The sequence below is a fragment of the Pseudomonas sp. 18.1.10 genome (genome assembly GCF_024655625.1).
GTDB lineage: Bacteria > Pseudomonadota > Gammaproteobacteria > Pseudomonadales > Pseudomonadaceae > Aquipseudomonas.
In genome coordinates this window covers 1-42000 of record NZ_JANLGL010000033.1, presented here as the reverse complement: position 1 = coordinate 42000, position 42000 = coordinate 1, and the positions used below count along the sequence as shown (strand labels likewise).

Here is a 42000-nt window from a genome sequence, read left to right as displayed (position 1 = left end):
TACCGGCCTGTCACGCCGGGGGTCGCGGGTTCGAGTCCCGTCCGCTGCGCCATATCTGCTCCAGGGCCCACTGAACGCCTTGAAGCACAAAGAAAGCCTTTGGCTGCTTTGATCCGATAGCAAAGACCCTGGTCGAAAGACCGGGGTTTTTTGTGTTTGCGATTTTGTTTTATGTGGGAGCGGCGGTGCGACGATTCGACTTGCTCGCGAATGCAGTGTGTCAGTCACCAAATTTATTGACTGATCCACCGCTTTCGCGAGCAAGCCCGCTCCCACACAAGCCCGCTCCCGCAGTTGGATTGTGGTCAGAACCCTAGCTTGTCTCGCAGCCCGTAATACCAAGCCCCCAGCGCCGCAAACGGCGTACGCAACAATTGCCCGCCCGGGAACGGATAGTGCGGCAGGTCGGCAAACGCGTCAAAACGCTCTGCCTGGCCTCGCAGCGCTTCAGCCAGCACCTTGCCCGCCAAGTGCGTGTACGTCACGCCATGGCCGCTACAGCCCTGGGAGTAATAGATGTTGTCGCCCAGCCGGCCTACCTGCGGCAGGCGCGACAGGGTCAGCAGGAAATTGCCGGTCCAGGCGTAGTCGATCTTCACGTCCTTGAGTTGCGGGAATGCCTTGAGCATTTTCGGGCGGATGATTGCTTCGATGTTCGCCGGGTCGCGTGCGCCATACACCACGCCGCCGCCGAAGATCAGGCGTTTGTCGCTGGTAAGACGGTAGTAGTCGAGCAGGTAGTTGCAGTCTTCGACGCAGTAATCCTGTGGCAGCAAGGTCTTCGCCAGCTCGTCGCCCAGTGGTGCCGTGGTGATGACCTGGGTGCCGCATGGCATCGACTTGGCCGCTAGCTCCGGCACCAGGTTCCCCAGGTAGGCGTTGCCCGCGACAATGATGAACTTGGCCCTGACCTTGCCCTCAGCGGTGTGCACCACCGGATTGGCGCCACGCTCGATACGCAACGCCGCCGATTGTTCGTAGATCGTGCCACCCAGGGACTCCACTGCCGCCGCTTCACCCAGGGCCAGGTTGAGTGGGTGGATGTGACCGCCGCTCATGTCCAGCAGGCCGCCCACATAGTTGTCACACGCCACGACTTCGCGGATGCGGCGCTCGTCCAGCAGTTCCAGCTGGGTATGGCCGTAGCGCTCCCACAGGCGCTTCTGCGACTCCAGGTGGCCCATGTGCTTGCTGTTGAGGGCGGCGAACACACCGCCGTCCTTCAGGTCGCACTGGATCTGATATTTGGCAACCCGCTCGCGGATGATCCGGCCGCCCTCAAACGCCATCTGCCCGAGCAGTTGCGCCTGCTGGGGGCCGACGCTGCGCTCGATGACATCAATATCTCGGCTATAGCTGTTGACGATCTGCCCACCGTTACGGCCTGACGCGCCAAACCCTACCTTGGCGGCTTCCAGCACCGTTACGCGAAAACCGTTCTCCAGCAGGAACAGCGCGCTGGAGAGGCCGGTGTAGCCGGCGCCAATTACGCACACATCGGTTTCGACATCACCTTGCAGCACCGGGCGGGGCGGGACCGCATTCGCGGACGCGGCGTAATACGACTGGGGGTAGGGGGTGTTCGCCATCCTGGAACCTCTGTTTTATATTTTTTACGAGTGCCCCGATCCTACCTGAGTTGAAAATTGCCTGCCAGCCACCCGAAAACCACGGGTATCCCCAGCTCAAATAAATAATTCGCATATTCATAGGGTTAGCTGCAAAAAAGATGTTGACACCCCTCCGGAATTCCGTAGAATGCCGCCTCACAGCAGGCACGTAGCTCAGTTGGTTAGAGCACCACCTTGACATGGTGGGGGTCGTTGGTTCGAGTCCAATCGCGCCTACCAAACAAAATCCGCTCTGCTGGGCGGTCTAGAAAGGCTCACCGAAAGGTGGGCCTTTTTTTGTTGTTTGGATTTACAAGTGGCCGCAGCCTGGCACCAGGCGTTGTGCGTGCGAATCCACTGGTCAGGCTGGATCTCGCGCAATAGTGCTTCTCGCAAGGCCAACCGCCGCAGTAATGGCTGCCCGTGCTTGTGGGCTGTTTTTCCAGCAGGTCGAACCTACTGCGGCTGAGGCTTGCGCCAGAATCTCACTGACATTCGATTCTCCGAGCTTGGCCAGGGATTCGATGCCCATCTGTTCAAGTCGAGCAATCACGGACGGCCCTACGCCCTTGAGCGCTAGCAGCAGAAATCTTTCTTCCGGTGAAAACGGCATCCACAAAATCCTTTTTGGGCGTTGGGGAAATCCTGGGCAAACGGGGGTGGAGTCACAACGACTCATGCGGTGAACCTATATAGCGTGGGCGTTTTGACCAATCAGCAAAAAAGCTGAGCCACCGATAGCAGGCAGATGATCTGTACAACCATCTGGCAGCGAATCTCACCATTTGTTGTCGCCATGCCCATTTGTCCGGCGTACATAGTGGACTACCTCTTTGTCAGCGAAGCGATGCACATCAACGCGCTATCGCACAAATCAGTATAGGTGCTGTGTGAGATTCTTCATTGCTGAACCGACCAGGCGCGACGAGTAGCCTCTGGGCCAACCAAGCGGTTGGCCCTTTTTTCATTGATGAAGCCATACTGGGCGACGTTTTCGTCTCATGCAGGAGGTCGTAATGGAATTGGCAATGGAAGTGTCGTTCAACGTATCCGAACAGGAGCGCGAGGCCATCCTTACGCCGCTGCGCGCTTACAACCTCAGTATTACCGGGAAAATGCCTTTCGAAACCGTCGGGATTTTACTGCGTGACCCAGACAACCAGGAGGTTGTTGGGGGGCTTTGCGGGAAAATTTCCTACGGCTGGCTGTTCGTTGAGTTGCTGAGCGTCCCGGATCAGATGCGCACCCAAGGCACGGGCACGCGGTTGATGCGTACCGCTGAGGACTTGGCGCGCCAAAGAGGTTGTGTCGGGATCTGGCTGGATACGTTCAGCTTTCAGGCGCCCGAGTTTTATCGAAAACTCGGTTTCAGCGAGTTCGGTCACGTTGCCGACTATCCGCCGGGTCATCAGCGCTTCTTTTTCCAGAAGCGTTTCGCGTAGAAACCTGGGCGCTGATGACCGCCAGCCGGCTTCAGCGCAGCCTCCAATCACTCACAAAATTTATTGGTTTGCAGCAACAATTTTTCTTGTTGGACACCTCCCGCCCCAGGCAGCAAAGTTGCCGCCACTGACGCTCGACCTTCCGGGTCAACAATAAAAAACCGAGCCGACTGCACGCCACTTCTTGCTGTGAACCCTTTGTTCACATCCTGCTGTAATGGCGCCGCAGCGCGCATTTAAGGACTTCACCGTCATGCAAACTGTTGTGAACCTATGGCCGTTGATCGGCGTACTTGTCATCGTGGTTGGCTTTGTCTTGCGCTTCAATCCGTTGCTGGTGGTCACCGCTGCCGCCATCGCCACCGGGCTTGCTGCCCATTTCCCCTTGGAAAAAATCCTCGCCACCATGGGTGATGGTTTCCTTCAGACTCGCGCCCTGCAATTGATCCTTTTGTTGCCCCTGGCGGTCATTGGCTTGCTGGAGCGCCATGGTTTGCGCCTGCATGCGCAGAACTGGATTGCACGGTTTGAACGAGCGACGGTGGGGCGCCTGTTGATCATCTATCTGTTTGTGCGTGAATCCACGGCGGCCATGGGCTTGACCAGCCTGGGCGGGCATCCGCAGATGGTGCGTCCGCTGTTGGCGCCGATGGCCGAAGGTGCGGCGGAAAAGCGCTACGGCAAGTTACCGGACAAGGTGCGGCACAAGGTGTTGGCGATGTGTGCGGCGACTGACAACGTGGGGTTGTTTTTTGGTGAGGATATTTTTGTCGCGTTTGGCGCGATTGCACTGATGCACACCTTCCTGCTCGGCTCGGGCATTGATGTGGAGCCACTGCACATTGCGGTGTGGGGCATCCCCACGGCGATCTGCGCCTTTATCATCCATGCGATCCGCTTGCATCGGTTTGACCGCAGGCTCACCCGCGAGCTGACGCCGACCGCTACGTCTGTGGAGGCCGCGCAATGATTATCTCCATCCAATATCTGTACTGGTTGGCCGGTGTATTGCTGCTAATCACCGCAGGCATGATCGTGTTGGATCGCAGTCATCCCAAACGGTGGTCCAGCGCGCTGTTCTGGCTGTTGTTTGCCATCCCGTTTCTGGTTGGAGAGCGCTTGCCGTCGGTGGTTATCGGTGCAGGGGTCGTCGTGATGGCATTGATCGCCGGGATGGGCGGTGTTGGCCGTGGCCAACATGCCGAACTGCATGACAAGGCCTCCCGCGCCAGCGCCGGTCGCTTGGGGCATAAGCTGTTTATCCCTGCGCTGGCCATTCCCCTGACTACGGTGATTGGCTCGGTATTGCTCAAGCACACCGAGATCGGCGGCGTACCGCTGCTGGACCCGAAAAACACCACCTTTGTGTCTCTCGGTATCGGCTGCCTGATCGCCCTCGGCCTGGCTTGTTGGTTGACTCGCGATACGCCGGTGCAAGCCCTGCGCGAATCCCGGCGCCTCACAGAAGCCCTGGGCTGGGCCATGGTGCTGCCGCAAATGTTGGCGATGCTTGGGTTGTTGTTCAATGAAGCGGGGGTCGGTACGGCCGTTGCCCATGTCACCACCACCTATATCAATCTGGATTACAAATTGGTGGCGGTCATGGTCTATGTGTTGGGCATGGCGTTGTTCACGGTGATCATGGGCAACGGTTTTGCGGCCTTTCCGGTGATGACCGGCGGTGTCGGCGTGCCGGTGCTGGTGGGGATCTACGGTGGCAACCCGGCGGTGATGGCGGCCATTGGCATGTTCTCCGGCTACTGCGGCACGTTGATGACGCCGATGGCGGCCAACTTCAATATCGTACCGGCAGCGCTGCTTGAGCTACCGGACAAGAACGCGGTAATCAAGGCGCAGTTGCCTACGGCGCTGATGATGTTGGTGGTCAATATCGTCCTGCTTTACTTGCTGATGTGAGATCAAGATGCAAACGATACTGCTGACGGGGTTTGAACCTTTCGATCAAGACCTGGTGAATCCGTCCTGGGAGGCGGTGCGCCAACTGGACGGCGTGCAGCTGGGCGACGATGTGCAGATTGTTGCGCGCCGGTTGCCTTGCGCGTTTGCCACGGCGGGCGACTACCTGGCCCAATTGATCGCTGAACTGTCCCCGGTAATGGTCATTGCCACGGGCCTCGGCCCGGGGCGCAGCGATATTTCCATCGAGCGGGTGGCGATCAACGTCAACGATGCGCGCATCCCCGATAACCTGGGCGCGCAACCTATCGACACAGCGGTGGTTGTGGGTGGTCCCGCAGCATACTTCACCACGCTGCCGATCAAGGCGATGGTCAAGGCCGTGCGCGAGGCAGGGCTCGCGGCCTCGGTTTCGCAGACCGCAGGTACGTTTGTATGCAACCAGGTGTTTTATCGGTTGCAGCACCTGCTGGCCGGGACAGCTGTGCGCAGTGGGTTTATTCATGTGCCCGCCTTGCCGGAGCAGGTGGTTGGATCGGGTCAGCCTTCGATGGCTTTGGCGATGCTGGTTGAAGGCTTGCAGGTTGCGGTACGGGCGGCGTGGCGTACACCCATGGATGTGGTGGAGGCCGGCGGACAGGTCAGTTGACCTGTCCGATTGGCCTTAGCTGGAATGCAATCGGATCAATCCGAAGGCGATAGCGCATGCAAGTCCAGCCATTGCGAGCGTGGTAGCGACGAAGCATTTGATGATGTTCATCTCCGTCGTCGCCAGGTCTGCCCGGGTGGCGAAGTGTTTTTCAATGGAGTCAGCCTTGTTCGAAACAGTTAATAGCTTCTCTTTCATTTCTGTTAACCCCTTTTCCAGTAAGCCCAAGCGCTTTTCCAGGCCGGAACCTCCGTCGCTGCCTCCAGCGGTTATGCCTTGAGCCAGAGTATTCAGAGTGTTCGCGCCACCGAGCTGATGTTGTCTTTTTTCCACTGTGTGACATCCGTTTCAAACAATGTGAGTGAGTGGTTCGAAGGCAAGAATAGTCGGAGTGCGCGCCAGCAGGGGCAGGCAATTTTTTGCAAAATAACACCGTGGCTCTGGCTTGTGGTTTTCAGTCCCCCTGCTCGGTGAGCAGCCAGCGTTTACAAGCATCGATGGCATCCGTAAATTGCGTCGGGCCGATTATTTGTTACCGCCCATGAGGAAGCCACGCAGTGTCCATCCCAGCAGCTCAACATTACCGCGCCTTTCTGTTCGACATGGACGGGACCCTGCTCAATTCCATCGCCGCCGCCGAGCGGGTATGGAGCGTTTGGGCGCAACGCCATGGCCTGGACGTTGCGGCGTTCCTCGGCACCATTCACGGCGCACGCGCGATTGATACGATCACGCGCCAGGCATTGCCCGGCGTCGATCCAGAGGTCGAGGCGCAGTGGATTACGCAGGCTGAGATCAACGATGTCGAAGGTGTTGTCGCGATACCTGGCGCCGTTGCTTTCCTGAACGACTTGCCGGGCGATCAATGGGCGCTGGTCACGTCTGCCCCTCGAACGTTGGCGTTGCGTCGCCTGCAGGCTGCGGGAATTACTCCGCCTGCTGTATTGGTGACCGCCGAAGATGTCGTCACCGGCAAGCCTGATCCCGCCTGCTACGTTTTGGGTGCACGGCGACTCGGGGTGCCGGTTCAGGAGTGCCTGGTGTTCGAGGATGCGACAGTGGGCATTCGGGCGGGCGAGGCTGCTGGTGCGGATGTAATGGTCGTGACCTCGACGCACCTCGAGCCCATGGTGACGAAGCATCCTTCTATAAGCGGATATGAAAAGCTACAGGTTCGGCGTAGCGCCGACGGCTTGCTGTACGTGCAGGGAAGGGACGAATGATATGAAGGTCATCAACGTGCCGCTTTGCGTTGCAGCTGTTGAGTCGCGCTGCGGTGCAGTCTGCGCCGGATGGCGGCCTGGATGGGCTTGAGGTAGAGCACCAACAGATAGGCACACAGGAATAAGCCAAGGTCCAGCCACGAGCGGGTTTCAGGGCTAGCGACTCGTTCGGCTTCCAGGCTCAGGCCATATTCCAGCCCTGCGAAGGCAAGCCCAATCAACAGAGCGATTATCCAGGCACGGGTGGCGAAGGGTTGCGTTGCAGTGCGCCTCATCGACGTGCTCCTGACTGCACTCTGATGGCGGGGGAAGGGTCAGGAGATTCGGCTGCGGATGGGCGAACAAGTTCCAGGCGCCCGCACAGTTTCATCTTTGCGGGGATGAGCAGGCGCGGCATGCGAACTTACGGGAAACCCAAGCAGGACTCGGGGTTTTCGCCAGCCGTTACAGTGAACGAAAAGGCTGGCTACTGAGTGCGCTTCAAGGCGTCTGGTTTTTGTCTGGCGCGGTCAGCCCAGCCTGGATGCGTTGGTAAATCTCCTCGCGATGCACGGCAACGTCCTTTGGTGCGTTGATGCCGATTCGTACTTGCTGGCCGCTAACGCCCAGGATGGTGATCGTGATGTCATCACCGATGTTTATGCTTTCACCGACTTTGCGGGTGAGTATAAGCATGGACTTCTCCTTGATTACTTTTAAGGACACATGTTTCAGACAGGGCAGGTGTCGGATGTGTGTAGCTTACTGCTAAGCGCTTCCCTGTGACTGCCTCTTTTAGGACGCATAGAGGCGACATTAATTCCCATGGCGGCATCATACAGGTCTGCGATACATGATTCGCATTGTTTAAGCCAACGTTTATGACGGCCAGAATAGACAGTGAATGATAAAGTTGCCTCTTTATCCTTTAAAGGAGCAGGGCAGTGCGTAAAGTAGCGATGGCAATTGCGGTGTTGGCATTGGCCGGTTGCGGTGAAGGCAAGCGTGTCGATGCCCCCAAGGCCAAGCCTGCCGTGACCGAAAGCCAGCCACAAACCGGTACGATTGCCGCCCAGGAGTGGGATGTGCGCGTAGGCCCGCCGGACCACAAGCTGCAGGCGATTACCGACTTGACCGCGTGGTTGCTGGAACATGGTTTCAATTTTTATATCGTGAAAGTCGAAGGCAAGGACGAAGTGTTTCTGGGGCCTTTCCCAAGCAAGGCAGAAGCTGAGGCCAAGCAGGCGTTGCTTAACGAAAAGATGGCCCGCGCCAAGAAAACCGACACCGAGTCACAGGTCGTCGAGCACCAGGCTGCGCAATAAGGGCTGGTTGGGCGGGAGTCCCGCCCACGTTCAACCGCAGGCCTTGAGGTTTACCGGGCCGACAAATTCATTGCCGCGCCCCATCACGCAGGCCACCGTCTGATTGCGCTGGCGCTCCCAGGTTTGCACCGGGTAGGTCTTGTTCCAGGCTTCGTACAACTGGCGATCCTGTTTTGACAGGCGCAAACCGTATTGCTTGCTCATGTAGAAATAAGTGCGCGCAATCATGCCGCGAACCGACGGACGCGGCATGACCTTCTTGGCCTTGAAGTCCACCTGGGTCAGGCATGATCCGTACTGCCCGCGTTGCACGGGCAGCCAACCAAAACTGAAGTTGTTACGGTCCCCGTTGACCTCGCCGATGCTCGGCACCAGGTTGTGCAGGTCGGCCTCGGCGCGCTTGAACACGTCATCATGACGCGTGCAGTTCTTGCGTCCGCCCTGTTGCCAGCACTGGCGCTGATGCCCGATCTGCCAGGCCGGGACAATATGCTCCCACTCGATACGTGCAGCGCGGCTGGCGCTTTTGCGTGGGATGTAGCCGCAGGCTTTCAGGTCCACGCGGTTGCCCGTGTATTTGCAGCCGCAATAGAACTCGGTGGATTGTGGCGCGTAGAGCTTCCAGGCGACTTTCTTGGCTTCGCTGAACGTGCGAGGCGCTTGCGCGTGGGCAGTGATGGAGAGAAACAGGCAACACACAGCAATAAAGCGGGCACTCATTGAATCAATCTTCCTTCGGCACAACCCAGAAAATCTGCACGCCGCCATCATCCCGGTAGGCGAGGGTGACGTTGTCGTTCTCTGCGATTTCCTCCAGCAGGCGCTGCCACTCATCCTCGGGCTCATCCGGCAGGCGGAAGATCAAGGCTGCCTTGGCTTTCTGGGCGTTGGTCGAATTGATGATCTTTTGCACGCGAATGGCCAGGCGTTCGTAAGCACCAGGTGGGGTTTGTGCTGCGGAAGAGGACTTTGCCACGGGGGACTCCTTAGATAAGCTGTACGTGCATACAGTATTTAACTGCGAGCAATTTCGCAACTGCTTAAAATTCAGGAAGTTCTTCTGATACCGACTTGCGCGGTTTGAGGTAGGAAGGGGCGGTTCTAATGGTGGGCATTTGCGAGGGGAGGCAGGGGCGGGTAGGTCGCCCCTGCCGGGGTGTCACCAGGAATCAGTATTCCCAGAACATCCGTTGCAGCTCTTTGCTGTCCTGGGTCTTGGTCAGGGCGACCATCGCGAGGATGCGGGCTTTTTGCGGGTTCAGGTCATGGGCAACCACCCAGTCGTACTTGTCGTCAGGTTGTTCGGCGTTGCGCAGAACGAAACCGCCAGCATTGACGTGGGACGAGCGAATGATCTGCACGCCTTGTTTGCGCAGTTCCTGCAGGGCAGGGACAACCTTGGAAGACACCGAGCCATTACCGGTGCCGGCATGGATGATGGCTTTGGCGCCAGCCTGGGCCAGGGCCTTGTAGGCCGTGTCGCTCACGTTGCCGTAGCCGTAGGCGATTTCAACGTCAGGCAGGCTCTTGATGTTCTTGATGTCGAACTCCGAGTCCATGGTGTGGCGCTTGGCTGGCAGGCGGAACCAGTAGGATTTGCCTTCAACCACCATACCCAGTGGACCCCATGGGCTCTTGAATGCTTCGGTCTTGATGTTGACCATCTTGCTCACGTCGCGACCCGATTGGATTTCGTCGTTCATGGTCACCAGCACGCCCTTGCCACGTGCATCTTTACTGCCGGCCACGGCAACGGCGTTGTACAGGTTGAGCATGCCGTCTGCCGACATGGCGGTGCCTGGGCGCATGGAGCCGACCACGATGATTGGCTTGTCGGTTTTTTCCACCAGGTTCAGGAAGTAGGCGGTCTCTTCCAGGGTGTCGGTGCCGTGGGTGATCACGATGCCGTCCACGTCCTTGCTGTCGGCCAGTTCGGCGACGCGGCGGCCCAGTTGCAGCAGGTTGTCGTTGTTGATGCTCTCGGATGCAATTTGCATCACTTGTTCGCCGCGCACGTTGGCGATCTGGCTAAGCTCAGGAATACCGGCAATCAGCTGTTCGATACCAACCTTGGCTGCCTGGTAGGTGGCACTGTTGGCCGAGCTGGCGCCAGCGCCGGCGATGGTGCCGCCGGTGGCGAGGATCACCACGTTGGAGAGTTTGGTCTTGGTTTCAACTTCCTTTGCCTGGGCGGCAACGGGGAACAACAGCAGGAGGGCCAGCGCGCCCGGAACAATGTTCTTCAATGCAGATTTCATTATTTTTCTCTCTGGTTTTTGATGAGTGCTGGTGCAGGTTCATCTAGAGCGCCCGGGCGGTTCTGAACGCCGCGAGGTGCAGGGAAGGAGCAGGATCTGTACCAGCCGGAGCAATTTTTTAACCATAAAATAAGATGTTGATTTATAAGGAATAAACCCGTCTTTTTGAGTTTCGTCAGCGATACGTTGTCCGGCTTTCCGAACAATTGGGCGGTAGCGCGTTCGGTTGTCCGAAAAAAATATCGAATCTCTCCTCCGGGTGTGTGCGACACAGCCTCGCGGCCTGTCGTTTTAGAGAACGACCAGGCATTGGCGATGTTTAAGGGCGCACCTGAAGACAGAGGCCAGCGGGCTTGCATGAAAGCGTGCTGGAGACCGTTGACAAATCTCGGCAAGGTTCTCATAGTTTCAATAACGCAAACGTTTGCGAGATGTTTCGTTGCAGGCGTTGTTTACAATAATCATAAGATCGGAGTGAACCCATGAAGCTGCCATTCGCTGGACGTCTTCTTGCTGTCGCTGTGCTTGCTGCCGCATCCTCTGCTTTACCTCTCTCCTCTGCATTTGCTGACGACGCCGCCAAACCCAAGGTAGGCCTGGTCATGAAATCTCTCGCTAATGAATTTTTCGTCACGATGACCAAGGGGGCTACGGATTATCACGCCAGTCATGCCGCTGACTTTGACTTGGTTTCCAACGGAATCAAAAACGAAACCGATACCGCTGCCCAGGTCGCCATCGTCAATCAGATGATTATCGCGAAAGTAGATGCCATCGTCATTGCGCCGGCCGACTCCAAGGCGCTGGTCACTGTGCTGAAGAAAGCCTCCGACGCCGGTATCAAGGTCGTGAACATCGACAACCGCCTCGACCCGGGCGTGCTGAAAAGCAAAAGTCTCGATATTCCTTTCGTAGGTCCGGATAACCGCAAAGGCTCCGAGCTCGTGGGCAACTACTTGGCCAAGCAGCTGGCCGCAGGTGATGAGGTTGGGATCATCGAAGGCGTCCCGACCACTACCAATGCCCAGCAGCGCACTGCAGGCTTCAAGGATGCAATGGATAGAGCGGGGATGAAAATCGTCTCCACTCAGTCCGGCAATTGGGAAATCGACCAAGGCCAGAAAGTCGCCTCTGCAATGTTGAGCGAATACCCAAAAATCACAGCACTGCTGGCAGGGAACGACAACATGGCGCTGGGTGCCGTCTCCGCAATCCGCGCGGCAGGCAAGGCCGGCAAGGTCCAAGTGGTGGGCTATGACAACATCGAAGCCATCAAGCCAATGCTGCAAGACGGCCGTGTCCTGGCGACCGCCGACCAGGCTGCGGCCCAGCAAGCCGTGTTCGGTATCCAGAACGCGCTCAAGCTGGTCAAGGGTGAGAAAGTCGATGCCAAAGATGGCGTGATCGAAACCCCGGTCGAACTCGTCCTCAAGAAGTAATCCTGGCAGCACCCAACAGCGCTCGCTCATCGTGAGCGGGCGCCTGGAGATTTTCCTATGTCATCTTCCGCCCCGAACGCTGTCCTCTCGGTCAGCGGTATCGGCAAGACCTATGCCCAACCGGTTCTGTCCGACATCACCCTGACGCTCAATCGCGGTGAAGTGTTGGCGCTGACCGGTGAGAACGGCGCAGGTAAAAGTACCTTGTCGAAGATCATCGGCGGGCTGGTCACGCCGACCACCGGGCACATGCAATTCAACGGACAAGACTATCGCCCGGGCAGTCGCACCCAGGCCGAAGAGCTGGGCGTGCGCATGGTCATGCAGGAGCTCAACCTGCTGCCGACGCTCACCGTGGCCGAAAACTTGTTCCTGGATAACCTGCCCAGTCACTGTGGCTGGATCAGCCGCAAGCAACTGCGCAAGGCGGCTATCGAAGCCATGGCCCAAGTCGGCCTGGACGCCATCGACCCGGACACGCTGGTTGGCAGCCTGGGCATTGGCCACCAGCAAATGGTCGAGATTGCGCGCAACCTGATTGGCGACTGCCATGTACTGATCCTCGACGAACCGACGGCGATGTTGACCGCCCGAGAAGTCGAGATGCTCTTTGAGCAGATCACCCGCCTGCAGGCCCGGGGTGTGGCGATCATTTACATTTCGCACCGGTTGGAAGAACTGGCCCGGGTTGCCCAGCGCATTGCGGTACTGCGTGACGGCAAGCTGGTGTGCGTCGAGCCGATGGCCAACTACAACAGCGAGCAACTGGTGACCTTGATGGTCGGCCGTGAGCTGGGTGAGCAGATCGACCTGGGTCCACGTACCCTAGGCGCGCCTGCGCTGACGGTAAAAGGCCTGACGCGCTCGGACAAGGTGCGCGATGTGTCCTTTGAAGTGCGTGCTGGCGAGATATACGGCATCTCCGGCCTGATTGGCGCCGGCCGTACCGAACTGCTGCGCCTGATCTTCGGCGCTGATCTCGCCGACAGTGGCACCGTGGCACTTGGCTCGCCGGCCCAGGTGGTGAGCATTCGCTCGCCGGTTGACGCGGTAGGCCACGGCATTGCCCTGATCACAGAGGACCGCAAGGGTGAGGGCTTGCTGCTGACCCAATCCATCAGCGCCAATATCGCCTTGGGCAACATGCCGGAAATTTCCGGCGGTGGCGTAGTCAACGGCCGTGATGAAACCGCTTTGGCCAAGCGTCAGATCGACGCCATGCGCATCCGCAGTTCCAGCCCCGCGCAGTTGGTGTCCGAATTGTCCGGCGGCAACCAGCAGAAAGTGGTGATTGGCCGCTGGCTGGAGCGCGACTGCTCGGTGATGCTGTTCGATGAGCCAACCCGAGGTATCGACGTGGGGGCCAAGTTCGACATATACGCCTTGCTGGGCGACTTGACCCGCCAGGGCAAAGCGCTGGTTGTAGTGTCCAGCGACCTGCGTGAGCTGATGCTGATCTGCGACCGCATCGGTGTGTTGTCTGCCGGGCGCCTGATCGAGACCTTCGAGCGTGACAGCTGGACCCAGGACGAATTGCTTGCCGCCGCCTTTGCTGGCTATCAGAAACGTGATGCGCTGCTCAATGACGCAGTGCTTAGGGATACCCCATGAAAACCACAACTAACCCCGGTAAAGCGGGCGGCAACTTCTACGGGCTTGGCACCTATCTGGGCCTGGCGGGCGCTTTGTTGGCGATGATCGCGCTGTTCTCGGTACTCAGCGATCACTTTCTGTCCTACGACACCTTCAGCACCCTGGCCAACCAGATCCCGGACCTGATGGTGCTCGCGGTCGGCATGACCTTCATCCTGATTATCGGCGGCATCGATTTGTCGGTGGGCTCGGTGCTGGCGTTGGCGGCGTCGGCGGTCAGCGTGGCGATCCTGGGGTGGGGCTGGAGCGTTGTGCCAGCCGCCATACTCGGCATGGCCTGTGCCGCGCTCGCGGGTACCATCACCGGTTCGATTACCGTGGCTTGGCGCATTCCGTCGTTCATCGTATCCCTCGGCGTGCTCGAAATGGCCCGTGGCGTGGCGTACCAGATGACCGGTTCGCGCACGGCGTACATTGGCGATTCTTTTGCCTGGCTGTCCAACCCGGTGGCCTTTGGTATTTCGCCGTCGTTCATCATTGCGTTGCTGGTCATCATCGCGGCGCAATTGGTGTTGACCCGCACGGTGTTCGGTCGCTACCTGATCGGTATCGGTACCAACGAAGAAGCGGTGCGTCTGGCAGGTATCAATCCAAAACCCTACAAGATCCTGGTGTTCAGCCTGATGGGGCTGCTGGCGGGTGTGGCGGCGCTGTTCCAGATTTCGCGATTGGAAGCGGCAGACCCGAACGCGGGTTCCGGCCTGGAGCTGCAAGTGATCGCGGCGGTGGTTATCGGCGGGACCAGCCTGATGGGCGGGCGTGGCTCGGTAATCAGCACCTTTTTTGGGGTGTTGATTATTTCGGTATTGGCCGCTGGCTTGGCGCAGATCGGTGCTACGGAACCGACCAAGCGCATCATCACCGGTGCGGTGATCGTGATTGCGGTGGTCCTCGATACCTACCGCAGCCAGCGCGCTAGTCGGCGGGGCTGAACCATGGCGACGATCAAGGATGTGGCAGCGCTTGCAGGTATTTCCTACACCACAGTGTCTCATGTGGTGAACAAGACGCGCCCGGTGAGTGAGCCAGTACGCATCAAAGTCGAAGCGGCGATCAAGCAGCTCGACTACGTGCCCAGTGCGGTCGCGCGTTCGCTCAAGGCCAAGACCACGGCGACGATTGGCCTGCTGGTGCCCAACAGCCTCAACCCATACTTTGCGGAGTTGGCCAGGGGCATCGAGGATTATTGCGAGCGTAACGGCTACTGCGTGATCCTGTGCAACTCCGATGATAACGCGGAAAAACAGCGCAACTATTTGCGGGTACTGCTGGAAAAACGCATCGACGGCTTGATCGTCACTTCGGTGGGGGGCGACGACAGCGGTCTCGCGGCTGGCTTGAGCGCCGTGCGCACGCCGATGGTCATTGTCGACCGGGCGTTGGACGGCATTGATGTCGATCTGGTACGCATCGATCATGAGGAGGGCGGTTACCTGGCGACCCGGCATTTGCTTGAACTGGGCCACCGCGACATCGCCTGCATCGGCGGCCCGGCTCACACCCGCGTCGCGCAGATGCGTCTGGCGGGTTATCACCGAGCACTACGCGAGGCGGGCGTGGAGGTGGCGGCCAGTCGCACCCAGGAAAGCGATTTCACCAGTACCGGCGGTTATGCTGCTGCTGTGCAATTACTGGCGCACAATCCGCCCAGCGCAATTTTCGCCAGCAACGACATGATTGGTTTCGGCGTGTTGCGTGCAGCCGCCGAGCGCAATATCCGCGTGCCTGGCGAGCTGTCGGTGATTGGTTTCGATGATATTCAAATGGGCCGCTACGTGTACCCGGCGCTGACCACGGTCGGGCAGTCGATCGTGCAACTGGGCGAGACGGCGGCGGAGCTTCTATTGCGACGAATTGCGACACCCCAACTGCCGATCGATCAACGCATCGTGACGCCGAGCATTGTATTGCGCGAGTCCACGGCCCCCGTCGCCGGTGTGTTTGCCCAATACCGCTGAACCGAATTGATGAGTATTGATGTATGTGCGCAAACGTAGTGGTAGTAGGCAGCTTGAACATGGACCTGGTCACCCGTGCCAGCCGGTTGCCCTGTGCCGGAGAAACCCTGATTGGCCAGACGTTCTCCACCGTGCCTGGCGGCAAAGGCGCCAACCAGGCGGTGGCATCCGCGCGGCTGGGCGCCCAGGTGGCGATGGTTGGCTGCGTCGGCAGCGATGCCTATGGCGCCCAGTTGCGTGATGCGCTGTTGGTAGAGGGTATCGACTGTCAGGCCGTCAGCCGTGTGGACGGCTCCAGCGGCGTGGCGCTGATCGTGGTGGATGACAGCAGCCAGAATGCGATTGTGATCGTCGCCGGCAGTAACGGCGAATTGACACCCGCTTCGTTACAGGCGGCTGACGCGGTGTTGCAGGCGGCCGACGTGATCATCTGCCAGCTCGAAGTGCCGATGGACACCGTGGGTTTTGCGCTCAAGCGGGGTCGTGAGCTGGGCAAGACGGTGATCCTCAATCCAGCGCCGGCCAGCGGCCCATTGCCTGCGCAGTGGTATGCATCGATCGATTACCTGATCCCCAATGAAAGCGAAGCCACGGCGCTGAGCGGTGTGACCGTCGACTCCCTGGAGAGCGCCAAGCTTGCCGCGACGCAACTGATAAAGGCCGGGGCTGGCAAAGTCATCATCACCTTGGGTTCCCAGGGCGCGCTGTTTGCCGACGGCCAGGCTTTTGAGCATCTGCTGGCGCCCAAGGTCAAGGCGGTGGATACCACGGCGGCGGGCGACACCTTTGTCGGTGGTTTTGCCGCGGCGCTGGCCAACGGCAAAAGCGAAGCCGAGGCCATCCGTTTCGGCCAGGTCGCAGCCGCGTTGTCAGTGACCCGCGCCGGTGCGCAACCCTCCATTCCTACGCTGCATGACGTACAAGGTTTTGTGCCCTCATGAAAAAAACCCCATTGCTCAATATTGCCCTGTCACGCGTGATCGCCTCCTTGGGCCACGGCGACATCCTGGTCATCGGCGATGCCGGTTTGCCCGTGCCGCCGGGTGTCGAGTTGATCGACCTGGCGCTGACCCAGGGCATTCCTGACTTCATCAGCACCTTGCGCATTGTGCTCAGTGAAATGCAGGTGGAAAGCCACGTATTGGCGCAAGAAATCCTGCACAAGCGACCGCCGGCGCTGACAGATCTGAATACGCTGGTAGAGCAAGCGGCGCTCGGTGAACGGCGTCTGCTCAGTCACGAAGAATTCAAGCAGCTCAGCCGCAAGGCGCGGGCCGTGGTGCGTACGGGTGAGTGCCAGCCCTATTGCAATATCGCGCTGGTGTCCGGCGTCACCTTCTAGAGTGTCCCAACAACAAGGAGTGTTTTATGCAACGTGGTCTTCCAACCCTGAGAAATCTGTTTCGGAGTGTTCTGCTCTTGTCCGCACTCACTGCAGCAAGCGCCCACGCGGCGGAAAAAATCGACCTGATCATTGATACCGATCCCGGTGCCGACGATGTGGTGGCGTTGCTGTTCGCCATGGCCTCGCCGGAAGAGTTGAGTATTCGTGCGCTGACTACCGTCGCCGGTAACGTGCGTCTGGACAAGACCTCACGCAACGCACGCCTGGCCCGCGAGTGGGCAGGGCGCGAGGACATTCCGGTGTACGCCGGTGCGCCCAAGCCGTTGCTGCGCACACCGATCTATGCCGAGAACATCCACGGCAAGGAAGGCATCTCCGGCGTTACCGTACACGAGCCGAAAAAAGGCCTGGCCGCCGGCAATGCCGTTGACTATCTGATCAAGACCTTGAGCACCGCCAAACCCCACAGCATCACCATTGCCATGCTGGGCCCGCAAACCAATCTGGCGCTGGCATTGACCCAGGCCCCAGAAATTACCCAGGGCATCAAGGAAGTGGTGGTGATGGGCGGTGCGCACTTCAACGGCGGCAATATTACGCCGGTGGCGGAGTTCAACCTGTTTGCCGACCCGGCGGCGGCAGAGATCGTGCTCAAGAGCGGCGTGAAGTTGACCTACCTGCCTCTGGACGTGACCCACAAGGTGCTGACCAGTGACGCACGCCTGAAGAAGATTGCCGACCTGAACAGCAACGCCAGCAAGGTCGTGAGCAATATTCTCAACGAGTACGTCAAGGGCGACATGGAGCACTACGGCATCCCGGGCGGGCCGGTGCATGACGCCACTGTCATCGCCTACTTGCTCAAGCCTTCGCTGTTCAGCGGTCGTCAGGCCAATATGGTGGTGGACAGCCGCGAAGGCCCGACTTTCGGCCAGACCATCGTCGATTGGTATGATGGCCTCAAGCAGGAAAAGAATGTGTTCTGGGTTGAAAACGGCGACGCCCAGGGCTTTTTCGATCTGCTGACCGAACGCCTCGCGCGTCTCAAGTAAAATCCTGGCTGGCCGGCGTTCGCCGGCCGCTTCCTATTCGCGCTCAGGGTTGTGTGCACCCATGTGATCGGCCGGGTATTTTGCAAATACCTGGGCGATGAACGCTTGCGCTGCCTGGGTGCCCAGTTCCTTGACCAGCAGGTCGATGCCGATGATCGCCAGCTCCTCTGTGCTTCCGGGGCTATAGGAGCTTTGCCCTTGGGGCCACTTGGCTTTGATGTCGGCTTGCAGCGTTACGGTGGTCATGAAGGTCTCACGGGGCTGAAATACTGGGCAGTGCGCTGGAGCGCGTTTCTTACGCGGGCAGTTAACCATTTTGTATCGACTTTGGCACTGATACTTAGGCATAAGGCGCTTCGGGATGAGGCGAGCGCTGTGCGACACTGTCCGCCTGTTTAATTGCCGGGGAACACCGCGTGCAGATCGATTTGAACAACCCCGAGAACCTGACTTTCGCCGCTGTGCGCCAACTGATCGCCAGTGCCAGCGACGATGAACATACTCAGTTGCGGGTCACCAAGGCCGGTATCGCCTATATCTCTTCCGGTACAGCAGTGGGTGGCGTGGACATCGACGACCTGTTGTTTCGCCTTGAGACCTGGGCCAAGGGGTCGGGCTATGTCGGTAATGTGGCCGCCAGCGACGAAGTCTGGGTCATGCAGATTTTCAACGCGCTGAAGCAGAACTGGCCGAAGCCGCCGTTTGACTACATCGATGTCTACTGAGTACGTTCATATCTGGTGACGATTGATCGGGCGAATGCCGGCCGAGAGTCAGGCAGACTTGCCTGCCGGCGGTTTACGTCTTGAAACCAATCCGCCCCACAGCTGTCGCACGATCTCTGTCCATTTTTTATCATAGGAGGCTTCATGCCTTGGAAGCTCGCATCATTCGGTACTTTGTTGGCAGCACTCGCGTTGGCGGGTTGCAGCACCCCGGGTGCCTCTGAGCCAGCCAAAGACGCCGCCGTGGCCGATGCTGGTCATAGCCGCTGTGAATCGAAAGCCGCTGAGTTCACGATCGGCCAGAAAGCCTCGCCTCAGTTGCTGGAGCAGGCCCGTACCCGCGCTGGTGCGCAGAACGCGCGGATCCTCAAGCCTAACGACATGATCACCCTGGAGTACCGCTCCGACCGCCTGAACCTGAACACCGATGACAACCTGGTGATCACGCGCGTCAACTGCGGCTGATTGTTTCCAGCTTTTGCAGCGCCCATAAAAAACCCCGTCACATGGACGGGGTTTTTTTTAGCTCAGCGGAGAATTACTCGCCGCGAACCTGTGCAGCTTGCATACCCTTTTGGCCTTTCTCAGCCACGAAGGAAACGGTTTGGCCTTCTTTCAGGCTTTTGAAACCGTCGCTTTCGATAGCTTTGAAGTGTACGAACAGGTCGTCACCGCCACCTTGAGGAGTGATGAAGCCGAAGCCTTTTTCATCGTTGAACCATTTAACGGTGCCGGTTTGGCGATTAGACATGGTGTATCTCCAAGAAACATATATTTTCAGTAGTGCTGTGCTGCTCAGGCCAACTGGGCACACCGGGCTATCATAGTCGAAATGTTCGGCTTGGGAGCCCCCCCAAGGCATTGTTTGCTAATCAATAGCGTTGCGTTTAGTGCCTGTCTTCGCTGAAAGCCCCGATCTACGGGGCTTTGGTGCGAAATATCAGCTGGTAAAAAAAGCCGTAAAAGCTGCGTAATTTGTGCGAAATGGCAGTTTTTGCGCTGTTTTTTCAGCTAAACGCCGGTCTGATCAGGGGTCTTTCTTACTTTTTCTTCACGACTTTGCACGAGGAAATAGCCGCGACTGCTTTGTTTTTAAGCTCAGGCTTGGCATTCGGGTTTGTCATGAGTTCTTTGATCTCGGCAGTGCTCAGCTCTGCGTTGATCTTGTCCGCGCCACATTCGCAGTGGGCTTTGGCGGTTTTGGCATCTACGTTCTGGCTGGCGGCGGCGCTGCAGTCGCTGACGAAGCTGTCGCGGGCACCGGCTGGCCAGTTCGACGGGGCCGCTGCCTGTGCACCGAGGGACAGGAGGGTCAGGGAGGCAGCGAGAGCGAGGGTCGAGGTGAAACGCATCATGGGATGCTCCTTTGGGTCGGGGACGAACGGCGATTCTCAGTGGGTTTGAGGCATTGCGTACAGCTCAAGTTCCGTTTTGCAGCTACAAAGCCTGGAATTTGTCATTACCTGGCATGGCGTCGGCGCGATGACCGTTCATCTGTGCTAGCATCGCAGCCCTGGCTATTTCCAGGTGCGCCATTTGCCGCCTTGCCATGTTCTTTTTAGCTCACTCCAGTCACTCTGGTTCGATTATCGGTTGGCCGCAAGGCTCCTGCCGCTGTAAGGCAGGCGTTCATCATTGAACGGCCTGGTGTTGGATCTTGTACTGGCTCATCCCAACCCACGTGACCTTTGGTAGGGGTCACCACTAGGAGAGGAGGCGCCATGCCAACTATTACTCTTCCCGACGGCAGTCAACGTTCATTCGATCATCCGGTTTCCGTAGCCGAGGTCGCCGCATCCATTGGTGCTGGCCTGGCCAAGGCCACCGTGGCCGGCAAGGTCGACGGCAAACTGGTTGATGCCAGTGACCTGATCTGCGCCGATGCCAGCCTGCAAATCATCACCCCCAAGGATCAAGAAGGGCTGGAGATCATTCGCCACTCTTGTGCTCACCTGATTGGCCACGCGGTCAAGCAGCTGTACCCGACGGCGAAAATGGTGATCGGCCCGGTCATCGATGAAGGCTTCTATTACGATATCGCCTATGAGCGTCCTTTTACTCCGGACGACTTGGCCGCCATCGAACAGCGCATGCACGCCCTGATCGAAAAAGATTACGACGTGATCAAGAAAGTCACGCCGCGCGCCGAAGTGATCGACGTGTTCACCGCCCGTGGCGAAGACTACAAGCTGCGCCTGGTGGAAGACATGCCGGAAGAGCAGGCCATGGGCCTGTACTACCACGAGGAATATGTCGACATGTGCCGTGGCCCGCACGTGCCGAACACGCGCTTTCTGAAGTCGTTCAAGCTGACCAAGCTGTCCGGTGCCTACTGGCGCGGCGATGCGAAGAACGAGCAACTGCAGCGGATCTACGGTACTGCCTGGGCTGACAAGAAGCAGCTGGCCGCCTACATCCAGCGCATCGAAGAAGCCGAAAAGCGCGACCATCGCAAGATCGGCAAGCGCCTGAACCTCTTCCACCTCCAGGAAGAAGCGCCGGGCATGGTGTTCTGGCACCCGAACGGCTGGACCCTGTACCAAGTGCTTGAGCAGTACATGCGCAAGGTACAGCGTGACAACGGCTACCTGGAGATCAAGACTCCGCAGGTCGTTGACCGCAGCCTCTGGGAGAAATCCGGGCACTGGGCCAACTACGCCGACAACATGTTCACCACCCAGTCGGAAAACCGCGACTACGCCATCAAGCCAATGAACTGCCCTTGCCATGTGCAGGTGTTCAACCAAGGCCTGAAGAGCTACCGCGAGTTGCCGATGCGCCTGGCCGAGTTCGGTGCCTGCCACCGTAACGAGCCATCGGGTGCGCTGCACGGCATCATGCGTGTACGTGGCTTTACCCAGGACGACGCCCACATTTTCTGCACCGAAGAGCAGATGCAGGCTGAATCCGCCGCGTTCATCAAGCTGACCATGGATGTTTATCGCGATTTCGGCTTCACAGACGTCGAGATGAAGCTGTCCACTCGTCCGGAAAAACGCGTCGGTTCCGACGAGCTGTGGGATCGCGCCGAAGCGGCATTGGCCGCAGCGCTGGACAGTGCGGGCCTTGCGTACGACCTGCAGCCGGGCGAGGGGGCCTTCTACGGTCCGAAGATCGAGTTCTCGCTGAAAGATTGCCTTGGTCGCGTCTGGCAGTGTGGTACCCTGCAGCTCGATTTTAACCTGCCGATCCGTCTGGGAGCCGAATACGTCTCCGAAGACAACAGCCGTAAACACCCGGTTATGCTGCACCGGGCGATCCTCGGCTCGTTCGAACGGTTCGTCGGGATCCTGATCGAGCACTACGAGGGAGCATTCCCTGCGTGGCTGGCGCCGACCCAGGCAGTGATCATGAATATCACTGATAAACAGGCAGATTTTGCCGCTGAAGTTGAAAAAACTCTCAACGAAAGCGGATTTCGTGCCAAGTCCGACTTGAGAAATGAAAAGATCGGCTTTAAAATCCGCGAGCATACTTTGCTCAAGGTTCCCTATCTTTTGGTTATCGGAGATCGGGAAGTCGAGATGCAGACTGTCGCTGTGCGTACTCGTGAAGGTGCTGACCTGGGCTCGATGCCCGTCGCCCAGTTCGCTGAGTTCCTCGCGCAAGCGGTTTCCCGGCGTGGTCGCCCAGATTCGGAGTAATTATTATTAAGCGTGAAATGAGACAAGATAAACGAGCTGCACCGAAAGCCCCGATCAACGAGAATATCTCGGCACGCGAGGTTCGGTTAATTGGCGCTGACGGCGAGCAGATTGGCATCGTCTCGATTGATGAAGCGCTTCGTATCGCTGAAGAGTCCAAATTGGACCTGGTGGAAATCTCCGCCGACGCAGTCCCGCCTGTTTGCCGGGTGATGGACTACGGCAAATCGATCTTCGAAAAGAAGAAGCAGATTGCTGCGGCGAAGAAGAACCAAAAGCAGATTCAAGTAAAAGAAATCAAGTTTCGTCCAGGGACGGAGGAAGGGGATTACCAGGTAAAACTGCGCAACCTGGTACGTTTCCTGAGTGATGGGGACAGGGCCAAGGTATCCTTGCGATTCCGCGGCCGTGAGATGGCCCACCAGGAGCTGGGGATGGAACTCCTCAAGCGGGTTGAAGCTGACCTGCTCGAGTACGGTTCGGTCGAACAGCATCCTAAGATGGAAGGACGCCAGCTGATCATGGTCATCGCCCCGAAAAAGAAGAAGTAATCAACAGGGCACGGCAGGCCTTCTGATTATGTTTATCAACTGAATGCGGAGTATCCGAACATGCCAAAGATGAAGACTAAAAGTGGTGCTGCTAAGCGGTTTCTGAAAACTGCTAACGGTATCAAGCACAAGCACGCTTTCAAGAGCCACATCCTGACCAAAATGTCGACCAAGCGTAAGCGTCAACTGCGCGGTAGCAGCTTGCTGCATCCGTCTGACGTGGCAAAAGTCGAGCGCATGCTGCGCCTTCGTTAATTTTTGGATCAAGACTAGAGGAAGTAACTCATGGCTCGTGTAAAGCGTGGCGTCATTGCCCGTAAACGTCACAAAAAAATTCTGAAACTTGCTAAAGGCTACTACGGCGCGCGTTCACGCGTATTCCGTGTTGCCAAGCAAGCGGTAATCAAGGCAGGCCAATACGCCTACCGCGACCGTCGTCAGAAAAAACGTCAGTTCCGCGCTCTGTGGATCGCTCGTATCAACGCTGGTGCACGTGTTAACGGTCTGTCCTACAGCCGTTTCATCGCTGGCCTGAAAAAAGCTTCCATCGAGATCGACCGTAAGGTTCTGGCCGAACTGGCAGTGAACGAAAAAGCGGTGTTTGCTGCGATTGTCGAGAAAGCTAAAGCCACTCTGGCTTAAGTACCCCCGACAATCACCCTGGGCTACTCCTGTAGTCCAAGGTGGTAAACGTCTTAAATAGGGGAAGAGCCTTCAAGCTCTTCCCCTATTTTGTATCTGGAGTCTGTACATGGAAAACCTGGACGCGCTCGTCGCTCAAGCTCTTGAGGCTGTGCAAAGCGCTGAAGATATCAATGCCCTGGAGCAAATCCGGGTTCACTACCTTGGCAAAAAGGGTGAATTGACTCAGGTGATGAAGACCCTGGGGAATTTGCCGGCTGAAGAGCGCCCGCAAGTCGGCGCGCTAATCAACGTCGCCAAGGAACGTGTTACAGAGGTGCTCAATGCGCGCAAGGCGACGATGGAGGAGGCCGATCTTGCGGCCAAACTCGCCGCCGAGTCCATTGACGTAACCTTGCCTGGCCGTGGCCAGGCCTCGGGCGGCCTGCATCCGATCACCCGGACTCTGGAACGTATCGAGCAGTTCTTCACCCATATCGGCTACGGCATTGCCGAAGGCCCTGAGGTCGAAGACGACTATCACAACTTCGAGGCGCTCAACATCCCAGGCCACCACCCGGCCCGGTCGATGCACGACACCTTCTATTTCAACGCGAACATGCTGTTGCGCACCCATACCTCGCCGGTACAGGTCCGCACCATGGAAGCGAACAAGCCGCCGATCCGCATTGTCTGCCCAGGCCGTGTGTACCGTAGCGACTCCGATATCACCCACTCGCCGATGTTCCACCAGGTCGAAGGCCTGCTGGTTGATCGCGATATCAACTTCGCCGACCTCAAGGGCACCATCGAAGAGTTCCTTCGTGTGTTCTTCGAGAAAGAACTGGCGGTGCGTTTCCGTCCATCGTTCTTCCCGTTCACCGAGCCGTCCGCTGAAGTCGACATGGAATGTGTGATGTGCAGCGGCAAAGGCTGCCGCGTGTGCAAGCAAACCGGCTGGCTGGAAGTGATGGGCTGCGGCATGGTTCACCCCAATGTGCTGCGCATGTCCGGGATCGACCCGGAAGAGTTCTCGGGCTTTGCCTTCGGCATGGGCGTTGAGCGCCTGGCCATGCTGCGTTACGGCGTGAACGACTTGCGTCTGTTCTTCGACAACGACTTGCGGTTCCTCGCGCAATTTCGCTAGTCGTAACGAATCTTTAGGAGAGCAGGATGAAATTCAGTGAACAATGGCTGCGTGGCTGGGTAAGCCCGCAGGTAGGTCGCGACGAGCTGGTTGCCCGTCTGTCGATGGCCGGTCTTGAGGTCGATAGCGTCACGCCGGCCGCCGGTATTTTCAGCGGTGTGGTCGTGGGCGAGGTGCTGAGCACCGAGCAGCACCCGGATGCCGACAAGTTGCGTGTGTGCCAGGTCAGCAATGGCGCGGAAACCTTCCAGGTCGTGTGCGGAGCGCCCAATGTGCGCCCGGGCCTGAAGATCCCGTTCGCGATGATCGGCGCTGAGCTGCCGGGCGACTTCAAGATCAAGAAGGCCAAGCTGCGGGGCGTCGAGTCCAACGGCATGCTGTGCTCCCAAGCCGAACTGCAAGTAGGCGAGGGCAACGATGGCCTGATGGAACTGCCGGCCGACGCGCCAGTGGGCCAGGACATCCGCGTTTACCTGGAACTGGAAGACGCGAGCATCGAGGTCGACCTGACCCCGAACCGCGGCGACTGCCTGTCCCTGGCCGGTCTGGCCCGTGAAGTCGGGGCGCTCTACAACGCGCCGGTCACCCGTCCAGTGGTTGCCAGCGTGCCGGCTGTACACGACGAAGTGCGTGCGATTGAAGTGCTGGCGCCACACGCTTGCCCGCGTTACCTGGGTCGTGTGATCCGTAACGTTGACCTGTCCAAGCCAACGCCTCTGTGGATGGTTGAGCGTCTGCGTCGCGCCGACGTACGCAGCATCGACGCTGCCGTTGATATCACCAACTACGTGATGCTGGAGCTGGGTCAACCGCTGCACGCTTTTGATCTCGCCGAGATCAACGGTGGCATCCGCGTACGCATGGCTGAAGAAGGCGAGAAGCTTGTACTGCTCGACGGCCAGGAAGTCAGCCTGCGCGCCGACACCCTGGTCATCGCCGACCACTCCCGCGCCCTGGCAATCGCCGGCGTGATGGGTGGCGAGCACAGCGGTGTGTCTGCGACCACTCGCGACGTTTTCCTTGAAAGTGCGTTCTTCGACCAGATCGCCATCGCTGGCAAGGCCCGTTCCTATGGCCTGCACACCGATGCTTCGCACCGCTACGAGCGTGGTGTGGACTGGCAACTGGCCCGTGAAGCCATGGAGCGCGCCACCGGCCTGCTGCTGGAAATCACCGGCGGCGAAGCCGGCCCGATCACCGAAACCGTCAACGAGCAGTTCTTGCCGTCCGTTGCGCCGATCACCCTGCGCGCCAAAAGCGTTGAGCAGATGCTGGGCCTGGTGATCGAGCCGGCTGAAATCGAGCAACTGTTGTCGGCCCTGGGCCTGGCTATCTCGGTGAGTGGGGAAGGGCAGTGGCACGTTGAAGTGCCAAGCCATCGTTTCGATATCAGCCTCGAAGTGGACCTGATCGAAGAGCTGGCGCGCCTGTACGGCTACAACCGCCTGCCGGTTCGTTACCCGCAAGCGCGTCTGGCGCCACAACCGAAGGCTGAGGCGCGTGCGCACCTGCCGGAGTTGCGTCGTCTGCTGGTGGCCCGTGGTTACCAGGAAGCGGTGACCTACAGCTTTATCGATCCGAAGCAGTTCGAACTGTTCAACCCGGGCGTCGAGCCGCTGTTGCTGGCCAACCCGATTTCCAACGACATGGCGGCCATGCGTTCGTCCCTGTGGCCAGGCCTGGTGAAAGCACTTTCCCACAACCTGAACCGTCAGCAAGACCGCGTGCGCATGTTCGAAAGCGGCCTGCGTTTCGTCGGTCAGCTGGATGGCCTGAAACAAGAGCCGATGCTGGCTGGCGTGGTGTGCGGTAGCCGTCTGCCGGAAGGCTGGGCGCAGGGCCGCGATGCCGTGGACTTCTTTGACGTCAAGGCTGACGTGGAAGCGGTACTGGGCTTCGCCGGTGCACTGGATGCCTTCACCTTCCTGCCTGGCAGCCACCCGGCGCTGCACCCGGGCCAGACTGCACGCATCGAGCGTGAAGGGCGTTTGGTTGGTTTTGTCGGTGCCATTCACCCGGAACTGTCGAAAACCCTCGGTCTTGACCGTCCGGTGTTCGTGTTCGAACTGGTCCTGGCAGAAGTGGCCGCGGGCAAGATGCCGAAGTTCAGCGAGCTGTCGCGCTTCCCTGAAGTGCGCCGCGACCTGGCCTTGATCGCCGACCGTGAAGTGGCCGCCACTGCCGTTCTGGATGTAATCCGTGAAAATGCAGGGGAATGGCTGACGGACCTCAGGCTATTTGACGTCTATCAGGGTAAAGGTATTGATCCGCATAGAAAAAGCCTCGCAGTTGGCTTGACCTGGCAGCATCCATCGCGCACTCTTAATGACGATGAGGTGAATACCACGACACAAAATATCCTCACCTCGCTCGAACAAAGGTTGAACGCCACGTTAAGGAAGTGACGTATGGGGGCTTTGACGAAAGCTGAGATGGCGGAACGTCTGTACGAAGAGCTGGGTCTGAACAAGCGCGAGGCCAAGGAATTGGTCGAGCTGTTTTTTGAAGAAATCAGACACGCTCTGGAAGACAACGAGCAGGTCAAATTGTCCGGTTTCGGCAATTTTGACCTGCGGGACAAACGCCAGCGGCCTGGCCGCAATCCAAAAACGGGAGAAGAAATCCCGATCACGGCTCGCCGTGTGGTCACCTTTCGTCCAGGGCAGAAGTTGAAGGCCCGAGTTGAGGCTTATGCTGGAACCAAGTCATAACGACGAGCTACCCGTCATCCCAGGCAAACGCTACTTCACCATTGGTGAAGTCAGCGAGCTCTGTGCGGTCAAACCGCATGTGCTGCGCTATTGGGAGCAGGAGTTTCCTCAACTCAACCCCGTCAAACGCACCGGGAACCGTCGGTATTATCAGCGCCAGGATGTGCTGATGATCCGACAGATCCGCGCGTTGCTGTATGACCAGGGGTTCACCATCAGCGGTGCGCGCCAGCGTATGTCCGGTGATGAAGCCAAAGACGACACCACCCAATACAAGCAAATGATCCGCCAGATGATCGCCGAACTCGAAGATGTGCTGGTGGTTTTGAAGAAGTGATTCAGGCTTTTAAAATACTTCCACATTTCAAAAGCTTGCGGTATATTCCGGATCGCTTCGTTGCGAAGCTAACCCAGTAACACGCCTAGTCGGGGCGTAGCGCAGTCCGGTAGCGCACTAGCATGGGGTGCTAGGGGTCGAGTGTTCGAATCACTCCGTCCCGACCATATTTTTCAGTGACTTAGGCCAATGCTCACAGCATTGGCCTTTTTCATGTGCGTGATTTTTGCGTGACTTCACGCCAGGCCCGCCCAGTTCGGGGTGTCTCGTATCTGGGACGCCTGTCTTAATTCTAATGACTGTATAGCCCCCATCACGGCATACCTTGTTACAACCATTCGCCCCTGTGGATAGTCGGTATAGAACTTCGGCCTTTCGTTCTCCTCCAAATACCAGGCGTGTTTTAAACCGTGAGCGCCTGCTGACAACCCATAGAGGTTCACAGAATGAAAATGACACTACCCGCCCTGGTTTTGGGTGCCCTCATTGCGCAAGGAGCGATGGCCGCTGGAGATGGCACAGCCGCTCTTGGAGGCGGCGTTGGTGGTGCGCTTGGCAATATCGTAGGTCAACAGCTCGGTGGCTCGACGGGCGCAGCGGTAGGCGCAGGTGTTGGTGGTGCCGCGGGCAGTGCTGTCGGCGCTCAACGAGGCAACAGAGCGGAAGCCGCACTAGGTGGTGGTATCGGCTCAGCCGGCGGCTCGCTCATTGGTAATCGTCTGGGCGGCACGACTGGATCGACTATCGGCGCCGGCGTAGGTGGTGCAGCCGGCGGCGCGCTGGGGAATAACCTGGCAGATGATGAGAGTAGTCATCGATCAGATGGCAAGAAGCACAAAGGTAACAACAAACACAAACACAAGAACAAGCATCGTTAGCGCCTGACCTTGCAGCATTGAAGCCCGGCCCAGCGCCGGGCTTCTTGTATCTGGCATCTGAGAAGGTTGATCGATGAATTATCAACACGGGGGCTCCACTAAGTCGGTAGTGGAGCCCTTTCTCGTTTCAGGCTTCGCTGTTTTACCCGAGCATACCCTCGACATCGGCCAGGGTGGCATGCGGGACAACACTGTCGGGAATTCTCGAGATGTCAGACAGGTTGTACACCCTGAAGTCATCACCCATAACCTTATCGGACATCAATTCGAACGACGGCAATATGCGCGTGAAGTAGTGCTGATCGAGCCCGCAGGGAGAGTGAGTGGATTCTGCGTTCTCGTAAAACCTGCCTGAGCGCTCGTCCAGATCAACGCCCACCAGAAAGACTTGGGTGAACCCCACATGGAACGCCAGCTGTATGGCCAGATAGGCCACGGTACGAGCGTCAAAAAAGCCCTCGCTCATGTCTTTGCTGAACCCCAGTGGTCGTTCGCGGCTGGGCAGCAAGGGGTGATTGACGACCAATGCGTCGTGTTTGCCCAGCACAGATTCCAGCCAGGAAGGCCGCTTCGCTTTTGACAACGGGTAAAGCCGCCCCGTGGGGCGAACGTGCGCAGATCGCGCGTGGTCTTCCCACAGCGCAACCCTCTGGCTGATCGCCATGGCGTGTTTGAATAGATCGGGCTGCTGTTCGGAGAAACTTCTGTCCGTGCAGGCGTAAAAGTACGGCTTAACGTCAATGTCCAGAAACATCGAAATGGCGCCATTCATCGTGATCATTGGTACGTGCGCAAATTGCTCGATGGGAAACGACTTGGCTGATGGTCCGGAGGCAATGATGAAGACGGCGCCCGACTCGGTGTTCCGGCAGGCATCAAAGTCGCTCAGGTCCAGGGAGTATTTGGTCGAGAGCCAGGGAGCGGTGAAGGGGGCGTGCAAAGCTCGCCGAGTGCTGCCGGCGTGCTCCATGGCGACGAAGGATGTCTGTTTCATCGGGCCCAACCTTGAAGTCAGAAGAAAGTACCTACATCACCCGACCCGAGGGGGCATCGTTGAGTTCCTTCTTAAAACAAAGTTCATCAGCCTGAGCGCCTATTGTTGAGTGGGCTATTTCTCGAAGTTGGCAGCATTCATGCGCACTCACCGTTACTTCAGCCCACAACGGTGCGCTTTCTGAGCCATTTGGTAGCAATCTCCTACACAGGCTCTTAGCTCGACTGGCGATATTTTTCCCGGTACTCCAGCCGAATCAATCACTTGGTTCAACGCCAGATCAGTTGGCACACATCCTGCTTTTTTGCATCCGTGGATAATTGGATACAAAAATTCAAAAGGTGCTGCCGATGCAATTTGCCCCTGCTTACGTTGACCGCCAGCCCCTCACCGCTGAGGAGGAGGCCTACAACTTCCTGCTCGACGCCATTTGCAACGGTCGCTACCGCAAGGGCGACCGCCTGATCGCCGAAGACATCGCCAGCGAAATCGGCATGAGCCGCATGCCGGTGCGTGAAGCGTTTCGCCGCCTGGATGCCCAGGGCCTGGTGACGCTGAGGCCCAATCGCGGCGCCATCGTCAGTGGCCTGGATATCGACGAGTTGCACGAGGTGTTCGAGATGCGCAGCGCTCTCGAAGGCCTGGCGGTACGCGTTGCGGTCAGCCGTATCGGCGAGCGCCAACTGGCCGCCCTGGAACGCATGCTCGACGCAATGGATGACTACCGCGACGAAAGCGCCGCGTGGGTCAGCCGTCACCGCGCGTTTCATGAATACCTGTGCAGTCTCAGTGGCCGCCCGCGCTTGATGAAGCAGATTTCGGCGTTGTACTCGCTGGTAGAAGCGCCCATGCGCCTGTGGTTGCAACACGGCGACAAACCCCTCAGCGCCCGCCAGGAGCATGCGGTGATCCTCGATGCCATCCGCGCGGGTGACGCTGCCCGCGCCGAAGCCGTGGTGCGCGAGCACATCGAAGGCACCGTGCCGGCGCTGATCCAGTTTTTGCAATCGGAAAAATAATCAGAGGCGGGCCCAAGCCCGCCCGTGTTTTGACTTTGAGTCCTGCCCCGTTATTCAACGAACTGGAGTGTCTGGTCATGCATAAACGCCGCGCCTTGCTGGTGGCTGTCTCCCTCGGGCTCTGCGCACAAGGGGCCGTTGCGGCGCTGCAAGTGCCGGAGCGCTTGCAGAAAGTCGACAAACTCACCTACTGCTCGGGGATGGACTCGCCGCCCCTGGTGTCCTTCGATGAAGCACAGAAACCGCGCGGCCTGACCGTCGACCTGGGCCTGGAAATCGCCAAGCGCCTGGGCGACAAACAGGTGCAGTGGCGGGTGATCCCGTTCTCTGGCCTGGTGCCGGCCTTGCTCGCCCAACAGTGCGACATGATCGTCGACCAACTGTTCGACAAGCCCGAACGGCGCCAGGTGATCGATATCGTCAACTACATGTATTCCAGCCAGTCGGTGGTGGTGCCCAAGGGCAACCCCAAGGGCATCAAAGCGCTGGATGACTTGTCCGGGCACAAGGTTGCGGTGCTCAACGGCTCCACCATCAAGACCCTGCTCGATACCCAGAACGAAAGCCTGGTCAAAGCCGGCAAGCCACCGATGAAGCTGGTGGTGTACAACAGCGACACCGACGCCTTCCAGGCCCTGCGCATCAGTCAGGTGGACGCCTACGGCACCACCGTGGAAACCGCCGGCTATTACGCGGCAATGGCCCCGGATATGTTCGAGGAAGGCGTGCCGGCGTTCAGCCGCATCCTTACCGGCCTGGGCATGCGCAAGGACGATCCACAACTGACCGCCGCGGTCCAACAGGCGATCAGCGATATGCGCAGCGACGGCAGCTACGTGCAGCTGTTGAACAAATGGCATGTCAGTAGCGACACACTCGACTGAGGTTTCCCGCAATGAACTTCAATTGGGATGTGTTCTGGCAATACCTGTTGCAACCCAGCGGGGTGTACCTCAACGGGCTCTGGCTGACGTGCCTTATCAGCGTGCTGGCCATGCTGTTGGGGTGCGCGCTGGGGCTGGCGGCGGCGCTGTTGCGCCTGTCGAAGAACCCGCTGCTGCACCTGCCGGTGCGGTTTTACGTATGGCTGATGCGCGGTACGCCGCTGCTGGTGCAGATCGTGTTTCTGTACACGGCGCTGGCGGCGGGCGGGCTGTTTCGTTTCGAGGACATCGAACTGTTCGGCCTGATTGTGCCCGGCAATATCCAGGCGGCCATCATCGCCCTGGGCCTCAACGAAGGCGCGTACATGGCCGAGATCATCCGCGCCGGTATCGGTGCGGTGGACAAGGGCCAATACGAAGCCGGGCGCTCCCTGGGCATGGGCTTCGCCAAGCTGATGCGGCGCATCGTGCTGCCCCAGGCGTTCCGCGTGATCGTGCCGCCGTTGGGCAATGAGTTCAATGTGATGCTCAAGAACACCACCCTGGTCAGCGTGATCGGCGTGCAGGAGTTGTTGCTCAGCACGCAGATGGTCACCTCGGCGACGTTCCGCGTGTTCGAGTTGTACCTGGTGGTGGCGATCTATTTCCTGATGCTGACCACCCTGTGGGGTTTTTTCCAGCGTTGGCTGGAGGCACGCTTCGGCCAGTCCGACCGGCCTTCGGCGCCGCCACCGGCCTCCAGCCGCATGTTCGGGCGCAGTACCTTGAAACTGCTGAGGGGACGCTAGCCATGGCGCACAAAACTGACGAACTGATAATCGAAGCCCTGGACCTGCACAAGTCGTTCGGCGACTTGCAGATCCTCAAGGGCATCTCCCTGCAAGTGCGCCGCGGCGAAGTGGTGGTGTTGATCGGCGCCTCGGGCTCGGGCAAGACCACCTTCATCCGCTGCATCAACCTGCTGGAAGACATCCAGGGCGGACGCATCCGTGTCAACGGCCGTGCCATGGGCTACCGCGAACGCAGCGACGGCAGCCTGGTACGTGACTCGGAGCGCAACATCGCCCGCCAGCGCCGCGACATCGGCATGGTGTTCCAGCGCTTCAACCTGTTCCCGCACATGACCGCCCTGGAAAACATCATCGAGGCGCCGATCCACGTGCTCGGCACCCCGCGTGCCGAAGCCCTGGAGCAGGCCCGTGGCTTGCTCGCGCGGGTCGGCCTGGCGGACAAGGCCAACCACTACCCGTCGATGCTTTCCGGCGGCCAGCAACAACGGGTGGCGATTGCCCGCGCCCTGGCGATGAAACCCCAGGCCATGCTGTTCGACGAGCCCACCAGCGCCCTCGACCCGGAGACCGTCGGCGAAGTGCTGCAAGTGATGAAGGAGCTGGCCGAGGAGGGCATGACCATGGTGGTGGTCACCCACGAAATGGGCTTTGCCCGGGAAGTGGCCGACCGCGTGGTGGTGCTCGACCAGGGCGAGTTGATCGAACAAGGGCCGCCGGAACAGATCTTCAGCCACCCCAGCCACCCGCGTACCCGTGCGTTTCTCAGCCGCGTGTTATGACCTGAAACCTAGTGTGGAAGAACCTTTGCCATGTTGAAATTTTCGGCTCACGAGTACCCCTATCCGTCGCAGCGCCAGAGCGTGTTTGCCCAGCGCGGCATGGTCGCGGCGTCCCAACCGCTGGCTGCGCAGGCAGGCATCGAGATCATGCTACAGGGCGGTAACGCCATCGACGCCGCCATTGCCACGGCGGCCGCGTTGACGGTGGTCGAGCCCACCGGCTGCGGCCTGGGCGGTGACGCGTTCGCGCTGGTCTGGTGCCAGGGCCAGTTGCATGGCCTGAACGGCAACGGCCATGCACCGGCGGCCTTGAGTGTCGAGGCGGTTAAGGCGGCAGGGCATGAGCGGATGCCGCTGTATGGCTGGACCCCCGTCACCGTGCCCGGTTGCCCGTCGGCCTGGGCCGAGTTGTCGCAACGCTTCGGCAAGCTGCCGTTTGCCGAGTTGCTGCAACCGGCCATTCGCCTGGCACGGGACGGTTTTCCGCTGTCGCCGGTGGTCGCCCATCAATGGCAGATCGCGCTGGACGAGTTCGGCCCCCATCGAGACCCGGTGCTGGACGCCTGGTTCGCCACCTTCCTCATCGACGGCCGCGCGCCTCGGGCCGGGGAGCTGTTCCGCAACCCGGCCCAGGCCCGTACCCTCGAAGACCTCGCGCAAACCCGCTGTGAAAGCCTGTATCGCGGCGCCCTCGCCGAACGCCTGGATGCCCACTCCCGGGCCAGCGGCGGCTACCTGCGCGCCAGCGACCTCAAGGATTATCGAGCGCAGTGGGTGGAGCCGATCCACGTCAACTATCGCGGCGTCGACGTCTGGGAGATTCCCCCCAGCGGCCAGGGCCTCGTCGCCCTGATGGCGCTGAAAATCCTCGAAGGCTTCGATTTCGACCACCGCGACAGCCAGCAAACCTGGCACCGCCAACTGGAAGCCATGAAACTCGCCTACAGCGACGGCCTGCACTACATCACCGACCCGCTGCACATGCGCGTGGCCGTTGCGGATTTGTTGAGCGACGACTACAGCCGCCGCCGCCGCGCACAGATCGGCGAACAGGCCCAGCCACCCAAACCCGGCGATCCCCACGCCAGCGGCACGGTCTACCTGGCCACGGCGGACGGCGAAGGCAACATGGTCTCGTTCATCCAGAGCAACTACCACGGCTTCGGCTCCGGCGTGGTGCTGCCCGACAGCGGCATCGCCCTGCAGAACCGTGGGCAGGAATTCAGCCTCGATCCAGCCCACGCCAACTGCCTGGCGCCGGGCAAGAAAACCTTCCACACCATCATCCCCGGCTTCCTCACCAAAGACGGCCAGGCCCTTGGCCCGTTCGGCGTGATGGGCGGCTACATGCAGCCCCAGGGCCATGTGCAGATGGTGATGAACCTCGTGGATTTCGGCCTCAACCCGCAAGCCGCCCTGGACGCGCCACGCTGGCAATGGCTGGGCGAGATGAAAGTCGGCATCGAGCAAGGCGCCTCGCGCGACCTGGCCAACGCCCTGGCACGCCGCGGCCATCAAGTGCAAATCGCCAACGACCTCACCGACTACGGACGCGGGCAAATCATCCTGCGCGACCCGGTCAGCGGCGTTCTGTGCGGCGGCACCGAGCCGCGAGCAGACTCCCATATCGCCGTGTGGTGAGGACGATCTTGCCTCAATACCGTTGCTCCCACATGTTGACCTGTGAACCCGGTCAACTGTGGGAGCTGGCTTGCCTGCGAAAACGGCGGCCCAGGCGAAACCTCTGTTACCTGACCCACCGCCTTCGTAGCCTCGCTAAAGCTCGACAACTCCCACAGGGGATTGGGTTTGCAGGCTGTGGCAGGTGTACACCGCTCAAAATGTGGGAGCTGGCTTGTCGGGTCGCCGCATCGCTGCGAAGACGGCGGCCCAGGCGACATCGCACTCCCGCTTGCACCCGTACACCAGAACACTTGGGATAGTATTGGCGCCCAAGTCGTCACCGCTCTCCCAATCGAGGCTGTGTTCGACAAAACTCCTCACCCTGTCGAGCACGCCCCCCGATGGCCAAACCCGCTTTTTCCACACTGGACCTGGACGGCTTCGACTGGTCGATCCTGGCCCTGGTCCAGCATGACAACGCCGTGCCCCTGCGCACGCTGGCCGAAAAGGTCAACCTCTCCACCGCCGCCGTGCAGCGGCGGATCAAGCGCCTGGAAGAGGGCGGGGTGATCATCGCGAATGTCGCAGTGGTCGACCCGGCCAAAGCCGGCAAGCCGATCACCATCATTGCCGAGGTCTCGGTGGAGCGCACCAGCGCTGAAGCGTTGGCGGCGACCAAAGCCAGCTTCTGCGTACCCCAGGTGCAGCAGTGTTACTACGTCACCGGCGAAGCGGATTTCGTGTTGGTGCTCAACGTGGCGAGCATGCAGGAATACCAGGACCTCGCCGGGCAGCTGTTCGCCGAGAACCCCAATGTAAAGTGGTTCAAAACCCTGGTCGCGCTGGATCGGGTCAAGGTTGGCTTGCACGTGCCGGTGTGACGATGGCCCTTGGATAGTCGGTGTAGCCCCGCGTCGATGCCATCGAACGTGCTGCGATCGCCTTCAGCTTCTTGCGGGTAGCCGGGCACGAAGCCGAGGTATTTGGCAGGGATTGAAAAATAAACCCCAAAAACCTGTCCCTTTTTTTCGCGTCAGCGGTCATTCCAGGTAAGTGCCTATTATCGAGAGCTTCCTTCAATGCCCGTAGTCCGCCCCTTGCTCAACCTGAGCCTGCTGCTGAGCCTCAGCGCCGGCCCGCTATTCGCCACCGTCAGCTACGCCGACGACGCCCGCCGCAGTTACCAGGTGCCGGCCGGCAGCCTGAGTGCCGCGTTGACCCGGTTTGCCGGGCTGGCGGGGGTCAACCTGTCGGTGGACCCGGCGCTCGTCAGCGGCCGCAGCAGCAGCGGCCTAGCCGGTGAATATGGTGTGGAGGAGGGCTTCGCGCGGTTGTTGCAAGGCTCCGGCCTGCAACTGCAAGCCATGGGCGAGCACGCCTACAGGCTGATCCCTGCACCGGATGGCAGCACCCTCGAGCTGGCGCCAACCTCGATCCTCGGCACCACCGGCCTGTACGACGGCGACACCTACGCCGGCGGCCAAGTGGCACGCCGTGGCGCCCAGGGCACGCTGGGCACGCGGGACTTTATGGAAACCCCGTTCAGCATCACCACCTACACCGCCGACGCGGTGAAAAACCAGCAGGCGCGCACCCTCGGCGAACTGATCGCCAGCGACCCCTCGGTGCGCGCCACCAACCCGGCCGGTGGGCGTTACGAGCAATTCACCATTCGCGGGTTCAGCCTGTTCAACAGTGATGTGTCCTATAACGGCCTCTACGGCGTGCTGCCGACCTACACCATCGACATGGAAATGGCCGATCGCGTCGACATCTTCAAAGGCCCGACCCAGTTAATCAACGGCATCTCGCCCCGTGGCAGCGTGGGCGGCGGGATCAACGTGGTGCCCAAACGCGCCACCGACAAGGACATCACCTCGTTCACCGGCACCTGGGCTTCCGAAAGCCAGGCAGGCGGGGCAGTGGATGTGGGCCGACGATTCGGCGAAGACAACCAGTTCGGCATCCGCTTCAACGGCGTGAAGCAAGCCGGCAATACCGCCTGGGATCACCAGAGCGTCGACCGCGAAATGGCCGTGCTCGGCCTGGATTTTCGCGGCGAGCGTCTGCGCCTTTCTACCGACATCGGCCACACCGAACGCGACACCGATGCGCCCCAGGAGCGTGTCCAGGTGGCCGCCGCCGCACCCGTGCCAAAGGCCAGCGACGTGCGCCGCAACTATGCGCAAGGCTGGAGCAAGGCGCGCACCAACGACACCTTTGGCACCTTCAACGGCGAGTACGACCTCAGCGACAACGTGATGCTCTACGGCGGCGTCGGCGCGCGTAAAAGCAGCCACGACTTCCTGCGTCACGCCGTTTCCGTCACCAACGCCGCCGGCGATTTCAAAGTGCAGCCCCGCGACTTCACCCGCGATGAAAACGTGCGCACCTACACGGCTGGCGTGCGCAACTGGTTCCACACCGGGCCGGTGAGCCATGAGGTCAACCTGGCGGCCAGCTATTTCTACATGGACTTCACCAACGGCGGCGCGCGTTATGGCGAGTCGTCGAGCAACCTCTACAACCCGGTGCAAACCTCCGCGCCATCCATCGCTACGCGCCAGGACGCCAAGGTCTACACCGAAAACAAATTCAGCGGCGTGGCCTTGTCCGATACCCTCGGTTTCTTCGACGACCGCCTGCTGCTGACCCTCGGCGCACGCTGGCAGCGGGTCAAGGTGGATGACTGGAGCAATGGCATCAAAGGCAAGACCGCCTACGACGAAGAAAAACTCTCGCCCTCCGGCGGCCTGCTGTTCAAGGCCACCGACCGGCTGTCGCTGTACGCCAACTACATGGAAGGCCTGAGCCAGGGCAAGATCGCGCCGACCACCTCAAGCAACAGCGACGAAATCTTCCCGCCGTTCATCAGCCGCCAGGTTGAAGTCGGCGCCAAGTACGACGCCGGCGCCTTCGCCGTGACGGCAGCGGTGTTCCGTATCAAGCAGCCGGCCTATGAAACCAACGCCACCACGAAGCTGTTCGGGCCCAACGGCAAACGCGAGAACGCTGGCGCGGAGTTGAGCGTGTTCGGCGAACCGCTCAAAGGTGTGCGCTTGCTCGGCGGCGTGATGTACATCGACAGCAAACTCAAGGACACCACCAACGGCACCTGGGACGGCAACCGCGCCCCGGCCACGCCCAAGTACAACGTCAACCTCGGCGCCGAATGGGACGTGCCGGGCCTTGAAGGCGTGACCCTGACCAGCCGTGGCATCCATTCCAGCTCGCAGTACCTGGACCAGTCCAACGTCAAGGAAATCGACGCCTGGAACCGTATCGACGTCGGCGCGCGCTATGCCTTCAAGGTGGATGACAAGCACGTGACCTTGCGCGCTAACGTGGAGAACGTCGCGGATAAACGCTACTGGAGTTCGGCCGGTGCGTCGGATGACAGCGAGCCGGGTCTGACCCTGGCGACACCGCGTACTTACCTGCTGTCGGCCACCGTCGATTTCTAACTGGTATACATCGATCAAAACTGTGGGAGCGGGCTTGCTCGCGAATGCGGTGGGTCAGTTGATAAATCAGGCGACTGATACATCGCTTTCGCGAGCAAGCCCGCTCCCACATTTGAAGCGCGGCGCCCGTGCTAATAAGAATGTTTTTTGATCACACCGCCCCGATATGGAATAGTACCCGCCGTTTTCCCTGGCCTGTCTAGCCTGGGTGTTTCAACGCCGAGGTCCTCTTCATGCGAATGCTGCGCTCCATCCCCACTCTTGCCGCCTGCCTCCTGGCGTTTTCTTCAAGCGTGCTCAGCGCTGCGCCCATCGACCTCAATGACGGCCAACACGCCGTGCACCTGCCGGATGCGCCCAAGCGCGTGGTGGTGCTGGAATTCTCCTTTCTTGACAGCCTCGCCGCCGTGGCTGTAACGCCGGTCGGCGCCGCCGATGATGGCGACGCCAACCGCGTCTTGCCCCGTGTGCGCCAGGCCATCGGCCAATGGAAGTCCGTGGGCCTGCGCTCGCAGCCGAGCATCGAGGAAATTGCCCGGCTCAAGCCCGACCTGATCGTCGCCGACCTCAACCGCCACCAGGCGTTGTACAGCGACCTGTCGAGCATCGCGCCGACGCTGCTGTTGCCGTCACGCGGTGAGGATTACCAGGGCAGCCTGAAATCCGCCGAGCTGATCGGCAAGGCGCTGGGCAAGAGCGCGCAGATGCAAGCGCGTATCCAGCAGAACCGCGAAAACCTCAAGGCCATCGCCCAACAGATCCCCGCTGGCGCCAGCGTGCTGTTTGGCGTCGCCCGTGAAGACAGCTTTTCCGTACACGGCCCGGACTCCTACGCCGGTAGCGTGCTGCAAGCCATCGGCCTGAAAGTGCCGTCGGTGCGTGCCAACGCGGCGCCGACCGAATTCGTCAGCCTGGAGCAACTGCTGGCCCTCGACCCCGGTTGGTTGCTGGTGGGTCATTACCGGCGCCCGAGCATCGTCGATAGCTGGAGCAAACAGCCGCTGTGGCAAGTGCTTGGCGCTGTGCGCAATCAGCACGTCGCCGAAGTGGACGGCGACAGCTGGGCGCGCAACCGTGGCGTGCTGGCGTCGGAGCAGATCGCCGAAGACGCCTTGGCGATTCTCAAAGGCGGCAAAGCCGTATTGAGTCAATAAGCGTGCAGCGCAGTTTCGCGGCGGCGGGCATCGTGCTGCTGGGCGCCGTGTTGTTCTGGTGCTCGCTGTACAGCTGGTCGCCGTTCACGATTACGGCGACGGACGCGTGGAATGGCGTGGTCCATCAGGGCAGCGTCGGCGGCAATATGGCCTACATCGTGGCCCAGCTGCGGGTGCCGCGTGCGGTGTGTGCGGCGTTGGTCGGCGCCTGCCTGGGCCTGGCCGGTGCGTTGATGCAGGGCATCACGCGCAACCGCCTGGCCTCGCCTTCCTTGTTTGGGGTGACGGCCGGCGCGGCGTTGGGCTTGGCGTTGTTCTCGACGGGTTTGGTCGCACCGCCGTTTGCCGGTGGTGCGTTATTGATGACGTGCGTGGGCGGTGCGTTGGCCTGGGTCACGGTGTTCAGCCTCGGCGGCGCCTGGTCGCCGACCACCGCCCAAGGTCGCCTGGTATTGGCCGGTGTGGCCGTCGCGGCGTTGTGCGCGGCCTTGACCCGGCTCACCGTCATCCTGGTCGAGGCCCAGGCGCAAAGCGTGCTCAACTGGCTGGCCGGTTCGCTGGCCAACGTCGGCGCCGCGCAAGTGCAGTTGCTCTGGCCCTGCACCCTGATCGGCGGCCTGTGGGCGCTGTGGTGCGCCCCCCGGCTGAACCTGGTCAACCTCGGCGAAGACGCCGCGCGCTCGTTGGGCGTGGGCATCGCCAGCCTGCGTTTGCAGGTGTTTGTCGCCAGCCTGTTGCTGGTGGGGGCGAGTGTCTGCGCCGTGGGGCCGATTGGGTTTGTCGGGCTGATCGCGCCGAATATCCTGCGCCAGTTCCTTGGCAATGATTACCGCTGGCTGATCCCGCTGAGTGCCGCCTTGGGCGCGGTGATCGTGCTCGGCGCCGACCTGCTCAGCCGTGCCGTGGCCTTTCCGGTGGAAACCCCGGCGGGCGTGGTCACCGCGTTGATCGGCGCGCCGTTCTTCCTCTTTCTTGCCAGGCGCGCCCTATGATCCGCCCAAGCTTGCGCCTGTGGCTGCTGCTCGGCCTGTTGCTGCTGGCGATGTTTATCAGCCTCAGCGCGGGCACCTTGTGGCTCAAGCCCGCCACCGTGCTGGAGCGCCTGCTGGCCCACGACGCCCTCGACTTTGAAGTGTGGAACCACCGCCTGCCGCGCAGCCTGATCGCGATCCTTGCCGGTGCCGCCTTCGGCTTGGCCGGCGCGATTGTGCAGGGCGTGATCCGCAACCCGCTGGCCTCGCCGGAAATCCTCGGCGTGACCCAAGGCGCCGGGCTGGCGCTGACCGTGGCGATCATCAGTTGGCCGCAGTTGCCGATTGCCTGGCTGCCACTGGTGGCGTGCCTGGGCGGGGCGGGCGGCGCGTTGCTGTTGGCGCTGTACAACACCGGCGTGAGTTTCTCCGGGGTGCGCTTTGCCCTGTCCGGGGTGGCGATTGCGGTGACGTTGTCCAGCGTCACCGAGTTCCTGATCCTGTCCCACCCGCTGGATATCAACACCGCGCTGCTGGCCCTCACCGGCAGCCTGTGGAGCCGCAACTGGCACCATGTGGCGCTGGTGTTGCCGTTCCTCCTATTGATCCCGCTGGGCCTGTGCCTGGCCAAGCCGCTGAACCTGATCGGCCTTGGCGACGAAGCGGCCCATAGCCTGGGCACCGCGCTGAACCGCACGCGCTGGTTGGCGATGGCCTGCGCGGTGCTGCTGACCAGCCTGGGCGTGGGGGTGATCGGGCCGATTGGTTTTATTGGCCTGGTCGCACCGCATATGGCGCGCAGGCTGGTGGGCGGGCATCACCAGTTTCTACTGCCGGCGGCGATGCTGATCGGCGCGCTGCTGCTGGTGCTGGCCGACACGCTGGGGCGCACCTTGATCGCCCCCAGCGAAATCCCCGCCGGGGTGCTCACGGCGGTGATTGGCGCACCGTATTTTCTTTGGTTGCTGGCACGGTTCAAGGGCTGATGACATGAGTATTCTGCAGGCACACCAGCTCGATATCGGTTACGGCGCGACGCGCATCGTGCAAGGGCTGTCGTTCACGCCGCCAGCGGGCAAGGTCACGGCGTTGATCGGCCCCAATGGCTGCGGCAAGTCCACGTTGCTCAAGGCGTTTGCGCGCATTCTCAAGCCGACCCAGGGCGAACTGACCCTGGATGGCCAGGCCTACGCCAGCCTTTCCGCGCGCGAGTTGGCGCGACAGATCGCGTTTTTGCCGCAAGTGTTGCCGGTGCCGGAAGGCGTCAGCGTGCGCCAGTTGGTTGCCTATGGCCGCAGCCCGCATAACTCGTTGTGGGGGCGTTTGAGCGGCAACGACCAGTCCCATGTGACCCAAGCGATGCAACGGCTGGAGCTGGACGTGCTGGCGGATCGCGCCTTGGCGGATTTGTCCGGCGGCCAGCGCCAGCGCGCGTGGCTGGCGATGGTATTGGCGCAGAACGCGCCGGTGGTGTTGCTGGATGAGCCGACCACTTACCTCGATATCAGTCATCAGGTTGAACTGATGGATCTGATGGGGGAGTTGGCGGCGGAGGGCAAGACGGTGATTACCGTGCTGCATGACATCAACCAGGCGTGTCGGTATGCCGACCATGTGGCGGTGATGCATGGCGGCAAGTTGGTGGCCGATGGGGCGCCGGCGGCGGTTATCAGTGCTGAGTTGATGCGGCAGGTATTTGATGTGCAGGTGCAGATCATGCAGGAGCCGGTAGCCGGCACCCCCATGTGCCTGATCGAAAAAAGCACCCGCCCTCAAGCCTGACTCGGTTAAAAACTGTGGGAGCGGGCTTGCTCGCGAAAGCGGTGGATCAGTTAAAGCATCTTTGACTGACACACC

Annotated in this window: 47 protein-coding genes and 2 tRNA genes; 37 read left to right on the top strand and 12 right to left on the bottom strand. The window is 60.0% G+C overall.

What is annotated here, in order from left to right; genetic code table 11:
* Positions 1-305 precede the first annotated feature (305 nt).
* Positions 306-1589, bottom strand: a complete 1284-nt coding sequence (locus NUV89_RS08565) for an FAD-binding oxidoreductase (protein ID WP_207042514.1) — start codon at positions 1587-1589, stop codon at positions 306-308.
* 184 nt (positions 1590-1773) lie between these two features.
* On the opposite strand from NUV89_RS08565, the gene NUV89_RS08560 reads away from it, so the two are divergent.
* Positions 1774-1850, top strand: a tRNA-Val gene (locus tag NUV89_RS08560).
* Positions 1851-1971: 121 nt separating this feature from the next.
* On the opposite strand, the gene NUV89_RS08555 is transcribed toward NUV89_RS08560, so the two are convergent.
* Entirely contained in the window at positions 1972-2223 is a 252-nt protein-coding gene (locus tag NUV89_RS08555; RefSeq protein WP_257780973.1) for a helix-hairpin-helix domain-containing protein, read from the bottom strand.
* Positions 2224-2626: 403 nt separating this feature from the next.
* Between NUV89_RS08555 and NUV89_RS08550 the strand changes: the two genes are divergently transcribed.
* From NUV89_RS08550 to pcp, 4 genes are all read left to right on the top strand, one after another.
* Positions 2627-3052, top strand: coding sequence for a GNAT family N-acetyltransferase (locus NUV89_RS08550; protein WP_257780972.1), 426 nt, complete (start codon positions 2627-2629; stop codon positions 3050-3052).
* 253 nt (positions 3053-3305) lie between these two features.
* Positions 3306-4022 carry a DUF969 domain-containing protein gene (locus NUV89_RS08545; RefSeq protein WP_257780971.1) on the top strand — a complete coding sequence of 239 codons (717 nt, stop codon included), beginning with the start codon at positions 3306-3308 and terminating at the stop codon, positions 4020-4022.
* Entirely contained in the window at positions 4019-4969 is a 951-nt protein-coding gene (locus NUV89_RS08540) for a DUF979 domain-containing protein (RefSeq protein WP_017737844.1), read from the top strand. The genes NUV89_RS08545 and NUV89_RS08540 overlap by 4 nt, the downstream gene beginning before the upstream one ends.
* Positions 4970-4976: 7 nt before the next feature.
* Positions 4977-5618 (top strand): pyroglutamyl-peptidase I, encoded by a 642-nt coding sequence (pcp, locus tag NUV89_RS08535; RefSeq protein WP_257780970.1) that lies wholly within the window; start codon positions 4977-4979, stop codon positions 5616-5618.
* A gap of 15 nt (positions 5619-5633) precedes the next feature.
* Here pcp and NUV89_RS08530 read toward each other — a convergent pair whose 3' ends face one another.
* The gene (locus NUV89_RS08530) at positions 5634-5951 is read right to left on the bottom strand and encodes a hypothetical protein (protein ID WP_257780969.1); all 318 of its coding nucleotides are present in this window, start codon (positions 5949-5951) and stop codon (positions 5634-5636) included.
* Positions 5952-6175: 224 nt separating this feature from the next.
* Here NUV89_RS08530 and NUV89_RS08525 point away from each other — a divergent pair, with 224 nt between their 5' ends.
* Positions 6176-6841, top strand: a complete 666-nt coding sequence (locus NUV89_RS08525; RefSeq protein ID WP_257780968.1) for an HAD-IA family hydrolase — start codon at positions 6176-6178, stop codon at positions 6839-6841.
* Between the two features lie 11 nt (positions 6842-6852).
* Here NUV89_RS08525 and NUV89_RS08520 read toward each other — a convergent pair whose 3' ends face one another.
* Positions 6853-7116 carry a hypothetical protein gene (locus NUV89_RS08520; RefSeq protein ID WP_257780967.1) on the bottom strand — a complete coding sequence of 88 codons (264 nt, stop codon included), beginning with the start codon at positions 7114-7116 and terminating at the stop codon, positions 6853-6855.
* 205 nt (positions 7117-7321) lie between these two features.
* Positions 7322-7516: a carbon storage regulator CsrA gene (gene csrA, locus NUV89_RS08515; RefSeq protein ID WP_003192511.1), complete on the bottom strand. Its 195-nt coding sequence runs from the start codon at positions 7514-7516 to the stop codon at positions 7322-7324.
* Between the two features lie 263 nt (positions 7517-7779).
* Between csrA and NUV89_RS08510 the strand changes: the two genes are divergently transcribed.
* Positions 7780-8145, top strand: coding sequence for an SPOR domain-containing protein (locus NUV89_RS08510; protein ID WP_257780974.1), 366 nt, complete (start codon positions 7780-7782; stop codon positions 8143-8145).
* Between the two features lie 30 nt (positions 8146-8175).
* Here NUV89_RS08510 and NUV89_RS08505 read toward each other — a convergent pair whose 3' ends face one another.
* From NUV89_RS08505 to NUV89_RS08495, 3 genes are all read right to left on the bottom strand, one after another.
* On the bottom strand, positions 8176-8865 hold the full coding sequence (locus NUV89_RS08505) for an endonuclease I family protein (RefSeq protein ID WP_257780966.1): 690 nt from the start codon (positions 8863-8865) through the stop codon (positions 8176-8178).
* Between the two features lie 4 nt (positions 8866-8869).
* On the bottom strand, positions 8870-9121 hold the full coding sequence (locus NUV89_RS08500) for a DUF1654 domain-containing protein (RefSeq protein ID WP_017737837.1): 252 nt from the start codon (positions 9119-9121) through the stop codon (positions 8870-8872).
* 193 nt (positions 9122-9314) lie between these two features.
* The gene (locus NUV89_RS08495) at positions 9315-10403 is read right to left on the bottom strand and encodes an asparaginase (protein ID WP_026136927.1); all 1089 of its coding nucleotides are present in this window, start codon (positions 10401-10403) and stop codon (positions 9315-9317) included.
* A 482-nt stretch (positions 10404-10885) separates the two neighbouring features.
* Between NUV89_RS08495 and NUV89_RS08490 the strand changes: the two genes are divergently transcribed.
* The 7 genes from NUV89_RS08490 to NUV89_RS08460 are packed head-to-tail and all read left to right on the top strand — an operon-like array spanning position 10886 to position 17850.
* On the top strand, positions 10886-11842 hold the full coding sequence (locus tag NUV89_RS08490) for a sugar ABC transporter substrate-binding protein (RefSeq protein WP_257780965.1): 957 nt from the start codon (positions 10886-10888) through the stop codon (positions 11840-11842).
* 57 nt (positions 11843-11899) lie between these two features.
* On the top strand, positions 11900-13453 hold the full coding sequence (locus NUV89_RS08485; RefSeq protein ID WP_257780964.1) for a sugar ABC transporter ATP-binding protein: 1554 nt from the start codon (positions 11900-11902) through the stop codon (positions 13451-13453).
* Positions 13450-14427 (top strand): ABC transporter permease, encoded by a 978-nt coding sequence (locus NUV89_RS08480; RefSeq protein ID WP_257780963.1) that lies wholly within the window; start codon positions 13450-13452, stop codon positions 14425-14427. The genes NUV89_RS08485 and NUV89_RS08480 overlap by 4 nt, the downstream gene beginning before the upstream one ends.
* 3 nt (positions 14428-14430) lie before the next feature.
* Positions 14431-15453: a LacI family DNA-binding transcriptional regulator gene (locus NUV89_RS08475; RefSeq protein WP_257780962.1), complete on the top strand. Its 1023-nt coding sequence runs from the start codon at positions 14431-14433 to the stop codon at positions 15451-15453.
* Positions 15454-15476: 23 nt separating this feature from the next.
* Positions 15477-16394 carry a ribokinase gene (gene rbsK, locus NUV89_RS08470; RefSeq protein ID WP_257780961.1) on the top strand — a complete coding sequence of 306 codons (918 nt, stop codon included), beginning with the start codon at positions 15477-15479 and terminating at the stop codon, positions 16392-16394.
* The gene (gene rbsD / locus NUV89_RS08465) at positions 16391-16795 is read left to right on the top strand and encodes a D-ribose pyranase (protein ID WP_257780960.1); all 405 of its coding nucleotides are present in this window, start codon (positions 16391-16393) and stop codon (positions 16793-16795) included. The genes rbsK and rbsD overlap by 4 nt, the downstream gene beginning before the upstream one ends.
* Before the next feature lie 26 nt (positions 16796-16821).
* The gene (locus tag NUV89_RS08460) at positions 16822-17850 is read left to right on the top strand and encodes a nucleoside hydrolase (protein ID WP_257780959.1); all 1029 of its coding nucleotides are present in this window, start codon (positions 16822-16824) and stop codon (positions 17848-17850) included.
* A gap of 33 nt (positions 17851-17883) precedes the next feature.
* Here NUV89_RS08460 and NUV89_RS08455 read toward each other — a convergent pair whose 3' ends face one another.
* Complete coding sequence (locus NUV89_RS08455; RefSeq protein ID WP_017737828.1) at positions 17884-18096, bottom strand: hypothetical protein; 213 nt, start codon at positions 18094-18096, stop codon at positions 17884-17886.
* A 170-nt stretch (positions 18097-18266) separates the two neighbouring features.
* On the opposite strand from NUV89_RS08455, the gene NUV89_RS08450 reads away from it, so the two are divergent.
* Both NUV89_RS08450 and NUV89_RS08445 read left to right on the top strand, forming a co-directional pair.
* Positions 18267-18575, top strand: a complete 309-nt coding sequence (locus tag NUV89_RS08450) for a hypothetical protein (protein ID WP_257780958.1) — start codon at positions 18267-18269, stop codon at positions 18573-18575.
* Between the two features lie 144 nt (positions 18576-18719).
* Positions 18720-19040 carry an I78 family peptidase inhibitor gene (locus NUV89_RS08445; protein ID WP_025857833.1) on the top strand — a complete coding sequence of 107 codons (321 nt, stop codon included), beginning with the start codon at positions 18720-18722 and terminating at the stop codon, positions 19038-19040.
* Positions 19041-19113: 73 nt separating this feature from the next.
* Here NUV89_RS08445 and NUV89_RS08440 read toward each other — a convergent pair whose 3' ends face one another.
* Complete coding sequence (locus tag NUV89_RS08440; protein ID WP_003234260.1) at positions 19114-19326, bottom strand: cold-shock protein; 213 nt, start codon at positions 19324-19326, stop codon at positions 19114-19116.
* Between the two features lie 289 nt (positions 19327-19615).
* A complete protein-coding gene (locus NUV89_RS08435; RefSeq protein WP_257780957.1) occupies positions 19616-19930 on the bottom strand; it encodes a hypothetical protein in 315 nt (104 codons plus the stop codon).
* Positions 19931-20296: 366 nt separating this feature from the next.
* On the opposite strand from NUV89_RS08435, the gene thrS reads away from it, so the two are divergent.
* From thrS to NUV89_RS08385, 10 genes are all read left to right on the top strand, one after another.
* Complete coding sequence (gene thrS / locus NUV89_RS08430; protein ID WP_257780956.1) at positions 20297-22219, top strand: threonine--tRNA ligase; 1923 nt, start codon at positions 20297-20299, stop codon at positions 22217-22219.
* Entirely contained in the window at positions 22219-22770 is a 552-nt protein-coding gene (infC, locus tag NUV89_RS08425) for a translation initiation factor IF-3 (RefSeq protein WP_169850653.1), read from the top strand. The genes thrS and infC overlap by 1 nt, the downstream gene beginning before the upstream one ends.
* 60 nt (positions 22771-22830) lie before the next feature.
* Positions 22831-23025: a 50S ribosomal protein L35 gene (rpmI, locus tag NUV89_RS08420; protein ID WP_002553160.1), complete on the top strand. Its 195-nt coding sequence runs from the start codon at positions 22831-22833 to the stop codon at positions 23023-23025.
* Positions 23026-23055: 30 nt separating this feature from the next.
* Positions 23056-23412 carry a 50S ribosomal protein L20 gene (gene rplT / locus NUV89_RS08415; RefSeq protein ID WP_003174975.1) on the top strand — a complete coding sequence of 119 codons (357 nt, stop codon included), beginning with the start codon at positions 23056-23058 and terminating at the stop codon, positions 23410-23412.
* Between the two features lie 109 nt (positions 23413-23521).
* Positions 23522-24538, top strand: coding sequence for a phenylalanine--tRNA ligase subunit alpha (gene pheS, locus NUV89_RS08410; RefSeq protein ID WP_017737822.1), 1017 nt, complete (start codon positions 23522-23524; stop codon positions 24536-24538).
* A gap of 26 nt (positions 24539-24564) precedes the next feature.
* The gene (gene pheT, locus NUV89_RS08405) at positions 24565-26943 is read left to right on the top strand and encodes a phenylalanine--tRNA ligase subunit beta (protein ID WP_257780955.1); all 2379 of its coding nucleotides are present in this window, start codon (positions 24565-24567) and stop codon (positions 26941-26943) included.
* A 3-nt stretch (positions 26944-26946) separates the two neighbouring features.
* Complete coding sequence (ihfA, locus tag NUV89_RS08400) at positions 26947-27249, top strand: integration host factor subunit alpha (protein ID WP_002553164.1); 303 nt, start codon at positions 26947-26949, stop codon at positions 27247-27249.
* Positions 27230-27586 (top strand): MerR family transcriptional regulator, encoded by a 357-nt coding sequence (locus NUV89_RS08395; RefSeq protein WP_010209127.1) that lies wholly within the window; start codon positions 27230-27232, stop codon positions 27584-27586. The genes ihfA and NUV89_RS08395 overlap by 20 nt, the downstream gene beginning before the upstream one ends.
* A gap of 90 nt (positions 27587-27676) precedes the next feature.
* A tRNA-Pro gene (locus tag NUV89_RS08390) sits at positions 27677-27753 on the top strand.
* Between the two features lie 279 nt (positions 27754-28032).
* Positions 28033-28464, top strand: coding sequence for a hypothetical protein (locus NUV89_RS08385; protein ID WP_081609247.1), 432 nt, complete (start codon positions 28033-28035; stop codon positions 28462-28464).
* 142 nt (positions 28465-28606) lie between these two features.
* On the opposite strand, the gene NUV89_RS08380 is transcribed toward NUV89_RS08385, so the two are convergent.
* Complete coding sequence (locus NUV89_RS08380; RefSeq protein WP_257780954.1) at positions 28607-29458, bottom strand: lipopolysaccharide biosynthesis protein; 852 nt, start codon at positions 29456-29458, stop codon at positions 28607-28609.
* 350 nt (positions 29459-29808) lie between these two features.
* On the opposite strand from NUV89_RS08380, the gene NUV89_RS08375 reads away from it, so the two are divergent.
* The 11 genes from NUV89_RS08375 (at position 29809) to fecE (ending at position 41925) form a co-directional block, all read left to right on the top strand.
* Positions 29809-30477 carry a GntR family transcriptional regulator gene (locus tag NUV89_RS08375; RefSeq protein ID WP_257780953.1) on the top strand — a complete coding sequence of 223 codons (669 nt, stop codon included), beginning with the start codon at positions 29809-29811 and terminating at the stop codon, positions 30475-30477.
* 77 nt (positions 30478-30554) lie between these two features.
* A complete protein-coding gene (locus tag NUV89_RS08370) occupies positions 30555-31361 on the top strand; it encodes an ABC transporter substrate-binding protein (RefSeq protein ID WP_257780952.1) in 807 nt (268 codons plus the stop codon).
* An 11-nt stretch (positions 31362-31372) separates the two neighbouring features.
* Complete coding sequence (locus tag NUV89_RS08365; protein ID WP_017737070.1) at positions 31373-32149, top strand: amino acid ABC transporter permease; 777 nt, start codon at positions 31373-31375, stop codon at positions 32147-32149.
* Between the two features lie 2 nt (positions 32150-32151).
* On the top strand, positions 32152-32931 hold the full coding sequence (locus tag NUV89_RS08360) for an amino acid ABC transporter ATP-binding protein (protein ID WP_257780951.1): 780 nt from the start codon (positions 32152-32154) through the stop codon (positions 32929-32931).
* Between the two features lie 30 nt (positions 32932-32961).
* Positions 32962-34572 (top strand): gamma-glutamyltransferase family protein, encoded by a 1611-nt coding sequence (locus NUV89_RS08355; RefSeq protein WP_257780950.1) that lies wholly within the window; start codon positions 32962-32964, stop codon positions 34570-34572.
* Positions 34573-34955: 383 nt separating this feature from the next.
* The gene (locus tag NUV89_RS08350; RefSeq protein WP_257780949.1) at positions 34956-35435 is read left to right on the top strand and encodes an Lrp/AsnC family transcriptional regulator; all 480 of its coding nucleotides are present in this window, start codon (positions 34956-34958) and stop codon (positions 35433-35435) included.
* Between the two features lie 198 nt (positions 35436-35633).
* Positions 35634-38018 carry a TonB-dependent receptor gene (locus tag NUV89_RS08345; RefSeq protein ID WP_257780948.1) on the top strand — a complete coding sequence of 795 codons (2385 nt, stop codon included), beginning with the start codon at positions 35634-35636 and terminating at the stop codon, positions 38016-38018.
* Between the two features lie 239 nt (positions 38019-38257).
* On the top strand, positions 38258-39172 hold the full coding sequence (locus tag NUV89_RS08340) for a Fe(3+) dicitrate ABC transporter substrate-binding protein FecB (RefSeq protein WP_374684471.1): 915 nt from the start codon (positions 38258-38260) through the stop codon (positions 39170-39172).
* 2 nt (positions 39173-39174) lie between these two features.
* Positions 39175-40164, top strand: a complete 990-nt coding sequence (gene fecC / locus NUV89_RS08335) for an iron-dicitrate ABC transporter permease FecC (RefSeq protein ID WP_257780946.1) — start codon at positions 39175-39177, stop codon at positions 40162-40164.
* Complete coding sequence (locus tag NUV89_RS08330; RefSeq protein ID WP_257780945.1) at positions 40161-41129, top strand: iron chelate uptake ABC transporter family permease subunit; 969 nt, start codon at positions 40161-40163, stop codon at positions 41127-41129. The genes fecC and NUV89_RS08330 overlap by 4 nt, the downstream gene beginning before the upstream one ends.
* Positions 41130-41133: 4 nt before the next feature.
* Complete coding sequence (fecE, locus tag NUV89_RS08325; protein WP_257780944.1) at positions 41134-41925, top strand: Fe(3+) dicitrate ABC transporter ATP-binding protein FecE; 792 nt, start codon at positions 41134-41136, stop codon at positions 41923-41925.
* The last annotated feature ends 75 nt before the right edge of the window (positions 41926-42000 follow it).

Bases quoted from the DNA above. Each gene is read 5' to 3' on its own strand.
- rpmI (WP_002553160.1), top strand. From the start codon at position 22,831: ATGCCAAAGATGAAGACTAAAAGTGGTGCTGCTAAGCGGTTTCTGAAA.
- NUV89_RS08435 (WP_257780957.1), bottom strand. From the start codon at position 19,930: ATGATGCGTTTCACCTCGACCCTCGCTCTCGCTGCCTCCCTGACCCTC.
- NUV89_RS08395 (WP_010209127.1), top strand. From the start codon at position 27,230: ATGCTGGAACCAAGTCATAACGACGAGCTACCCGTCATCCCAGGCAAA.
- NUV89_RS08485 (WP_257780964.1), top strand. From the start codon at position 11,900: ATGTCATCTTCCGCCCCGAACGCTGTCCTCTCGGTCAGCGGTATCGGC.
- pheT (WP_257780955.1), top strand. From the start codon at position 24,565: ATGAAATTCAGTGAACAATGGCTGCGTGGCTGGGTAAGCCCGCAGGTA.
- fecE (WP_257780944.1), top strand. From the start codon at position 41,134: ATGAGTATTCTGCAGGCACACCAGCTCGATATCGGTTACGGCGCGACG.
- NUV89_RS08380 (WP_257780954.1), bottom strand. From the start codon at position 29,458: ATGAAACAGACATCCTTCGTCGCCATGGAGCACGCCGGCAGCACTCGG.
- rbsK (WP_257780961.1), top strand. From the start codon at position 15,477: ATGTGCGCAAACGTAGTGGTAGTAGGCAGCTTGAACATGGACCTGGTC.
- NUV89_RS08455 (WP_017737828.1), bottom strand. From the start codon at position 18,096: ATGACCACCGTAACGCTGCAAGCCGACATCAAAGCCAAGTGGCCCCAA.
- NUV89_RS08520 (WP_257780967.1), bottom strand. From the start codon at position 7,116: ATGAGGCGCACTGCAACGCAACCCTTCGCCACCCGTGCCTGGATAATC.
- NUV89_RS08475 (WP_257780962.1), top strand. From the start codon at position 14,431: ATGGCGACGATCAAGGATGTGGCAGCGCTTGCAGGTATTTCCTACACC.
- NUV89_RS08490 (WP_257780965.1), top strand. From the start codon at position 10,886: ATGAAGCTGCCATTCGCTGGACGTCTTCTTGCTGTCGCTGTGCTTGCT.
- NUV89_RS08565 (WP_207042514.1), bottom strand. From the start codon at position 1,589: ATGGCGAACACCCCCTACCCCCAGTCGTATTACGCCGCGTCCGCGAAT.
- NUV89_RS08375 (WP_257780953.1), top strand. From the start codon at position 29,809: ATGCAATTTGCCCCTGCTTACGTTGACCGCCAGCCCCTCACCGCTGAG.
- NUV89_RS08550 (WP_257780972.1), top strand. From the start codon at position 2,627: ATGGAATTGGCAATGGAAGTGTCGTTCAACGTATCCGAACAGGAGCGC.
- NUV89_RS08370 (WP_257780952.1), top strand. From the start codon at position 30,555: ATGCATAAACGCCGCGCCTTGCTGGTGGCTGTCTCCCTCGGGCTCTGC.
- thrS (WP_257780956.1), top strand. From the start codon at position 20,297: ATGCCAACTATTACTCTTCCCGACGGCAGTCAACGTTCATTCGATCAT.
- NUV89_RS08540 (WP_017737844.1), top strand. From the start codon at position 4,019: ATGATTATCTCCATCCAATATCTGTACTGGTTGGCCGGTGTATTGCTG.
- rbsD (WP_257780960.1), top strand. From the start codon at position 16,391: ATGAAAAAAACCCCATTGCTCAATATTGCCCTGTCACGCGTGATCGCC.
- NUV89_RS08445 (WP_025857833.1), top strand. From the start codon at position 18,720: ATGCCTTGGAAGCTCGCATCATTCGGTACTTTGTTGGCAGCACTCGCG.
- NUV89_RS08385 (WP_081609247.1), top strand. From the start codon at position 28,033: ATGAAAATGACACTACCCGCCCTGGTTTTGGGTGCCCTCATTGCGCAA.
- ihfA (WP_002553164.1), top strand. From the start codon at position 26,947: ATGGGGGCTTTGACGAAAGCTGAGATGGCGGAACGTCTGTACGAAGAG.
- NUV89_RS08345 (WP_257780948.1), top strand. From the start codon at position 35,634: ATGCCCGTAGTCCGCCCCTTGCTCAACCTGAGCCTGCTGCTGAGCCTC.
- NUV89_RS08355 (WP_257780950.1), top strand. From the start codon at position 32,962: ATGTTGAAATTTTCGGCTCACGAGTACCCCTATCCGTCGCAGCGCCAG.
- csrA (WP_003192511.1), bottom strand. From the start codon at position 7,516: ATGCTTATACTCACCCGCAAAGTCGGTGAAAGCATAAACATCGGTGAT.
- NUV89_RS08555 (WP_257780973.1), bottom strand. From the start codon at position 2,223: ATGCCGTTTTCACCGGAAGAAAGATTTCTGCTGCTAGCGCTCAAGGGC.
- NUV89_RS08340 (WP_374684471.1), top strand. From the start codon at position 38,258: ATGCTGCGCTCCATCCCCACTCTTGCCGCCTGCCTCCTGGCGTTTTCT.
- NUV89_RS08480 (WP_257780963.1), top strand. From the start codon at position 13,450: ATGAAAACCACAACTAACCCCGGTAAAGCGGGCGGCAACTTCTACGGG.
- NUV89_RS08350 (WP_257780949.1), top strand. From the start codon at position 34,956: ATGGCCAAACCCGCTTTTTCCACACTGGACCTGGACGGCTTCGACTGG.
- NUV89_RS08460 (WP_257780959.1), top strand. From the start codon at position 16,822: ATGCAACGTGGTCTTCCAACCCTGAGAAATCTGTTTCGGAGTGTTCTG.
- NUV89_RS08495 (WP_026136927.1), bottom strand. From the start codon at position 10,403: ATGAAATCTGCATTGAAGAACATTGTTCCGGGCGCGCTGGCCCTCCTG.
- NUV89_RS08510 (WP_257780974.1), top strand. From the start codon at position 7,780: ATGGCAATTGCGGTGTTGGCATTGGCCGGTTGCGGTGAAGGCAAGCGT.
- NUV89_RS08330 (WP_257780945.1), top strand. From the start codon at position 40,161: ATGATCCGCCCAAGCTTGCGCCTGTGGCTGCTGCTCGGCCTGTTGCTG.
- NUV89_RS08545 (WP_257780971.1), top strand. From the start codon at position 3,306: ATGCAAACTGTTGTGAACCTATGGCCGTTGATCGGCGTACTTGTCATC.
- NUV89_RS08365 (WP_017737070.1), top strand. From the start codon at position 31,373: ATGAACTTCAATTGGGATGTGTTCTGGCAATACCTGTTGCAACCCAGC.
- NUV89_RS08505 (WP_257780966.1), bottom strand. From the start codon at position 8,865: ATGAGTGCCCGCTTTATTGCTGTGTGTTGCCTGTTTCTCTCCATCACT.
- rplT (WP_003174975.1), top strand. From the start codon at position 23,056: ATGGCTCGTGTAAAGCGTGGCGTCATTGCCCGTAAACGTCACAAAAAA.
- pcp (WP_257780970.1), top strand. From the start codon at position 4,977: ATGCAAACGATACTGCTGACGGGGTTTGAACCTTTCGATCAAGACCTG.
- NUV89_RS08440 (WP_003234260.1), bottom strand. From the start codon at position 19,326: ATGTCTAATCGCCAAACCGGCACCGTTAAATGGTTCAACGATGAAAAA.
- NUV89_RS08360 (WP_257780951.1), top strand. From the start codon at position 32,152: ATGGCGCACAAAACTGACGAACTGATAATCGAAGCCCTGGACCTGCAC.
- pheS (WP_017737822.1), top strand. From the start codon at position 23,522: ATGGAAAACCTGGACGCGCTCGTCGCTCAAGCTCTTGAGGCTGTGCAA.